The sequence below is a fragment of the Pseudomonas sp. GW821-FHT04D07 genome (assembly GCF_059420225.1).
In genome coordinates this window covers 340,864-397,074 of sequence record NZ_JBWKTH010000001.1, presented here as the reverse complement: position 1 = coordinate 397,074, position 56,211 = coordinate 340,864, and the positions used below count along the sequence as shown (strand labels likewise).

Below are 56,211 nucleotides of genomic sequence, written 5' to 3'. Positions count from 1 at the left end.
GCCCGCGCGGCGATGTTCCGTGGCGTCTACACCGTGCCGTTCGACCCGGCTTCGCTGCCACCTGAGCAAGTCAGCCAGGCCGCGGTGGACGAGTTGCTCAAGCGCGGCGTAGTCGAGCAAGGCGACTGGGTCATCCTGACCAAGGGCGACAGCTACCACACCATCGGCGGCACCAACGGCATGAAGATCCTGCACGTGGGCGACCCACTGGTTTGATCCTCGTTACAGCGCCGTAAAAAAGCCCCGCCTCTCGCAAGAAGGCGGGGCTTTTTTATGCCTGGACAGGGAGAAAAACCGCCGCGGATGCCGTGTAGGTTTTTTCTGTTTTTATTGTGGTGTCGGCACATAGATCACCTGACAGGCTAGCCTTGTCACTTGACCGCCGGATGCATGCAAAAGCCTCGGCAAGGAGAAGCTCAATGAAAGACCGAAACCGTCCTCCCATCACCCGCAACCCCTTCAACCGGATCATGGACATCCAGATGATCGCCACGACGCTGGGGGGCGCCAGCCTGGCAGGCATGCTCTTCCCCAACATGGGAAGTGCACTGCTGGCAGGCTTGCTGCTGGGCGCCCTGGCCGGATTATGGGCCACAACACCCACCACCTGACACTACCGACCCAAGGAAGGGTGCCATGACACTGGAACAGACCCCTTATTCGATTATCGCCGGCCTGATTCTTATCGCCTTCTATCTGGGGCGGTCCCTGTATTATCGACAACCCGCAGAACTGATCCACGCGGTGATTATCATCACCGCCTGCCAGGGAGTTGTGGCGGCCATCGCGCTGGGTTCACTGACCTATTTTTCCAGCGCCCACGAACTGGGGATTTTGCGAGAACAGAAGGACAGTATCCTGGTCGGCGCACTGGCACTGACGTGGGTGTCGGTGATCTCCGCCTATTCGAGTCTCATGCAACCCGGGCATCGGGCAAAGTCGTCCGGGAAACCTTGACTCTCAACGCCGGGTCATGAAACCCGAAAGCGCAGCAATCGCCTCGGGCGAGCGCAGCCGCTGGATAAACAATGCGGCTTCGGCCTCCACCACCTGTCGCAGTTGCTCACGATCCGGGTCCTTCATCAATTGCTTGCTGACCTGCACCGCCGCCGAGGCCAGTTGATCGAAGCGCAGCGCTACTTCCCGCGCCTTGGCCAAGGCCAGCTCGCCACTGGGCAACGCCTCGCTGGCCAGGCCCCAGACCGCCGCCTGTTCACCACTGAAGCCCTCGCCCAACAGCAGCAACTGCGCCGCTCTGGCGTGGCCGAGCAAACGCGGCAGCAACAGGCTGGAACCGAATTCCGGGCACAGCCCCAGATTGACGAACGGCATGCGCAGACGGGCATCGGCGCTGACGTACACCAGGTCGCAATGCAGCAACATCGTCGTGCCGATCCCCACGGCCGGCCCCGCCACCGCGGCAATCACCGGCTTGCGGCAATCGAGCAGGCTGCGCATGAACGCAAAGACCGGGCTGTCGAGGTTGCTCGGCGGCTCTTCGAGAAAATCGGCAATGTCATTGCCGCTGGTAAAACACTCGCTGCTGCCACAAATCAACACCGCGTTGATCTCGGGGTCGGCATCCGCTTCCCGTAGCGCTAGGCCCAACTGGCTGTACATGGCGCGGGTCAGGGCGTTCTTCTTGTCGGCACGGTTCAGGCGCAGGGTCAGCAAGCTGCCTTCGCGCTCCAGCACAATCGCGTCAGTCATGGAAACTCTCTTATTGTGGAGGCCCGGCGCTCAGGCGTGCGGCACGAACACATCGGCCAGCAGTTGATTGCGCGGCAGCCCGGCCAGGTACAGACGTTTGGCCAACGCCTCGACACTTGCCGGGGCGCCACAGAGTAGAGCCAGGGTTTGCCGGGAGACAAGCCGCAGTTTGGCCAGAAAGTCCGGCAGTTCGGCCCCGATCACGTAGTCGACGCTCAGGTTGGGGAACTGCGTGGCCAATTCGTTCAGCGCCGGCGCCAGATAATGTTCGCTGGCGTCGTGGGCCAGGTGAACCAGGCGTATCGGTCCTTCATGGCCCTGGCGCAGCGCCTCGCGCAACACCCCCCATAACGGTGCCAGGCCCGTACCGGCCGCCAGCAGCCAGAGCGGCCGGACGTGCCAGTCCGGGTCATAATGCAAAGCCCCGCCACGCAGTTCGCCCAGGCGAATCGGCGCGCCGAGCTGAAGCCGACGCGCCGCGTCGCTGAATGCACCGGGTTGCCGGCAATCGAGGTGGAACTCCAGGTAACGGTCTTCCTCGGGCAGGCTGGCCAGCGAATAAGGCCGGGCGACGCCCTGCTCCGTCCACAGCACCAGATGCTGGCCGGCGCTGTAACGCAGGGGGCGTTCGGGCAGCAGGCGCAGGCGCAGAACCGTCGGGCTCAGCCAGTCCAGCTCGACCACCGTTGCCGACAGGCCGTCACGGCGCGGATCGAAGACCTCAATCTGCAGGTCCTCGCGCACCTGGCACTGGCAAGCCAGCCGCCAGCCGCGCTCGCGCTGGGCGAAGGCCAGGGCCTCTGGCTGGTTATCCTGCGGCTCGCCCTGCACGCAACGCACCAGGCAGGTGTGGCAACTACCCGCCCGACAGCTGTAAGGCACCGCCACGCCCGCCTGGTTCAGGGCATCGAGCAGGTTGCTGCCAACGTCCACCGACCAGGTCCGCTCACCCACCCGCAACTCAGGCATCGGTGTATTCCCAAGCCGCGCAGCAGCGATTGCGCCCGTCGCGCTTGGCGCGGTACAGCGCCTGATCGGCGCGCTGCAAGGCATCGTCGAGGTCGTCGTCCACCCCCACCAGCGTCATGCCCACCGACAGGCTCAGGTTGTTCACCGCCAACCCCACCAGCTCCACCTGAGTAAAGGCCAGGCGCAAGCGCTCACAACAGGAGGTCAGGCGATCAGGGTCGGCATTGGGCAGCAGCAACACGAATTCTTCTCCACCGTAGCGCGCCAGCACATCGCCGTCGCGCACACAGGCATTGGCCACCGCGGCGAACGCCTGCAAGACCTGGTCACCGGCGGCATGCCCATGCATATCGTTGATCCGCTTGAAATGATCGAGGTCGATCAAGGCCAGGCCATGGACCACATCCGCGTCCATCAGCTCCAGCTCACGGGAAGCCAGCCGCAGGAAATGTCGTCTATTGTACAACCCGGTCAGCTCATCGGTCGCCACCAGGTCCTCCAACTGGCGCATCATCCCGCGCAGGGTGTCCTGGTGGGCCTGCAAGGCGAAGCGACGCTGGCGCATACGCAGACGGGAGGCTTGCACGTAGCTGGCGTAGAGACACAACCACAGCAGCACGACGAACAGCACGCACACCTGCAGCAACGCCAGGCCCGGGTCTGGCAACTGGAAGTGATAACCCTCCCAGAGATTGAGCGCCGCAAAGGTGAAGAACATCAAGGCCGCACAGCGTATGAACTTGCGTTGCGGCAGATGGAACATGCCGAACAGCAGCACCAGTGGGTAAAATATCAGGAATGTGCCGCGGGCTTGTTCGAGGTTGGCCATCAGGTAGGTTTGCCAACCCAGGCCTATGAGTACCTGCAGCTCGGTCAGGCTGGGATCGCGAAAATGCCGGTTGCGATTGCTGATAAACAGCCAGCCGAGTACGCCCTGACTGAGAATTACCAGGCCACTACCGATCAGGCCCGTGGTTACGCTGGCCTCATAGTGATCGGTGAAAATCGCTACCCATAGTAGCGTCAGCACCAGTAGATAGGTGCCGGCAGCCAGGGCAAAGCGTTTGCGTAACAGACTCTGTATGGCTTTATGGGTCAATCTTTGACTCACTGTGCGCTGAGGGCTCAAGGGGTTTCCTTCCCGTACAGGCCACTTGCCACTCTAGTGATCTGGCTCAAAAATAACTATTCAATTTTTTAAACTCAGACAGCTTTGTTTATACGAGTAGGCAAAAAAGGTGCCGACGTCCCTGCGACCTTGGTGTGAGCACTGACGGATGTGCCCGGCTTAAGGGCAGGTTATACTGCCGCGCCTCATTTTGTGCCGGCCATGCGTGCCCGGCTCGCCTCAAAAGATGTTTTCGACAGACCAGATGCAAACCGGTCGCAAACACCTTATTTCCATGTTCCCGTCTTTATAGAGGAGCGCGACCCATGACCGTGATCAAGCAAGACGACCTGATACAGAGCGTTGCCGACGCCCTGCAGTTCATTTCCTATTACCATCCCGTGGACTTTATCCAGGCCATGCACGAGGCCTACCTGCGGGAAGAGTCGCCGGCGGCCCGCGATTCCATGGCGCAGATCCTGATCAACTCGCGCATGTGCGCCACCGGCCACCGGCCAATCTGCCAGGACACCGGTATTGTCACCGTGTTCGTGCGCGTGGGCATGGATGTGCGCTGGGACGGTGCCACCATGGGCCTGGACGACATGATCAACGAAGGCGTGCGTCGCGCCTACAACCTGCCGGAAAACGTCCTGCGTGCTTCGATCCTGGCCGACCCGGCAGGCGCGCGCAAGAACACCAAGGACAACACCCCGGCGGTCATCCACTACTCCATCGTTCCGGGTAATACCGTGGAAGTGGACGTCGCGGCCAAGGGCGGCGGTTCCGAGAACAAATCGAAAATGGCCATGCTCAACCCATCCGACTCGATCGTCGACTGGGTGCTGAAGACTGTGCCGACCATGGGCGCCGGCTGGTGCCCACCGGGCATGCTCGGCATCGGCATCGGCGGTACTGCCGAGAAAGCCGCGGTCATGGCCAAGGAAGTGTTGATGGAGTCCATCGACATCCACGAACTGAAGAAGCGTGGTCCGTCCAACCGCATCGAAGAAATGCGCCTGGAGCTGTTCGAGAAGGTCAACCAACTGGGCATCGGCGCCCAGGGCCTGGGTGGCCTGACCACCGTGCTCGATGTGAAGATCATGGATTACCCGACTCACGCGGCGTCCCTGCCGGTGTGCATGATCCCCAACTGCGCCGCCACCCGTCACGCGCACTTCGTGCTCGACGGTTCCGGCCCGGCCTCGCTGGAAGCGCCACCGTTGGACGCCTACCCGGAAATCGTCTGGGAAGCCGGTCCGTCGGCTCGTCGCGTCAACCTCGACACCCTGACCCCGGAAGACGTGCAGAGCTGGAAGCCGGGCGAAACCGTCCTGCTCAACGGCAAGATGCTCACCGGCCGCGATGCCGCGCACAAGCGCATGGTGGAAATGCTCAACAAGGGTGAAACCTTGCCGGTGGACCTCAAGGGTCGCTTTATCTACTACGTCGGCCCGGTTGATCCGGTGCGTGAAGAAGTCGTCGGCCCAGCCGGTCCGACCACTGCAACGCGCATGGACAAATTCACCCGGCAGATCCTCGACCAGACTGGCTTGCTGGGCATGATCGGCAAATCCGAGCGCGGCCCGACCGCCATCGAAGCGATCAAGGACTACAAGGCCGTGTACCTGATGGCCGTGGGTGGCGCTGCCTACCTGGTGGCCCAGGCGATCAAGAAATCCAAGGTCGTGGCCTTTGCCGAACTGGGCATGGAAGCGATCTACGAGTTCGAGGTCAAGGACATGCCGGTGACGGTTGCTGTCGATTCCAAGGGCGAGTCGGTGCACATCACCGGTCCGGCCATCTGGCAGAAGAAGATCCACGACAGCCTGGCGGTGGAAGTGCAGTAAGCGCTTTCGTTGCAAGAATAAAGGCGGCCCGGTTGATCCGGGCCGCTTTTTTATTGCCTGCGATCTTGGGGAACAGGCGCTACCTGTAGGAGCTGGCCTCCCGGCGATGGCGCCCTTGAGCCTTGCGGTGACTGTTCGTCCGCCATCGCCGGCAAGCCAGCGCCTACATGGATCGAGGCAACCACGATACTTCGCGGCCATGCACAAACCTAGGCGTGACTGGAGGCAGGCCAGCCCTGCAAGTTGATCGGCGGACTCATAAGCCGTCGCGGCAGCCGCCGACCTTCAACCGTCAACGACGCCCTGCTCACTCGGCCTGATGCTTGTCCAGGGTCCGCAGTTTGTGTGGCAGCCCCCAGAGCAACAATGCGGCGGCGATCAGGCTGGTGATACCGATAACATACAAGGCCGGAGTCGTACTGCCGGTGAGGTCCTTGATCCGCCCAACCATCACCGGGCTGACAATGCCGCCGAACTGCCCCAGGGTATTGATCACCGCGATACCACCCGCCGCACCGGCACCCGCACCGGCCAGCAGTTTCGGCGGCAAGGTCCAGAAGGCCGGGATCGAAGCAATGATCCCGGCTCCTAGCAGGCTCAGGGCAACGACCAGCAACAAGGTGTGATCGTCAAAGATCCCCGCGCAGAAAAAGCCCACAGCCCCCAGCACCACAAGCCCACAGACAAATTTGCGGCGCTCGCCGCTGGCATCGGACAGGCGTCCGACCACCACCATGCTGATGGCGCCACAGATATAGGGGATGGCGGTGAGCAGGCCGATCATCACCGGGCTCTGGGTCCCGGCGCTGCGAATCAACTGCGGTGCCCAGAAGTTCAAGCCATAGGACGCGACCTGGATCAGGAAATAGATCAACCCCAGCGTCAGGAAACCGGGAATGCGCAGTGCCGCCAAGAGCGAACTGCCCGACTGATGCGGTTCATGCTGGGCAATGCGGCTCGACAGCAGGACCTTCTCGGCCGGCGTCAGCCAATGCGCATCGTCGATCCGATCCTTGAGCAAGGTCAGCACCAGCACCCCGAGACCGATACACGGCAGGCCGCCGAGCAGGAACAACCAGTGCCAGCCGCGCATCTGCAACACGCCGTCCAGATGCTGCAGCACCAACCCGGAGAACGGCGCGCCCACCAGCCCGGCGAACGCCGAGGCCAGAAACAGCATCGAGGTGATACGCCCGCGATAATGCTGGGGAAACCACAGGGTCAGGTAATACAGCACGCCCGGCGCGAAACCGGCCTCCATCGCGCCGATCACAAAGCGCAACGCATAGAACTGCCATTCGCTGTTGACGAACACCATCGCCGCCGTCGCCACGCCCCAGGACATCATGATCCGGGCAATCCAGCGCCGCGCACCGACCTTGTAGAGCATCATGTTGCTCGGCACTTCGAACAGCACGTAACCCACCACGAACAGCCCGGCACCCAGTCCGTAGGCGGTGTCGCTGAGACTCAGGTCGGTCTGCAACTGAAACTTGGCAAAGCTGATATTGATCCGGTCGAAGAAAGCGAACAGGTAACAGACCATGATCAGCGGCATCAGTCGCCAGGCGACCTTGCTCACCAGGGCTTTTTCGGCAGTGCGCACAACGGCGGGGCTCGCGCCCGCCTCCAGGACATTGAGACTCATGGTGTTTCTCCAGGCGGACTGCCCGCGGGTGTCCGATTGTTTTTGTTGTCTGGTACAGCGTGTCTGAAACCTTCTGCTCTATGACCCGACACTGAAATCCGGCGGCGGATGCAAATCGCAATTACGTCCGGCCTTGGCCACCTGGCCTGGCAGTTCGTGTCCAAGTAAGGCCGGCAGGCGACGGGAAATCGCCAGCAGTCTCGGCAGATCGATACCGGTCTCTATACCCATCTCGGCGCACAGGTTGACCAGGTCCTCGGTGCAGATATTGCCCGAGGCACCAGGCGCGAACGGACAGCCGCCGAGGCCGCCGACCGCCGCGTCAAAACGTCGGGCACCGACCTCGTACGCGGCCAGCACATTGCACAGCCCGAGGCCACGGGTGTTGTGAAAATGCAGGGTCAAGGCTTCGGCCGGCAAGCGGCCCAACACGCGCTTGACCAGCCGCTGGACCTGGCGCGGATTGGCCATTCCAGTGGTGTCGGCCAGGGTGATGCCCTGTATGCCCATCTCCAGATAGGTGTCGACGATCCGCAGGACGCGGTCTTCGTCGATCACACCTTCGAACGGACAACCGAAGGTGGTGGCGATGCTCGCATTCAGCAGCAGCGTCTCCCCGCGAACCCGCTCCAGTACCGTGCCGAAGGCGGCCAGCGACGCCTCGCAACTCATGCGCATATTGGCCCGGTTGTGGGTCTGGCTGGCGGACATCACCAGGTTCAACTCATCGGCCCCGGCCGCCAACGCCCGCTCGGCGCCTTTCAGATTCGGTACCAGGGCCACGTAGATCACACCCGCCTGGCGACGGATACCGCGGAAGACTTCTTCCCCGTCACGCAACGCCGGGATCGCCTTGGGCGAAACAAAAGAGCCGCCTTCGATCCGCGAAAAGCCTGCCAACGACAGCTCATCGATCAAGGCAATCTTGTCGACGGTTTCGACCCAGCTCGGTTCGATCTGCAAGCCGTCCCGTGGCGAGACTTCCTGGACGATCAGCCGCTCGGAAAAATCGCTGATCATTGCACCACCCCTTCGGCTTTCAGCCGTTCGATATCGGCGCAGGTCAGCCCCAGGCCGTCGAGAATGTCATGGGTATCCTGCCCCAGGCTCGGCCCCTGCCAGTTGATCACACCCGGGGTCTCGGAGAGTTTCGGCACGATCCCCGGCATTTTCACTTTGACGCCGCCCGGCAATTGCGCATCGAGCAACATGTCACGGGCCTGGTAATGGGGATCGGCGACGATATCGGCGACGGAATAAATCCGCCCGGCCGGCACCTCCGCATCCTGCAAGGCAACCAGTACCGCATCGATCGGCAGGCTGCTGGTCCAGTGGGTGATCGCTGCGTCCAGCAACCCGCTTTGCGCCGCCCGGCCATCGTTGTGGGCGAACTGCGGTGCCTCGGCCAGATCGGCACGGCCAATCACCTGCATCAGACGCTTGTAGATGGGGTCGCTGTTGCCGGCGATCACCACATAGGCACCGTCAGCCGTCAGATAGGTATTGGACGGCGCGATACCAGGCAAGGCGCCGCCCGTACGCTCACGGACATGGCCGAGCAAATCGTATTCCGGCACCAGGCTTTCCATCACATTGAACACGCTTTCGGCCAGCGAGACATCGACCACCTGCCCCTCGCCCTGCCTGGTCTTGACCCGCAACAGCGACATCAAGGCACCGATCACCCCGTGCAACGATGCCAGGGAATCACCGAGGCTGACGCCGACCCGCGCCGGCGGCGAGCCGGGCGTACCGGTGGTGTAGCGAATCCCGCCCATGGCCTCGCCGATGGCGCCAAAGCCGGGACGGTCGCGATAGGGGCCGGTCTGGCCGTAGCCGGAAATGCGCACCAGGGTCAGCTTGGGGTTGAGGGCATGCAGCACATCCCAGCCCAGGCCAAGTTTCTCCAGGGCGCCGGGACGCAGGTTCTCGATCAGCACATCGGCACTGGCGGCCAGTTGCTTGACCAACTCGATGCCTTGCGCGGACTTGAGGTTCAGCGCCAGGGATTTCTTGTTCCGCGACTGCAGGTACCACCAGAGCGATGTGCCTTCGTGGAGCTTTCGCCATTTGCGAAGCGGGTCGCCCTGGCCGATGGATTCGATCTTGATCACCTCGGCGCCGAACTCGCCGAGCATACGGGCCGCAAAGGGTGCCGCAATCAGCGTGCCGATCTCGATCACCTTGATTCCGCTCAGAGGAGCAGTCATCGCCGGTACCTCACTTTCTTGGAATTTGTAACCAAGGTAGTGGAGCACGGGGTGATGAATCCAACCTTCACTCGGCAAGGTGCGTTCGCGAAACGAGAAAGCTCAGGAGGGAGCGCTCAAGTGCTCGAACAGCAAGCGACTCACCGGCGACAGCGCCGCCTGATCCCGGGCCACCAGGATCAGGCGGCGCGCCGACCATTCGTCATTGAGCTGCACCGCGTGCAAGCCCAAAGCCCGACCGAACAACTCATAGGCCTTCAAGGGCAGGATGCCAATTCCCATGTTCGCCTGGACCATCCGGCACATGGCATCGAATCCCGGGACATGGATCCGCAAGCGCAATACCTTTCCCGCCGCCCGAGCCGCCGCATGGGTACGCATATTGATCGAGCTGGCCGAGTGCAGGCCGACGTAGTCGCTGTCCAGGGTATCGGCAAACGCCAGGGACTGCCGGTCGGCCAGCGAGTGGTCGGGACGCATCAGCACCACCAACTGATCCTGCCGGTACAGCACGCTGGGCAAGCCGCGCACATCGGTGTCGCTGGAGCAGACACCAAGATCCGCCACGCCGTCGAGCACGCCTTGCACCACGCCGTTGCTGGGGCGCTCTTCAAGGTCGACCTTGACTTGCGGATGACACTCGGAAAAATCCCGCAGGTCTTCCGGCAGAAACTGGATGATCGCCGAAAGATTGGCCAGCATTCGCACATAACCGCGTATGCCCTGGGTGTGCTCACCCAGCTCCAGGCCCATTTTCTCGACGTTGAACAACATCTGCCGGGCGTGATGCAGCAGGGTTTCCCCGGCCGGCGTCAAGGCCATGCCTTTGGCCTGGCGCACGAACAACCCGACACCCAGCGCCTCTTCCAGCTCCATGAGGCGCTTGCTCGCCGCCGACACGGCGATGGCCTCGCGGGCCGCCGCCCGGGTCAAGGTCCCTTCTTCATGCACGGCGACAAACAGTTGCAGGGTGATCAGGTCCAGGCGGCGGATCAGGCTTTTTTGCAGCATCGCGGGCTCGCTGGCGAATCAATCGGAGTCTTGAGGATATCGCCCTTTCAGCCCCTTGCTGAGAGTTGATTGATCGCCTTGGGATCGAGAATCGGCTGTGGCCCACCGTTTCGGGCCACCGCCAGCATCGCCCGGCCAACGGTTTCGGTGGTCTGGATGGTGTCCGGCCACAACCGCCGCAGCAAGCTTATCAGCGGTCCGGCGAGGCTGTAGACCGCTTGATAGAGCGGGGTCTTGGAACGCACCCCGTGCAGCGGCTGGATCGCACCGGGACGCATCAGGTACACCGCCTTGAACGGCAACCGTTGCAAGGCATTCTCGGTGCGCCCCTTGACCCGCGCCCACATGCTGCGGCCCTTCTCACTGCTGTCGGTGCCCGCCCCCGTGACATAGACAAAGGTCATGTCCGGATTGAGCCGCGCCAAGGTCTCGGCCGCGGCCAGCGTCAGGTCGTAGGTCACCCGGGTGTACTGCGCCTCATCCAGGCCCACCACCGAAACACCCAGGCAGAAGAAGCAGGCATCGAAGCCCTGCAACTCGGCCTCGATGTCCTGGTAGTTGAACAGGTCGGCGTGCACCACCTGGCTGAGTTTCGGATCGGCCTGGGTCACCGGCGTACGGCCAATGACCCGCACCTGCTGCACATCGTCCGCCAGCAGGCATTCACGCAATACACCCTGGCCGACCATGCCGGTGGCACCGAACAACAAGACTTTCATGGGCGACCTCTCAATGGGTTGGAAATGCCGGCAGCTCGGCAGGTGCACTGTAGTCGGCGGCGCGACTGACCTCCAGCCAACGCGTCGCCGCCTCGGCACGTGCGCTCTCGGCCTGCTCGCAATACTGCAAGGCATCGTTGCCGATCAACAGGTGCAGCGGCAGTTGCTCGTGATAGGCCAGCTTCAGCAGAATCCGCGCAATCCGATCAGGATCGCTCGGCTCATTGCCGGCGTAGGTACCGAGCAACTCCTGGATCGCACCGACGCTAGGCAGGTAGTCGTCGAGAATCGTGGGTGCGCCCTGCCCGGCCCGCACCGCCCAGTTGGTGCGCATGCCACCCGGCTCCACGGCACAGATCTTGATCCCCAAATGCGCCACTTCCTGCGCCACCACCTCGGTAAAACCACCCACCGCCCACTTCGCCGCCTGATAGGCGCTGAGCCCGGGCATGCCCAGACGCCCACCCACGGAGGAAATCTGCAGGATGTGCCCGCTGCGTTGCGCGCGCATCACCGGCAATGCGGCCCGAGTCAGGTTGACCACGCCGAAGAAATTGGTCTCGACCTCGGCACGGAATGCCTCTGCCTCGGTCTGCTCGAACGGCGCGAGATGACCGTAACCGGCGTTGTTGACCAGCACGTCGAGTCGACCAAAGGTATCGACCGCCACCTTCACCGCCGCTTCAGCCGCCGCCGCGTCCGTCACATCCAGGGCCACGACCCTCAGCTGATCGCCATAACGCGCCAGCAGATCATCCAAACGCTGCGGCTCACGCGCCGTCGCCACCAGGCGCTCCCCTGCCGCCAGCACCGCCTCGGCGATATTGCGACCCAGGCCACTGGCACTTCCCGTAATCAACCAGACTTTAGACATGCTTGTACTCCTTACGATTATTGAGTGAGCACTCACTCATTTTAAATGCAAAACGTCAATACAAAAAAAGCCTCGCCTACTCCTTGGCGGTGGCACTCCAGAACGCCTGGAAACCGGCTTCGGCATACCGCTCGGCCTGATCGGGTTCACGGCGGATAAAATCAATGGTGGTATCGGCCAGGGCGCCCATGATCGCCGAAACAAAGGCTGCTGGCTGGTCACGGAACAGGCCGCTGGCAATGCTTTCCTGCATCATGTCGTTGACCTCGCAGAAATCCTGCATGCCGGCCAGCTTGCTCTGTTCGGTGACCTGCGCGGACATCCCGAGCAAGGCCACCACCTTGCGCTTGTGCGGCTCGGCCACGCCCCAGTCGACATAGCGCTGCCAGGCATGCCGGGCGCGCTTCTTCACCGTTTCAGTGCGCGGGTAGCCGGGCATCATCACGTCGCGCAACTCAGCCTTGATGTGCAGATAGAGTTCGTTGAGCAGCACGTCCTTGGAACTGAAGTAGTTGAACAGCGTGCCCTCGGCGACCCCGGCAAGCCGGGCGATCTTCAGCGTCGGACAACCCAGGCCCTGTTCGGCGAACACCTCGATGGCGGCGCTGAGGATGGCGTTGCGTTTGTCTTCACTTTTCGGGCGGGCCATGGGGAACAGCGTTCAACTTATAAATGAGTAATCACTCAATTAAACTCGCATGAACACCTATTTGCAAGCCCGCTGGTCGTGACAGCGCCCTCCCCGACCGGGGAAGGCGCTGGGTGCTGGGGTTTTGCTTCAGAACGCGCTGCGGAAGATCTCTTCGATCTGCCGCTGATCCGCCGCCCGTGGGTTGGTCAGGCCGCAAGCGTCCTTCAAGGCATTGGTGGCGAGGATCGGGATGTCCTGCAACTTGGCACCCAGCTCCCGCAGACCGGCAGGGATCTCGACATCCTTGGCCAGGCTGCGAATCGCCGCGATGGCCGCCTGGGCCCCCTCCTCGGCGCTCATGCCCTGGATGTCGGCACCCAGCGCCTTGGCCACATCGCTCAAGCGCTGCGGGCAGACCAGCGCGTTGAAACTCTGCACATGGGGCAGCAGCACCGCATTGCACACGCCATGGGGCAAGTCGTAGAAACCGCCCAACTGGTGCGCCATGGCATGCACGAAGCCCAGCGAAGCATTGTTGAACGCCATGCCCGCGAGGAACTGCGCGTAGGCCATGCTTTCCCGGGCCTGCAGATCGGCGCCATCAAACACCGCCTGACGCAGGTTGACACTGATCAGTTCAATGGCCTTGATCGCGCAGGCATCGGTGATCGGCGTCGCCGCCGTCGAAACATAGGCCTCGATGGCATGGGTCAGGGCGTCCATGCCGGTAGCGGCGGTCAACCCCTTGGGCATGGCGACCATCAGTGCCGGGTCGTTGACCGACAGCAACGGCGTGACGTTGCGGTCGACAATCGCCATTTTCACATGGCGCGATTCGTCGGTGATGATGCAGAAACGGGTCATCTCGCTGGCGGTGCCGGCGGTGGTGTTGATGGCCACCAACGGCAGTTGCGGTTTGGCCGAACGGTCGACGCCTTCGTAGTCGCGGATATGTCCACCATTGGTGGCGCACAGGGCAATGCCCTTGGCGCAGTCATGGGGCGAGCCGCCTCCCAGGGACACGACAAAATCGCACTGAGCAGCCTTGAGTGCCGCCAGCCCTTTCTCGACGTTGTCGATGTTGGGGTTCGGCTTGGCGCCATCGAACAGCGCCGAGTCGATGTCCTGCATCGCCAGCAGGCCGGCAATCCGTGCGGCGACACCGGCCTTGGCCAGCCCCGCGTCGGTAACGATCAGCGCTTTGCGAAAACCATGCTTGCGAATCGCGCTCATGGCTTCGTCCAGGCAATCAATGCCCATGATATTCACGGCGGGGATGAAAAATGTGCTGCTCACGGTAAGCCTTCCTTTAGCTGACGGACTCCCCTCAGCTTCAGTCGAAGACCCACCGCCTACCTTGACCTGGCGCAAGGAAATCGCGCATCCGAACCACCGTTCGTCAGCCGCCGTTTATCTGGATCAGCCCACGTCGGCGATAAGTTTCGATATCGACGCCATGAGCCCCGGACGAACAGACCTGGCGAATCGCATACGGCCGGCCCATGGCATCGAACGGGCTGGCAGCCAGATCGATGACCCTCTCCGGACAGCGCCGCTTGTCCGCCCCGAGCACACGCAACAGGCGCGGCTTGAGTCGATTGCAAGCTGGAGCACCGAGAATGATCGCCACTTCGTCATTGGTCATCTCGACGATTTCGCCACTGGGGTACAGGCCGATCATGCGCACGAAGGCATTGACGATCTGCTCATCGAAATGGCTGTTGGCCGCTTTGAACAGAATGCGCAGGGATTCAAGGGTCGAACGGCCCTTGCTGTAGACCCGGTCGCTGCTGATGGCGTCATAGGCGTCGGTCACCGCGACGATCCGCGCATAAAACGGAATCGCCTCGGCATTCAAGCCGTGGGGATAGCCCGCCCCATCGACGCGCTCATGGTGCGAAAGCACCACATCGAGCGCCGTCAACGGTACGCCGACCTGGCTGACGAGCAAGGTATAGCCTTCCAGAGGGTGGCTTTTCATGATGGCGTATTCTTGCTCGGACAACGCCGACGGCTTGTTCAGGATTTCCCCGGGCACCTTGAGCTTGCCGACATCGTGGAGCATGGCGCCGACCCCGATCTGCTCCAGCTCCATGGCCGGCAACCCCAGTTCGCGGCCCAGGGCAATGGACAGCATCGCCACCCGCAGCGAATGCTCGGCGGTGTAATCGTCCTGAAACTTGATTCGGGTCAGCCAGAGCAAGGCCGAGGGGTTGCGCAGGATACTGTCGACACAGTCCTTGACCACGGCTTTCACCGCGCCGACCTGAATCGGCTCGCCCAGTTCCACGGCCTCGAGGATGCGCCAGGACTGCGCCTGCGCTGCCCCCCAGGAAAGCTCGGCCTGGGCCATTTCAACATTGAAGTCGACCGATTCGGCGAGCGCCTTGCATTCAAGCGGGGCCTCGACCGTCGGCGCACAAGCCCCGGAGGCACTGGCGATATCCACCCAGGCATACGCGCAGTTCTCGCGCAGCAACCGCAGTTCTTCCTCACGGCGGATGCGGAACTCACGAAACGAAAAAGTGGTTTCTTCCCACGGTCGGTCCAGCGCTTCGATCTGCATGCCAATGGCCAGCCGGGCCACGTCGATCTTGATACAGCCTTTGCAAATATCCGGGTCCATTTCACGTCTCCGAACGGATGCGTCAAATAAAGAGTCCAGGGCAAGCGCCGAGGCCTCAGATCGAGAACTGCGTGACCACCTGGTTCAACTCCACCGCCAGCTTGGACAGCTCTTGACTGGCGGCCAGTGTCTGGTTCGCCGCCGATGAGCTCTGGATCGACAGATCGCGGATACTGACCAAGTTCTGGTCCACCGACCGGGCGACCTGGGCCTGCTCCTCGGAAGCGGTCGCGATCATCAGATTGCGGTCGTTGATCTCACTGATGGCGAGGGCAATCTCGGACAAGGCCGAACCGGCTTCGTGAGCAATCAACAGGGTCTTGCCGGCCTCCTCATTGCTACGTTGCATCGAGATCACGGCCTGCCCGGTACCGGTCTGGATGGCGCCGATCATCTGCTCGATTTCCTGGGTCGAGACCTGGGTACGGTGCGCCAGGGCCCGCACCTCATCGGCGACCACGGCAAAGCCGCGGCCCTGCTCACCGGCCCGGGCGGCCTCGATGGCGGCATTGAGCGCCAGCAGGTTGGTCTGTTCGGCGATGGCCCGGATCACATCCAGCACCTTACTGATGCTCTGGGCTTGCTGCGCCAGGGATTCGACTTCCTGCCCGGTGGCCTTGACCGTCGAACTCAGGGTTTCGATAGAGGCAATCGTCTGGTGCACACGATCTGCCCCGGTACGGGTCGAACGCTCGGAACGCTGGGTGGACTCTGACGCCGACACCGCATTGCGCGCCACTTCCTCGACCGCCGCGGTCATTTCATTAACCGCCGTGGCGGCCTGGTCGGTCTCCAGGCTCTGGCGTTGAATACCGCGATTGGACTCATCGGTGACCGCGCTCATTTCTTCCGCGGCCGACGCCAACTGCGCGGAGGAGTTGCTGATATGTCGAAGGGTGTTTTTCAGGCTGGTCTGCATCGCGGCAGTCGAGGCCTGCAACTCGGCCAGCTCATCCTTGCCGTCCACCAGTACCTCGGTGCGCAGGTTGCCCTCGGCAATTTTCCGGGTCGAGACCAGCAACAAGCGCAGCGGACCGGTCAGGCTGCGGGTAAAGACAATCGCCAGTACGACAGTCAAGACGCAGGAAATGGCGATGATGGCGATGGTCAAATAAAAACCGCCGTCGAACTGCTGCTGGGCGGTGATGCCGGACTGCAGGGCGCCATCGTCATTGATTTTTTCCAGCGCCTCGATGCTGGTTTGCAGATCGTTGGCCAAGGGCGGCATGACGGTATTGAGCAAGCCGATCGCCGCTTCGGAGCTCTTCTCGCTGGCGGTCTGCAGCACCTCGTCGAGCTTCTGCTCATAGGCGCTGGCCTTGCGCTGCACCCCCTCGTAAGCCGTTTGCTCCTCGGGGCTTGAGACCAACGGCGCATAGACCTTGAGCTGCTGGTCGAGTGTGCCCTTGAGTTCGTGGATACGTGCGGCTTCGTTCTGTTTCATCTGGGCATCGGTAGCCGTGACCAACCGAAAACTCTCCAGACGCATCCGATAGACGGTCAACTCGATCCGCCCGGCCTGTCGCAGGCTGGCCATCCAGTTGTCCTGCAAATCGACCGCTGCCTCACGAATCAGATGCATTTTCCATAACGCCAAAAAGCCCAAGGTAATCAACAGCAGCGTGACAAAGGCAAAACTCAGAAAAGCACGTGTGGCTATTTTCAGGTTTCTGACTGACATATCGATCACCTTTTCTTATGGCATTCCATTGCATTGGAAAAAACACCCCAAAAAGATGTCATGACGATATCACCGCAACAGGCGACCCGTGAAAATATCGTAGCGGGCAAATGAGGGCCTTACCCAACAAACCCCGTGTTAAAGTTTGCCGTTGATCCTCCTTAGATTTGGCAACCGACGAATGGCGACGATGGAATTCCAGGTATTTGATACAGCGTTAGAAGACTGGAGCGCCTTGCGTGCCGAAATCCCCTGCAGCGGCCTGTTGATCGGCAACGGCGCAAGCCGGGCGATGTGGCAGGCGTTTGCCTACGATTCGCTGTTCGAACTGGCCCAGACCACCCGCAACCGTCCGCTGGGGCTCAGCGAGCTGGCGGTGTTCAAGGCCCTGGAAACCAGCAACTTCGAACAGGCGCTCAGCGCCCTGAAGAGCACCATCCGGGTCAATGCGGCGCTGACCATCAGTTCGTCGTCGCCGCGCAATCGCTACTTCGCGATCAAGGAAGCGCTGATCCATGCGATACGTTCGGTGCATATCCCCTGGAAGCTCGTGCAACCCGAGAGCCTGGCGCGGATCAATGCCGAGTTGAGTCGCTACCGCACGCTCTACTCGAGCAACTACGACCTGCTTGCCTACTGGGCGATCATGCAGGCGCCCGAGGCGTTCGACGACCTGTTCCGCACTGACGACTTGACCTTCGAGCTGGGCGACACCGATGCCCGCAGTACCCGCATCCTCTACCTGCACGGCGGCTTGCACCTGGTAAAGCACCTTGACGGCAGCACCCGCAAGCTGACCTCTTCGGAAAGTACCCTGCTGGGCAGTTTCGCGATCAATACCCTGGGCGATGTGCCGTTGTTCGTCAGCGAGGGGAATGCCCAGGACAAGCTCAAGGCGATCCGTCATTCGGATTACCTGTCGTACTGCTACGGACAACTGGCCGGGCATCAGGGGGCCCTGTGCATCTTCGGCCACAACCTCGGCGAGCAGGACCGGCATATCGTCCAGGCCCTGCTGGATGCGCGGATCAAGACCCTGGCGATTTCGATCTACCCGCGCAGTCAGGCGTTTATCCAACATCAGAAGCGCCACTTCAGCCAGTTGTTCGAGGGCCGGGAGGTGACGCTGCGCTTTTTCGATGCCAAGAGCCATCCGCTGGGCAACCCGCAGTTGCAGATCAACCCCGAGGCCTGAGATAGCCACCCGATGAACAGCAGGGAGCAGCCGGAATGAGCCGTGTCATCGACATCGCCCTCGATGCGAACAGCATCGATGCCCAGGCCGCGAGCTGGTTCGCCCGTCACCGCGACGCCCCCGAACAGCCGTTGGACAAGGCGTTCGAAGCGTGGCGGGCGAAGCCAGAGCATGCCAAGGCCTATGCCGAGTTCGAAGCCCTGTGGGCGGACTTGGCACAACTGCGCCAACTGAATCAGCCGGTGTTGCCGGCAGCGCGGCGCAAGCGTCTCTGGCGACCGCTCCTGACCGGCGTGGCGGCGTTGCTGTTCACATTGCTGAGCGCCAATGTTGGCGCGCCAAATACCCCGTACCGACATCAGGTCGCCGCCCATGCCCAGGGCACCCGTAGCCTGAAACTGCCGGACGGCAGCACCCTGTACATCAACGCCAATACCCGGCTGCGCATCAATTTCCGCGCCCGGCAGCGGGATATCTACCTGGATCAAGGCCAGCTCTACCTGGAAGCGGCCGCTGACAAGGAGCGGCCGCTCTGGGTCCATGCCGGCAACGCCCGCGTGCAGGTGGTGGGCAGCGGTTTCGATGTGCGCCGCGGCCAGCGCCAACTGGTGGTCAACGTCGCCCATGGCCAGGTCGCCTTCGAGCCCGAAGGCGATCCGAGCAACGTCATCCTGCTCGAAGCCAGGCAACGGGCGATCTTCGACTACACCAAGGGCACGCTGCAGCAGCAGGCCCTGAGCAGCGAGGAAATCGCTGACTGGCGCAGCGGCCACCTGACCTTTCGCAATCGCGAACTGGCCAGCCTGATCGACGAATTGAACCTGTACCGCAGCAAACCGGTACAACTGGCGGACGGTCCACTGGCGCACCTCAAGGTCTCCGGCAGCCTCGATGTGAGGGACCCGGACGCCCTGCTCAATGCCCTGCCCGCCTTGATCCCGGTGAAAACCGTGGCCCTGGACGACGGCCTGGTCAGGATCGAAAGCCGCAAATAGCGATCTGCCGGGATCGCGTTATTTTTCAACCCGCATTCGAACGGACCACGCTGAGCTCCGTTACCTGGGCCCGACGCTGGCTCAGATAACGGGTGCAACTGACCCGCAAAAAGGAGGCGAAATTCAGCACCTCCCCGCGAAAGTCCATCACCTCTTCGTAGAGCCGGGTGATCAACTGGTTGGTGGTCATGCCGTCAGCCTCGGCGATCTCGCCAAGGATGTCCCAGAACTGGTTTTCCAGGCGCAAGGTCGTCACCACGCCACGGATGCGCAGCGAACGGGAACGCGATTCGTAGAGAATCGGATCAGCCTTGACGTAGAGCTCACACATGACCCGCCCCTCCCTTACAACGTGATCTTGGTACCCAGCAGTCCGAGGAACGCCGCCAGCCAGCTTGGATGCGCCGGCCAGGCCGGGGCGGTGGCGAGGTTGCTCTGGACGTGGGCCTGGGTCACTTCGATATCGATATAATGACCACCGGCCAGCCGCACCTCCGGGGCGCACGCCGGATAGGCGCTGCACTCGCGACCGTCGAGAATCCCCGCCGCCGCCAGCAACTGCGCGCCATGACAGACAGCGGCAATCGGCTTGCCGGCGCGGTCGAAGGCCTGCACCAGTTGCAGGACCTTGTCATTCAGGCGCAGGTATTCCGGTGCACGACCACCGGGAATCAGCAGCGCATCGTAGTCGGCGGCATCGACCTTGGCGAAATCGAAGTTCAGGGCGAACAGATGCCCCGGCTTTTCACTATAAGTCTGGTCGCCCTCAAAGTCATGGATCGCGGTGCGCACGGTCTGGCCGGCGCTTTTGTCCGGGCACACCGCATGCACCAGGTGACCGACCATCAGCAGGGCCTGGAACGGCACCATCACTTCGTAATCTTCGACGTAATCGCCAACCAGCATCAGAATCTTTTTCGCGGCCATGGGGGGAACTCCTCTGGGTAAATGCTTGGGCAGACAAGAGTAGTCAAGGTAGACCCTGTGCACGCCGGTGGGTAATCGCCGGCTACTACGCAGGCCGCCCACGGCAAACTGTACGGACAACTCTCTACCCAGCTGTAAGGGCGAACCGACGGGACTTTATGGCTAGATGACAGGCCCTGTTCCCCTGATGACTGGCCAACATTTATGTCCTCCCGTGAAAACACCGGCATGCTGCTCGGCCTGCTGGGTGTGGTGATCTTCAGCCTGACCCTGCCCTTCACCCGTATCGTGGTGCAGGAAATCCATCCGCTGCTCAACGGCCTCGGGCGTGCCCTGATCGCGGCAATTCCGGCGGCGGCACTGCTGCTGTGGCGCCGGGAAAAGTGGCCGACCTGGAGCCAGGTCAAGGGCCTGTCACTGGTGATCATCGGGGTAATCCTGGGTTTTCCGGTGCTCTCGGCCTGGGCCATGCAGACTCTGCCGGCCTCCCATGGCGCCCTGGTCAACGGCCTGCAACCCTTGTGCGTGGCGTTGTACGCGGCCTGGCTGTCCCACGAACGGCCATCCCGGGCCTTCTGGGCCTGCGCCGCCCTGGGCAGTGCGCTGGTGCTGGGTTATGCGCTGATCAGCGGTGCTGGGAGTATTCAGCCCGGAGACCTGTTGATGCTCGGCGCCATCGCCGTCGGCGGCCTGGGCTATGCCGAGGGTGGCCGCCTGGCCCGGGAGATGGGCGGCTGGCAGGTGATCTGCTGGGCGCTGGTGCTGTCGGTGCCGATCCTGATCGGCCCGGTGCTGTATCTGGCCTGGCAACATCAGGGCGCGATTTCCACCAAAACCTGGTGGGCCTTCGGTTATGTGGCGATGTTCTCGCAGTTTCTCGGCTTTTTTGCCTGGTACGCCGGACTTGCCTTGGGCGGTATCGCCCGGGTCAGCCAGATCCAGCTGTTGCAGATTTTCTTCACCATCGCCTTTTCAGCGCTGTTCTTCGGCGAACACGTCGAGCCGATTACCTGGCTGTTTGCCGCTGGCGTGATCGTCACCGTGATGCTCGGGCGCAAGACCAGCGTCCGCCCGGCGCAACCGGGCAGCTTGCCAGCAGGCGTTCAGCTCAAGTAACCGTCGGCCCGCAGCAGGGTTTCCAGGCAGTGCTCCTGGATCTGATAGAACGCCTTCAATTCCTCGATCTTCAGCAACAATTGCGCCGGGGCCACTGGCTCGGCGCGTTTGACCGCGAGGATCATCTTGTTCTTGTTGGTGTGTTCCAGGGAGATGAACTCGAAGACCTTGGTCTCGTAGCCACAGGCTTCGAGGAACAATGCCCGCAAGCTGTCGGTGACCATCTCCGCCTGCTGCCCCAGGTGCAGGCCGTATTGCAGCATCGGCTTGAGTAACGCCGGGCTCTGGATCTGCAAACGAATCTGCTTGTGGCAGCACGGCGAGCACATGATGATCGCCGCGCCCGAACGGATACCGGTGTGGATCGCATAGTCGGTGGCGATATCACAGGCATGCAAGGCGATCATCACTTCCAGCTCGCTCGGCGCCACGCTGCGCACATCGCCGCATTTGAATAGCAACCCCGGATGCTCCAGGCGGGCCGCCGCCGCGTTGCACAGGCTGACCATGTCCTCGCGCAACTCGACCCCGGTCACCTGCCCTTCGACCTGCAAGGTATTGCGCAGGTAATCGTGGATGGCAAAGGTCAGGTAACCCTTGCCCGAACCGAAGTCCGCCACCCGCAGCGGCTGGTCGAGCTTGATCGGCGAGTGGCTCAGGGCGTGGGAAAACACCTCGATGAACTTGTTGATCTGCTTCCACTTGCGCGACATCGCTGGAATCAGCTCGTGCTGCGGGTTGGTTACCCCCAGGTCGCTGAGAAACGGCCGGCTGAGCTCCAGATAGCGGGTCTTCTCGCGATTGTGCTCGGCGGACGGCACTTCTCGTGCCTGCTGGGCCTTGCCCTTGAACAGCGTGCTCTTGCCCTTCTTGCTGTACTCCAGTTGCACTTCGTCGGTGAGCGACAGCAGGTGGGCATTCTTGAAGGACGCCGGGAGCAACCCGGCGATGATCGCCTGGCCTTCGGCGAGGGCGAAGTTCTTGGTGATATCACGGGTCTTGTAGCGATAGACAAAGGACAGGCACGCCTGCTCCTTGACCGTCACCTGCTTGATGATCAGCCGTTGCAGGTCCGCTTCGTCGCCTACGTACTTGGCCAGTACCAGCTTGATAAAGGCGTTCTGGCTCAGGCTGGTGTCCAGCAGGTCGAGAAATTGTCCGTGGTGGTCCGGCGCGGGCTGGGCGGGAGTGGCAGTAGCTGACATGGAAAAAGCGCCTCGGGCGTGCGGGATCTGGATAAGGGGAATGCCGGGCATTTTAGGCGGGATGGGACGCCAGGGCACGGGCTTATTTCGTCATTCGTCCGGATACCGCGCCCGAACCGCGGGCCTCAGCCCAACAGCACCAAACGGTTAGGCAGTTCGTTACGCGCCTGGGTCACCGGCACATGGGCCTTGAGCAGTTCGCCGCAGGACTCGATGCAGCTGATAAAACCCTGCAAGGTCTGCCCTTGTTTGACCCGCTCGGTGAAGGCCTTGACGATGGGCTCCCAGGCACTGTTGTCGAGCCGCTGGGAAATCCCCTTGTCCACCAGGATTTCGACATGGCGCTCGGCCTCGCAGACAAAGATCAGGACACCGGTACCGCCGACGGTATGGTGCAGGTTCTGTTCGAGAAACTGCCGCCGCGCCAGGCCCGACGCCCGCCAGTGCCGCACCGAACGCGGAATCAGCCGGCTGGTGATCGAGGGGATGCGGAACACCAGGCACAGCACGATAAAGCTGCTCCATTGCACCGCCAACAGGCTGTGGCTATTCATCCAGCCGAAGGCGAAGTTGACGACCCCCGGCACCAGCAGCGCCAGCAGGCTGGCCCACAGCAACGGGATATAGGCGTAGTCGTCGGCACGCCGCGCCAGCACGGTCACCAGTTCCGCATCGGTCTGCTGCTCGACCCGGGTAATCGCTTCGGCAACCTGCCGTTGTTCGTACTCATTCAGTAAGGCCATGGTTGTGCACGCTCTCTAATAGTTATTGTGGACTACCAACTGCCCGATGCTCCGCCGCCACCAAAACTGCCGCCGCCACCACTGAAACCGCCGCCGGAGCGTCCGCCACCGCTGCCACCGAAACCTCCCGAACCGCCGCCCCTGGGCCCGAAGCCCATCAGTTGCATGATCGCGCAGATCAACACGAAGAGCACCATGAGGAAGCCGATCAATACCGGGTGCCGCGAACCGAAATCCCCTTCGGGTTCGGTTTTTTCCGTCAGCGGGCTGCCCAGTACCTTGAGCATGGCATCAACACCGGCACTGATGCCGCTGGAAACATGGTCGCGCTTGAACTGCGGCACGATCAACTGGTTGATGATCAAGGACGACTGGGCATCAGTCAGGCGATCTTCCAGGCCATAACCCACTTCAATCCGCACCTTGCGCTCGTCCCGGGCGACGATCAGCAGCGCGCCGGTGTTCTTGTCCTTCTGACCGATCCCCCAGTGACGCCCCAACTGGTAGCCATAATCCTCGATAGTCGTGCCTTGCAGGTTCGCCACGGTCACCACCACGATCTGCTCGCCGGTGGCCTTTTCATGGGCCAGCAATTGCTGGTTCAAGGCCTCGCGCACCGGTGCGTCGATCATCTGGGCGCTGTCCACCACCCGCCCGCTCAGTTCGGGGAACTGCAAGTCGGCCCTGGCCACCAGCGCCAAGGCGCAGAGCAACAGCCACAGAGCACTTTTGAAAATACGCATGCCTACCTCGTTCGTGATGAAGCAGGGTCGGGCGTTGCCACGTGCACGCGCGGCAACGCCCATCGGGTTACTGGAACTTCACCTGCGGTGCTTTCTCGGCGTCCTGGGTGGTCGCTTCGAACGTCGGGCGCAACGGCAGGTTGCTGTACATCAGGCTATGCCAGAGACGGCCGGGAAAGGTGCGAATCTCGGTGTTGTACTTTTCCACGCTGAGGATGAAGTCACGCCGCGCCACGCTGATACGGTTTTCCGTGCCTTCGAGCTGGGACTGCAGGGCCAGGAAGTTCTGGTTCGACTTCAGATCCGGGTAGCGCTCCGAGACCACCATCAAGCGACTGAGCGCGCCGGTCAACTGGCCCTGGGCGTCCTGGTACTGCTTGAGCTTCTCGGGATTGTCCAGGGTGCTGGCATCGACCTGGATCGAGGTCGCCTTGGCCCGCGCCTCGACCACCGCGGTCAGGGTTTCCTGCTCCTGCTTGGCATACCCCTTGACCGTTTCCACCAGGTTCGGGATCAGGTCCGCGCGGCGCTGGTACTGGTTCTGCACCTGGGCCCAGTTGGCTTTCACCTGTTCGTCGTAGGTGGGAATATTGTTGATGCCGCAGCCGGCCAGCAACGTCGCCAGCAATGCCAGTACGGCGAATCTGCAACTCGAACGGAAGCCCTGTTGTGCCTGCATGCTCGAAAACTCCTTGAAACGTCGAAAAGGGAAAAATCCCAGGATTTTTCTCACCCGGGACTGGGGCATAATCCGCCACCGCCACTGGAATGTGTGAAGCCAATCAGCTAAAAGATGCCCAGCGCGAAAAACAGTTCACAAATGTGCTGGATTATTAGCACAACAATAGTCGCTCCCTATAACTAAACAGCCCGGCCAGTGCGCAACGATCGATCGCCGGACCGGGCCCCCGAGATAATCATTCATGAAGAAGCTGTGTTTGCTGGGCCTCGCTATTGGCCTGGCCAGTCTCCCGGTAGTGGCTGAAACAAAGCCCGCGCCCCTGGAAAACAAGGACGCTTTCATCGCCCAGTTGATGAAGCAGATGACCCTCGAGGAAAAGATCGGCCAATTGCGTCTGATCAGTATCGGCCCGGAAATGCCTCGGGAACTGATCCGCAAGGAAATCGCCGCCGGTAACATCGGCGGCACCTTCAACTCCATCACCCGTCCGGAAAACCGTCCGATGCAGGACGCGGCCATGCGTAGCCGGCTGAAGATCCCGATGTTCTTCGCCTATGACGTGATCCACGGCCACCGGACCATTTTCCCCATCAGCCTGGCCCTCGCCTCCAGCTGGGACATGGACGCCATCGGGCGCTCCGGGCGCGTTGCCGCCCAGGAGGCCAGCGCCGATAGCCTCGACATCACCTTCGCGCCCATGGTCGATATTTCCCGCGACCCGCGTTGGGGCCGAACCTCCGAAGGTTTCGGCGAGGACACCTACCTGGTTTCGCGCATTGCCAAGGTGATGGTCCACGCCTACCAGGGCAAGAGCCCGAGCGAGCCGGACAGCATCATGGCCAGCGTCAAGCACTTTGCCCTCTACGGCGCGGTGGAAGGCGGTCGCGACTACAACGTGGTCGACATGAGCCCGGTAAAAATGTACCAGACCTACCTGCCGCCCTATCGCGCCGCCCTCGACGCCGGCGCGGGCGGGGTGATGGTCGCGCTGAACTCGATCAACGGCATACCCGCCACCTCCAATACCTGGCTGATGCAGGACCTGCTGCGCAAGGAATGGGGCTTCAAGGGCCTGGCGGTGAGCGACCACGGGGCGATTTTCGAGCTGCTCAAGCATGGCGTCGCCAAGGACGGTCGCGAAGCGGCCAAGCTGGCAATCAAGGCCGGCATCGACATGAGCATGAATGACTCGCTGTACGGCAAGGAGCTGCCGGGCCTGATCAAGTCTGGCGAGGTGCCGCAAAGCGATCTGGACAACGCCGTGCGGGAAGTGCTCGGTGCCAAGTACGACATGGGCCTGTTCAAGGACCCGTACTTGCGTATCGGCAAGGCCGAGGACGATCCAGCCGATACCAATGCCGAAAGCCGCCTGCACCGTAGCGATGCCCGGGATATCGCGCGCCGCAGCCTGGTTCTGCTGAAGAACCAGGGCCAGACCCTGCCGTTGCAGAAGTCAGCGAAGATCGCTCTGGTCGGCCCGCTGGCCAAGGCCCCGATCGACATGATGGGCAGCTGGGCCGCCGCCGGCCAGCCAGCGCAATCAGTCACCCTGTATGACGGCATGAGCCGCGCTCTCGGTGACAAGGGCCAACTGATCTACGCCCGCGGCTCGAACATCACCGCCGACAAAAAGGTCGTGGACTACCTGAACTTCCTCAACTTCGATGCCCCGGAAGTGGTGGATGACCCACGCCCGGCACAGCAGCTGATCGACGAAGCGGTCAAGGCCGCGCAGCAGGCCGACGTGGTGATCGCCGCGGTGGGCGAGTCGCGGGGCATGTCCCACGAATCGTCGAGCCGTACCGACCTGAATATCCCGGCCAGCCAGCGGGAACTGATCAAGGCCCTCAAGGCCACCGGCAAACCGTTGGTGCTGGTGCTGATGAACGGCCGTCCACTGACCATCGGCCACGAGCAGGACCAGGCCGACGCCGTACTGGAAACCTGGTTCAGCGGTACCGAAGGCGGCAACGCCATCGCCGACGTGCTGTTCGGCGACTACAACCCGTCGGGCAAGCTGCCGATCACCTTCCCACGCTCGATCGGCCAGGTGCCGATGTACTACAACCACCTGACCATCGGCCGGCCGTTCACACCGGGCAAACCGGGCAACTACACCTCGCAGTATTTCGACGAGGAAAACACCCCGCTGTATCCCTTCGGTTATGGCCTGAGCTACACCGACTTCAGCCTGAGCGACATGGCGCTGTCTTCGACCACGCTGAACAAGAGCGGCAAGCTCGATGCCAGTATCACCGTCAAGAACACTGGCAAGCGTGATGGCGAAACCGTGGTGCAGTTGTATATCCAGGATGTCGCCGGTTCCATGATCCGTCCGGTCAAGGAACTGAGGAACTTCCAGAAGGTGATGCTCAAGGCGGGCGAGCAGAAGGTCATTCACTTCAACATCGACGAGGACGACCTGAAGTTCTACAATACCCAGTTGAAGTACGCCTCGGAGCCGGGCAAATTCAACGTGCAGATCGGCCTGGACTCGCAGGATGTGACACAGCAGAGTTTCGAGTTGTTGTAAGACCTGTAGGAGCTGATTTGCCAGCGATGGCGGTGTCGTACTCACCGCCGCCATCGCCAGCAAGCCGGCGCCTACAAGGTTTCGGGCACGACAACCGCCAGGCGGTGCAGCTCGGATTTGTAGGCGCCGGCTTGCTGGCGATGGCGCCCGGATAGGCGCTACAAGACTCAAGGGCGTCGCCCCCCCCAAGGCACTGCCAAAGCCGACATGCTATCTTTCCCGCCCCTCCCCAGCCTGTCGTTGCCCGTATGCCGCCGATCCCCCGTTCCCTGCGCCTGGCGTTCCACACCCTGCTGATTGTCGCGGGTACCGCCTTGGCCGCCGGCTGGGCCGTGCATCGCGCCGAACAACAGGCCCTGGTCGACGATGCCTCGCGTGGCAAGACCCAACTGACGCTTTACGCCAACGCCCTGCACACCCTGATCGAACGCTACCGCGCGCTGCCCGCCGTGCTCGCCCTCGACCCGCAATTGCGCGCGGCCCTCGCCGGCCCCATCGACGCAGCCCAGCAGGACGCCCTGAACCGCAAACTGGAGCGGATCAACGGTGCGGCACGCTCTTCCACCTTGCAACTGCTGGACCGCAACGGCCTGTCGGTGGCCGCCAGCAACTGGCGCCTGCCCAGCAGCTACGTCGGTCACAACTATGGGTTTCGCCCCTACTTCAACCAGACCCGCATCGAGGGCAGCGGGCACTTCTATGCCGTTGGCGTGACCAGCGGTATTCCCGGCTACTTTCTCGCCAGCGCGGTGACCGGCGACAACGGCGAATTCCTCGGCGCGATGGTGGTGAAGCTGGAGTTTCCGGAACTGGAGCGCGAATGGAGCAAGGGCAACGACACGCTGCTGGTCAGCGATGCCCGCGATATCGTCTTTATCGCCAACCAGCCCGGCTGGCGTTATCGCCTGCTGCGCCCGCTGCGTGACAGCGACCGCAGTGAAATCGGCAGCACCCGGCAATATGACAAGCAGTCCCTCAGCCCCCTTGAATACCGATCCTTGCGGATGTTCGGCGACAACAGCTACCTGACCCGGGTCGATGGCCCGGACGGTAGCGCCGACTACCTCTGGGAATCGCTCGCACTGCCGCCGGAAGACTGGACCCTGCACCTGCTGCGCAAACCGCAGATGGCCGCCGAGGAACAGCGCAACGCCGCCCTCGCCGGTGCAGGCCTGTGGCTGACCCTGGTGTTTCTGCTGCTGTTCCTCAGCCAACGCTGGCGCCTGGCGCGCCTGCGCCAGCGCAGTCGCGAAGAGCTGGAACGCCTGGTCGAGGAGCGCACCCGTGACCTGCGCACGGCCCAGGACGGCCTGGTGCAGTCGGCCAAGCTGGCGGCGCTGGGGCAGATGTCCGCTGCCCTCGCCCATGAAATCAACCAGCCGCTGACCGCCCAGCGCATGCAATTGGCGACCTTGCGCCTGCTGCTCGATCACGGTCGGATCGACGACGCTTACCAGGCTCTCGCGCCGCTGGAGCAGATGTTGACCCGCATGGCGGCCCTCACCGGGCACTTGAAAACCTACGCTCGACAAAGCCCCAGCGGCCTGCGCGAGCCCCTCGACCTGGCCGGCGTGGTCGACCAGGCGTTGCAGCTGCTGGACCCGCGCCTGCGTGAAGACGCAGTCAGCACGGTGCTACACCTGACCCGCCCGGCCTGGGTCCGTGGTGATGCCATTCGCCTGGAGCAGGTACTGATCAACCTGTTGCGCAACGCCCTGGACGCCATGCATGACAAGCCGCTCAAGCGTCTGGAAATCCGTATCGAAGCTCGCCCTCCGGTGTGGCTGCTGACCGTGGGTGACAGCGGCGGTGGCATCGCCGAGGAACACCTGAGCAAGGTCTTCGACCCGTTCTTCACCACCAAGCCGGTAGGCGAAGGCCTCGGCTTGGGCCTGGCGGTGTCCTACGCCATCGTCCATGAACTGGACGGCCGCCTGAGCGTCGACAATCGCCAGGGCGGGGCCTACTTCAGCCTGACCCTGCCGATTGCCCCGGAGATGGACAGACAATGAACGCCGTGATCGTGGTTGACGACGAAGCCAGCATCCGCACGGCCGTCGAGCAATGGTTGAGTCTGTCAGGCTTCCAGGTGCAGACCTTCAGTCGCGCCGAGGAGTGCCTGGCGCAATTGCCAGGGGATTTCCCCGGGGTGATCCTCAGCGACGTGCGCATGCCCGGCATGGGCGGCCTGGAATTGCTGGCGCGCTTGCAGACACACGACCGTGACCTGCCGGTGATTCTGCTGACCGGGCACGGCGACGTGCCCATGGCGGTGGAAGCCATGCGCGAGGGTGCCTACGACTTCCTGGAAAAACCCTTCAGCCCACAGAGCCTGCTCGCCAGCCTCGCCCGGGCCATGGAGAAGCGCCGCCTGGTGCTTGAGAACCGCCAGTTGCATGAACAGGCCGATCACCGCTCCCGGCTCGAGCGCAGCCTGCTCGGGGTTTCCCGGAGCCTGCTAACCCTGCGCCGGCAGGTGCTGGAGCTGGCGGCGCTGCCGGTCAATGTGCTGATCCGCGGCGAAACCGGCAGCGGCAAGGAGTTGGTTGCCCGCTGCCTGCATGACTTCGGACCGCGGGCCGACAAGCCGTTTGTCGCCCTCAACTGCGCGGCGATTCCCGAGGCCTTGTTTGAAGCCGAATTGTTCGGCCATGAAAGCGGGGCCTTTACCGGGGCTCAGGGCAAGCGTATCGGCAAGCTGGAATACGCCGATGGCGGCACGTTGTTTCTCGACGAAATCGAAAGCATGCCGCTGGCCCAGCAGGTGAAACTGCTGCGGGTGTTGCAGGAGCAGAAGCTGGAGCGGCTGGGTTCGAACCAGAGCATCGCGGTGGACCTGCGTATTGTCGCGGCGACCAAGCCCGACTTGCTGGACGAGGCCCGGGCCGGGCGTTTTCGCGAGGACCTGGCCTATCGGCTGACGGTGGCGCAGTTGCGCCTGCCACCATTGCGCGAGCGGCGCGAAGATATCCCCTTGCTGTTCGAGCACTTCGCCTACAGCGCGGCCGAGCGACTGGGGCGGACCTCGACGCCGCTGAGCGGGCCGCAGTTGAGCCGCCTGTTGAGCCATGACTGGCCGGGCAATGTGCGGGAATTGGCCAATGTCGCCGAACGCTCGGTCCTCGGCCTGGGTGAGCCGGAGCCCGACGGCATCGACCCGGGCCAATCCCTGGCGGCACAGCAGGAGGCCTTTGAAGCGCAGTGCCTGCGTTCGGCCCTGAACCGGCACAAGGGCGATGTCAAAGCGATACTCGAAGAACTGCAACTGCCGCGCCGCACCTTCAATGAAAAGATGCAGCGTCATGGCTTGACGCGCGAGATGTTCCTCAAGGACGAGTGAACCCCGCCCAGGAAAACACCGCCTATCAACCTGTGGGAGCGGAGCTTGCCCGCGAAGCTTTTAGCGCTCTCAAGGGCACCTTCGCGGCGGTGCGGCGATCCGACAAGCTCCGCTCCCACAGGTTGTGCTGTGTTTGTCTGGTTCATGTTTCAGCCAGCACATCCCGCATCGGCAATTTTCCGCTTACCGTTTTATCGCCAATAGGCGGATTTCCGCTCACCAAAACCCGCCAGCCCTTCTAAACCGGGCCTTCCGCCGTTGGCACAGCTCCTGCTATAGCCCTGGCAGGCTGCGCTTGCGCGCGCTCCACAAAAACAATGACTTGAAGGTTCCCTGATGGATAACTCCTCTACCCTGCCTCTGGGGTCGGCGGCCGCGCCGGCCAAAGAAAGAACCACCTCCAGCCGTCTGAAATCGATTTTCAGCGGTTCGATCGGCAACATGGTCGAATGGTACGACTGGTACGTCTACGCCGCGTTCTCGCTGTACTTCGCCAAGGTCTTCTTCCCCAAGGGCGATTCCACCGCCCAGCTTCTCAACACCGCCGCGATCTTCGCCGTGGGCTTCCTCATGCGCCCGATCGGCGGCTGGCTCATGGGCCTCTATGCTGACCGCAAAGGGCGCAAGGCCGCCTTGATGGGCTCGGTCCTGCTGATGTGCGCAGGCTCGCTGATCATCGCCCTCACCCCGGGCTATGAAACCATCGGCGTCGGCGCCCCGATCCTGCTGGTGGTCGCCCGCCTGATGCAGGGCCTGTCGGTCGGCGGCGAATACGGCACCTCAGCCACCTACCTCAGCGAGATGGCGACCAAGGAACGTCGCGGCTTCTTCTCCAGCTTCCAGTACGTAACCCTGATCTCCGGCCAGCTCATCGCCCTGGCGGTGCTGATCGTGCTGCAACAGACCCTCAGCACCGAACAGTTGCAAGCCTGGGGCTGGCGTATTCCGTTCGCCATCGGCGCCCTGTGTGCCGTGGTCGCGCTTTATCTGCGTCGTGGCATGGAAGAAACCGCGTCCTTCACCGAGAAGAAGGAAGAACCGAAAGAAAGCCTGATGCGCACCCTGATGCGACATCCCAGGGAACTGATGACCGTGGTCGGCCTGACCATGGGCGGCACCCTGGCGTTCTACACCTACACCACCTACATGCAGAAATACCTGGTGAACACGGTCGGCATGAGCATCTCCGACTCCACCACCATTTCGGCGGCGACGTTGTTCCTGTTCATGTGCCTGCAGCCGCTGGTCGGGGCGTTGTCGGACAAGATCGGCCGGCGACCGATCCTGATTGCCTTCGGCATCCTCGGGACCCTGTTCACCGTGCCGATCCTCAGCACCCTGCACAGCATCCAGACCTGGTGGGGCGCGTTCTTCCTGATCATGGCGGCGCTGATCATCGTCAGCGGCTACACCTCGATCAACGCGGTGGTGAAGGCCGAACTGTTCCCGACTGAAATCCGTGCGCTGGGCGTCGGTCTGCCGTATGCCCTGACGGTCTCGATCTTTGGCGGCACGGCGGAATACATTGCGCTGTGGTTCAAGAGCGTCGGCATGGAAACCGGCTACTACTGGTACGTGACAGCCTGCATCGCCTGTTCGTTGCTGGTGTACGTGACCATGAAGGACACCCGCAAGCATTCACGGATCGAGACCGACTGAGTACCGACAGCGCTGCCCCCTTGTAGGAGCCGGCTTGCCGGCGATGAGGCCCTTGAGCCTTGCAGCGTCCATGCGGACGCCATCGCCGGCAAGCCGGCTCCCACAAGGTTCGGCGGCGTGTTCAAAAGCGCATTCCCCTCCCTTGCCCCACGCCTTTACCGGGCGCTCCTGGCGCATTTGCGCGCAATCGCAAAAGAATTACCTGAATTAATAGTCAGTTAATTTCCAAGCGACATTCTGATCCTACGTTAGATCGACCTGGCCCCGGCCCCTTGGCATCACGTTGAATGCCGACCCTTTCTGGCGCCACACATATCGATCTATACGATTGATTAAAGCATTTATTTGCGCTTTTTAATCAAATTAACAAGCGTAAAATCACTTCCATACCCACTGAACAAAACGCACACCTTCAGGAGCAACCCCCATGAAAACCAAACTGATCCTCGCTCTGGCCCTCTCGGTACTGGCTGCCAACACCTTCGCCGCCGATGGCTATGACAAAACTCCAGGCGGCGCCTATACCGTGGCTGCCGATGGTTACGACAAGACCCCAGGTGCCAACGCTGTTGCCGCTGACGGCTACGACAAGACCCCAGGTGCCAACGCTGTTGCCGCTGACGGTTACGACAAAACCCCAGGTGCCAACGCTGTTGCCGCTGACGGTTACGACAAGACCCCAGGTGCCAACGCTGTCGCTGCCGACGGCTACGACAAAACCCCTGGCGCTGCTGCCATCAGCTAACCCCACCGTTAGCCTTGCAGCCCGGCTTCGGCCGGGCTTAGTTGTTTCTGGGGATACTGAAAATGCCACGAAACCTGTAGGAGCCAGCTTGCTGGCGATGACGGCCGATCAGACGACGCAAGACTCCCTAAGCAGGCGCCTACAAGGACCAACACCTATCGCATTTCCCCGCAACGCATCGCACACTGTCGCCTTCCCTTGTTGATCCGGTCCCTGGAAACCCTCGAACCATGTCCGACGCCATCCACTACTACGAACCCGCCAACGGCCACGGCCTGCCTCACGACCCGTTCAATGCCATCGTCGGCCCGCGGCCCATCGGCTGGATTTCCTCGCAGGATGCCCAGGGCCAGTTGAACCTGGCGCCCTACAGCTTTTTCAACGCGTTCAACTACATCCCGCCGATCGTCGGATTCGCCAGCATCGGCCGCAAGGACAGCCTGAACAACATCGAACAAACCGGCGAATTCTCCTGGAACCTCGCCACCCGGCCCCTGGCCGAAGCCATGAACCAGAGTTGCGCGGCGGTGCCGGCCGAGGTCGATGAATTCGAACTGGCCGGCCTCACACCCGCCGCCTCACGAATCATCAAGGTGCCACGGGTACAGGAAAGCCCGGTGTCATTCGAATGCAAGGTCACCCAGATCATTCAACTGCAACGGGCGGATCGGCAATTGGTGCCCACCTGGCTGGTGCTCGGCGAAGTGGTCGCCGTGCATATCGCCAAGTGGCTGCTCAAGGAGGGGATCTACGACACCGCCGCCGCCGAACCGATTCTGCGCGGTGGCGGTCCGGCGGACTACTTCCAGTTGGGCCCGGAAGCCCTGTTCAAGATGTATCGCCCACGCGCCTAGCGCAGCTTGCTGGCGATAAGGCCCTTGAGCCTTGCCGCGCCCATCCGGACGCTATGGCCAGCAAGCCGGCGCCTACAAGAGCCGTGCCCAGCAGAGGATCAGTTGCAAACCTAAGCGACAGACCAGGACAACTCACCCTCTTCGTCGACATCGGCCAGGCGCGCAAGCTCCAGCGCCGCAGCCTCGTCGGCCTCGAAGGCGGTCTTGAACTTCTGTTCATCGAGTATTTTGTGAAACCGGGGTGCGCCGGAACCGTCCAGGGCTTTCACGGCAATCGCCGCGCTATAACCCCCTTCACCGGGTACCACCGCCGAAACGGCTTCGAAGTGTGTGAATGCTTTACGTGCCATGCCTGTTATCCCGGCCAATTGAGTGGCCGGCATTCTAAACCTTCAGCTGGCCAACTGCTGCAAGGCACCGGCGCTGGACAGATGAAAATCGCACTGGGCCCGGGCCGCGCTGACATCGCTGAAGGTATGGAAGTCGAAGCTGTCGACCACCAGTTCCTGGATCAGCTCGGCAAAGACCTGCATCACCGGGGTATTGAAGTAGGCCGTCATGGCCGCTTGGTTGACCCAGAACCCGGACACCAGCCACAGGTCGGCATCGGCCAGGGAGTGCTGCAGGGAAAACTGCAGGCAACCGCAGGCCTGGCGGGAGGGTTCGATCAGGCTGCTCAGCCGTGCGCCCAGTTCGGCGGAGCGCCCAGGGCGTGCACGAACAAAGGCCATGTGACTGACGGGGATAGGCTTGGACATGCGCGGCGCTCCCGAAGAGAAGTTGTACTCGCTCAATCAGTGCGGGGACTGACTGCGACAGGAACAGAGATTAGAGCGTTTGCCGAGGGGGTCGTTAGTCGATTCCTGCCGGCTTATTGCACAATCCTGCCGCGACAGCGATTCCCACGAGCGCCAATCACCCCACGCTACCGCGCCCCTGCCGACAGCATTTTGAGCAATGTCACAACGCCTGGCCGCCTGTAACATGAGCGTCATATGAAAAGACTGCAGAATCAGGCAAGAATTGCGCAGTATTGTCCTGGCGCCGTGGATTGCCCAAACTTAAGCTTGCCCCATTCGCAATCATCTCCAGGGCCCGCCATGTCCTTGCTCGATCAACCCCAAGTCCCGCTGCCGGTCGAAATGGAAAAATTGCGCGCGGAACTGGCCGAGATCATCTGCCGTAACACCGGTGAAGACGGCTCCTATGCCACCGCCGTTGGCTCGCTGCATCTGTCACGCCATAGCCAGCCCCAGGAATTCTCCCCGGTACTGGCCCAACCGGCCCTGTGCGTCCTGGCCCAGGGGCGCAAGGAAGTGCGCCTGGGGGACGAGAACTTCGTCTACGATCCGCTGAACTACATGGTGGTCTCGGTTTCCATGCCGATCTGCGGGCGGATCACCAGTGTCTCGCCGCAACACCCGATCCTCGCCTTGCGCATGGATATCGATCCGGCCGAAATCAGTGCCCTGATTGCCGAGGCCGGGCCCATGGGTGTGCCCAGCCGACCGACCGGGCGCGGCCTGTATGTGGAGCGCCTGGACACACAGATGTTCGATGCCCTGCTGCGCCTGACCCGCCTGCTCGACAGCCCGAAAGATATCAACATGCTCGCGCCGCTGATTCGCCGGGAAATTCTCTATCGACTGCTACGCAGCCCGCAGGGTTATCGACTGTATGAGATCGCCATCGCCAATAGCCAGAGCCACCGGGTCAGCCAGGCGATCAAGTGGTTGAACGGCAACTTCGAGCAACCGTTGCGCATCGACAGTCTCGCCCGCGAGGCCAACCTGAGCGTGTCCACCCTGCACCACCGGTTCAAGGCGATGACCTCCATGAGCCCGCTGCAGTACCAGAAGCAGTTGCGCCTGCAGGAAGCGCGGCGGCTGATGCTGATCGAAGGCCTGGATGCCTCGGCGGCGGGCTACCGCGTGGGCTATGAAAGCCCTTCGCAGTTCAGCCGCGAATACAGCCGGTTGTTCGGCGCACCGCCGCTACGCGACCTGGCGCGGTTGCGCCTGAGTGTCTAGAGGCTAGGCCGCCAGCACCCGACAGGCCTCGGCCGGAATGGTCACCGAGACCCTATGCCCAACGCCCAGGCCAATGCCCTGGCACGGCGTGCTCAGCGCCGTGAACGACACGCCGGAACACTCGACAATGGTTTCAATGGTCGAGCCGATATCGCGAACGAAGATCACCGTGCCGAGCAGGCGATTATTGCCTGCCGTCGCCTCGGGCGCGGAGAGTTGCAGGTCCTCCGGACGCACCAGCATCCGCACCTGCTTGCCGGCCTCGACAGCGGCACTGCCCAGCACCTCGATACTCTCGCCCCCCGGTAGCCCGACCCGGCCACCCCCCAGCACGGTGGCCGGAAAGATATTGCCCGAACCGATAAAGTCAGCGACGAACTCGTTGGCCGGGTGCCGATAGATCTCGATGGGCGTGCCCACCTGCTGCACCCGATGCTCGCCCAGCACCACCACGATATCGGCCATGGTCATGGCTTCACGCTGGTCGTGGGTGACCATGATGGTGGTGATGTTCAGGCGCTGTTGCAGTTGGCGGATTTCCACCTGCATCGATTCGCGCAACTTGGCGTCCAGCGCCGACAGCGGCTCATCCAGCAGCAGCAGCTTGGGCCGCGCGGCGATCGCCCGGGCAATCGCCACCCGTTGGCGCTGACCACCGGAAAGCTTGGACACCGGCCGGTCGACCATCTCGCTCAGTTGAATCAGTTGCAGCAGTTCGACCACCCGCGCCTGCTGCTCAACCTTGCCGACCCCGCGCAGTTTCAGTGGATAGGCGATGTTCTCGCCCACGGTCATATGCGGAAACAGCGCCAGGGACTGGAACACCATGCCGAAGTTGCGCAGGTGCGCCGGGGTCTGGCCGATGTCCTCGCCATCCAGGCGGATCTCACCGCCGCTGAGGGTTTCCAGGCCGGCGATCATCCGCAGCAAAGTGGTCTTGCCACACCCCGAAGGGCCGAGAAAACACACCAGCTTGCCCTCGGGCAGGTGCAAATTGACGTCCTTCACCGCACAGGCCATGCCGTAGTGCTTTTCAACGTTTTCCAGAATCAGTCCAGTCATGTTGCTTACCTCAAGAAATCAGAAGGAAACGCCGCCTTCGCCCACCAGCTTCTCCAGCGCCCAGATCAGGACGAAGTCGATCAGCACGATCAGCACGGCAAAGGAGAAAACAGTGGGGTCCAGGGACGAGACAGTGCGGCTGTACATCCAGATCGGCACGGTCATCACGTCAATGGTGTAGAGGAAATAGGTCACGGTGAATTCGTTGAACGAGACGATAAAGGCCAGCAGCATCCCGGCGAGAATCCCCGATTTCATCAACGGCACCACCACATCGAGAATCGCCCGCTGCGGTGAAGCACCAAGCATCCGCGCGGCCTCCTCGACCTCGCTGCCGATGGAGAGCATGGCTGCCGTGCAGTTCTTCACCACGAAGGGCAAGGCCAGGATCACGTGGGCAATCACCAGCCGCGAGAAGCTCATCTGGAACGGCAGGCTGTCGAACACCAGCAGCAAGGCCAGCCCCAACACCACCATCGGAAACACCAGCGGCAGGGACATCAGTTGCAGGGCCACGGCCTTGCCACGGAATTCGCAACGCACCAGCGCATAGGCCGCGGGCACCGCCACCAGGGTCGCAAACAGCATGGTCAGGCAGGCCACCAGCAGGCTGGTGGTCATCGCCTTGCCCAGACTCAGTACATCGCTGGCATCCGGCGAAACGATGGTCTGCCAGGCCGCCCGATACCATTGCAGACTGTAGCTGCTGGGCGGGAAGTCGAGGTTCGAGGCGCCGCTGAAGGACATGACGATCATGGTCAGGATCGGCAGCACCGCCAGCAGCAGGATGAACCCCGAGAGAATACCGGCGAAGCGTCCGGTTTCCCCCGGCAGGATCGACAGGCGTTTGTGCGACAACAGGCTCATTGGCAGGACTCCAGCATCCGGCGCCGACGGCCGGTGACGTATTCGGACAGGGTCATGATCGCCAGGGTGGTGATGATCAGGACCACGCCGGCCGCCGAGGCCGCCGGCCAATTCATCAGCGGGGCAATCTGGTCATGGACCATCACCGCCAGCATCGGCACGCGCCGACCGCCCAGCAGCAGGGGTACGACAAAGCTGCTGGCGTTGTAGGCAAATACCAGGGTCGCGCCGGTGATAATGCCCGGCAGGCTCATCGGCAAGACCACCTGGCGAAACACCTGGAAGCGGCTGGCGCCGAGGGTCGCGGCGGCCTCTTCGTAGGTGCGCGCGACACCGCGCATGGCGCTGGCGATCGGCAGTACCGCGAGGGGGAAAGCGGTCTGTACCAGGCCCATCAGCACGCCGTTCTGGTTGTACAGCAGCATGATCGGACGCTTGATCAGACCCAGGCCCATCAGCGCCTGGTTGAGCATCCCGCCAGGACCGAGGATCACCAGCCAGCCGTAGCTTTGCAGCAGCAGGTTGACCAGCAGCGGCAGAAGCACCGCGGCGAGGAAGATCCGGCGCAGAAATGGCGAGGTCAGGCGCGACATGGTGTAGGCCACGGGGATCGCCAGCAGCACCGCGATCACTGCGCTGAACAGCGCCAGGCGCAGGGTCAGCAGCAACGACTTGAGGTAGTAGGGTTCCAGTAGCTGCGCGTAGCTGGCGAAGCTGAAGCCGGTCCATTCGGCGCCCTTGGTGCCGACGCTCATGCGCAGCACCAGCAGGCTGGCGAGGATCAGCACGGCGAGAAACAGCATCGACGGCGAGAGGAAAAGCCAGGCCCGGGCGGTGGGCGAAATACCCGCTATCGGACGCGGCAAAGCCACGCCGACCGGCCGGGTCAGAGGTTGGTGTTCCATAAAAAGAGTCTCGACTGAGAGAAATCATCAACAAGGCAGAAGCTTGGCGGACAAACCCCATCGCCAGGGTTGACACGGCCCCTGTAGGAGCCAGCTTGCTGGCGATAGCGGTTTATCAGGCGACAAGGATGTTGACTGTCAGATCGCCATCGCCAGCAAGCTGGCTCCTACAGGTTTCGCGACAGGTTCAAAACCAGCACGAAAGCGCCAAGGCCCCTGCGCCTGAACTTCAGGACGAAAAGATTTCCGTATAGCGGCGAATCCACTGGTCATGCACCGTCGCCAGGAACGCGTTGTCGTGCATGATGGCTTTCTCGGCGATCTGCTCCGGGGTCAGGATATACGGGCTCTTGCGCGCCTCGGCGGAGATGATCGCCTTGGCATTGACCGGTCCGTTGAAGATATCTTCGGCCATCTTGCCCTGCACCAGCGGGTCGAGCGAATGGTCGATAAAGGCGTAGGCCAGGTCGGTATCGCCAGGACGATTCTTCGGCATCACCGAGAGCATCAGGTCGGTGTAGAAGCCCTCCTTCATGCCGAAGGTGGCGCCCAGGCCGTAGGCCGGATCACGGATCTGTTTCGGAAAGAACGCCGGCGCATACAGGCCACCCAGGTCCAGAGAACCGGTGCGGAACAGTTCGGCGATCTGGTTGGGGTTTTCACCGAGGGTAACCACGCGGTCCTTGAGCTCGGCGAGTTTCTTGAAGCCCGGCTCGATATTGTGCTCGTCACCGCCGGCCAGCTTGGCGGCGATGATGATCAGGTCCATGGCCTCGGTCCAGTTCGGCGGTGGCAGGAACAGGTTGCTGGCGAAGTCCTTGTCCCACAGCGCCGCGTAGCTGTCCGGCGCCTCCTTCACGGTGCGGGTGCTGTAGACCAGGCTGTTGCACCAGAGCAGGTAGCCGATACCGTGGCCGTTGGCACCGGTGCGGTATTTTTCCGGCACGTCGACCAGGTTGGGGATGCGGTTCAGATCGGGCTTTTCCAGCAGCCCGGCAGCGGCCAGGCCTTCGGCGCCGACACCGGCCAGGGTGATGATGTCGTACTGCGGACGATCACCGCCGGCCTTGAGCTTGGCGACCATTTCCGAGGTGCTGCCGGTGCGGTCGGCGATGACCTTGGCGCCGGTCTTGGCCTCGAACGTCGCGGCGATATTGCGCAGGGCGGCGAGGCCGGTGTCATCGGACCAGGTCAGCAGCTTCAGGGTCTTGCCCTGGAAGCGGGTGTCGCTGGCGTTGGCCCGGATAAACGGCATGCTCATGGCGGCGGCGGCCACCGAAGCGACGCCCACGGTCTTGATAAACTGCCTTCTGTTCAGGTCGTACTGGCCCATTTCGGACTCCCTTTATTCTTTTAGGTATGAGGTCGGTCGCAATGTCTGCAGCCGGTCTTCGATCTCGCTGGAGCCCCCGAGGACCGTGGGTCGTGGCTGAGTCGGCAGGTTCATCCTGAGGTCGCCCGGAACCGGCAACAATCGAAAGTTTGTCATTGAAGCCATGCGCCCGGCGCATGCCTCATTTCGAGGCATGCGTTGCCCTGTCAGGGGCCACACCTACCCCACGCCGATACACAAAACAGACAGGCACAACAAACTCCTGTACGAGCTGGCTTGCCAGCGATGGCGTCCGAACGATCGATGCAAGACGTTCGGGCCTCATCGCCGGCAAGCCAGCTCCTACAGGGTGTGCGGCGGCGTCAAGATTCCACGGCCCGAAAGCTTTCTACAGGGCGCGAATCACGTGTTTGATCTCCTGGAACGCCTGCAACCCCCAAGGCCCCAGCTCACGGCCCAGGCTGCTCTGCTTGTAGCCGCCCCAGGCGGTTTGCGGAAAGATCACCTGCGGCGCATTGATCCACACCAGCCCGGCCTGCAAGGCATTTGCAACCCGCTGCGCGGTCTCGTCACTGCGGCTGACCACGCTGGCCACCAGACCGAACTCGCTGTCGTTGGCCAGCGCCAACGCCTCGGCCTCGCTGGCAAAACTGCGCACGCAAAGTACCGGGCCGAAAATCTCTTCACGCCACAACGCACTGTCCAGGGGCACTTCGGTGAAGATCGTCGGCCGCAAAAAATAGCCGCGCGCAAGCTCCGGCGGACGTCCGCCGCCACAGACCAGCCGAGCGCCGACACTCAGGCCACGGTCGATATGGCCGAGCACACGCTGGTATTGCGCCTGGTTGACCAGCGCGCCCATTTCCACCTCGGGGTCGAACGGGTCCGCCACGCGAATGGCTTCGGCCCGCGCGGTCAGGCGCAGCAGGAACTCATCGGCGATCTCCTCCGCTACCAACACCCGGCTGGTGGCCGAGCACATCTGCCCGGCGTTGAAGAAACCGCCGCCACTGGCGAGCTCCACCGCAAGATCGAGGTCGGCGTCAGCCATCACCAGCAACGCCGATTTCCCCCCCAGCTCCAGGCTCACACCCTTCACGGTTTCCGCCGCCCGCTGCATCACCTGGACCCCCACCGCATTGCTGCCGGTGAAGGAAATCTTCGCCACCCGGGGGTCGGCCGCCAGTGGCGCGCCGACGGCCAGGCCGGTGCCACAGACCAGGTTGAAGACCCCGGCCGGCAAGCCGCTGTCGGCGATGATCGCGGCCAGTTCCAACTCCGGCAATGGCGTGACTTCCGACGGCTTGAGCACCACGCAGCAACCGGCGGCCAGGGCCGGAGCCAGCTTCCAGGCGGTGGTGACCATCGGGAAGTTCCACGGCACGATCAGCCCCACCACCCCACACGGCTCGCGGCGTACATGGGCGGCGAAAGCGTCGCTGGGCAACTCGACCGGCTTGTCCTGCTGCCCGTCGAGGGTCTCGGCCAGGCCCGCGTAATACTCGAAGGTGGCAATCACATCATCGACATCGATGCCCGCCTCGAACAGCGGCTTGCCGTTGTTGCTCGATTGCAGCTGGACCAGGGTTTCGCGGCGCTCGCGCACGCCCTCGGCAATCCTGCGCAACACGGCACCGCGCTGGGCCCCGGTAGTCGCCGACCAAACGGCGAAAGCCCGGCACGCCGCGCTCACCGCCTGCTCCACCGCCTGCCCATCACCACCGGAAACGCTGCCAAGCAAAGCCTCGGTGGCCGGATTGATCACCCGTAGCTGCTCGCTGCCGGAACGCCATTGGCCGTCGATGTAGAGACCGTCCTGATTCATTTGCACGTTCATCACCAGGCCTCCCCTTCCATCCACAATCGCTGGTCGATTTCGATCAGGGTCGGCCCCTGGCGATCCGCGGCGGCCTCCAGTGCCGTACGCAAGGTTTCGACGCCGGCAACGGCCTCGGCCACGCAGCCCAGGGCCCGGGCCACGCCGATAAAGTCCGGGGTGTAGATATCCACGCCGACCGGGGTGATGGCGCGATTGACCATGTATTTCTTGATCTCTTCGTAGCCCTGGTTATTCCACAGCAGCACGATGATCGGGGTCCGCGCCTCAACCGCGCTGGCCAGTTCAGACAGAGTGAACTGCAAACCGCCATCGCCGATCAGGCAGACCACCGGAGGCCGTTGGCCGCGCTCACGGGCACCGCCCAACCAGGCACCGATGGCCGCCGGCAAGGCATAACCGAGGGTGCCGTAGCCGGTGGACGAGTTGAACCAGCGACGTGGGTGCTCCGGGTTCAGGGTCAGGTTGCCGGTGTAGACCGGCTGGGTCGAATCGCCCACCAGCACCGCCTCCGGCAACACGTCGAGAACGGTGTTGAGGAATTGCGTCTGGGCGCGGGTCGGTGCATCCCAGAGAGCGCCCAGTTCCGCGCGCAAGGTAGCGGCACGTTGCGGCCCCCAATCGCCCTGACGATCAGCCAGCGCCTGGCCCTCGACAGCCGCGAGCAGCGCCTCGGCCGCTGTCCGCGAGTCGGACACCAGCGCGACCTTGGGCGGATAGTTGCGCACGGTCTGGTCCGGGTCGATATCGACACGCAACAAGGTACCGGGAATCTCGAAGCCGCCGGCAAAGGTGATGTCGTAGTCGGTTTCCGCCAGCTCCGTGCCAATGGCCAGGACCACATCGGCATCCGCCACCAGGGCGCGGGTGGCGACCATGGACTGGGTCGAACCGATCAGCAACGGATGGCGCGACGGCAACATGCCCTTGGCATTGATGGTCAAGGCCACCGGTGCCTCCAGTCGCTCCGCCAGTCGGGTCAGCGCGGCTGCCGCATCGATGGCACCGCCACCGGCGAGGATCAGCGGATGGCGAGCCTTGGCCAGCAGTTCGGCCATTTGCGCGATCGCCGCCGGGGCGGCACCGGCACGGGTGATCTGCACCGGCTGGCTATCGAGCAAGGCATCGGCGTTTTCCACCAGCACGTCGAGGGGAATCTCGATGTGCACCGGACGCGGCCGCCCGGCCTGGAACAGGGCGAAGGCCCGGGCCAGCACTGCCGGCAGTTCGGCCGCCGACATCAGTGTGTGGGAGAACGCCGCGACGCCCGCCACCAGCGTGCCCTGGTTCGGCAATTCGTGCAGTTTGCCGCGCCCGCCGCCCAGTTGACTGCGCGACTGCACGCTGGAAATCACCAGCATCGGGATCGAATCGGCATAAGCCTGGCCCATCGCGGTGGTGATATTGGTCATGCCGGGGCCGGTGATGATAAAGCACACTCCCGGCTTGCCGCTGGTGCGGGCGTAGCCGTCGGCCATGAAACCGGCGCCCTGTTCATGGCGCGGCGTGACATGCTCGATGCGCGACGACGCCAGCCCGCGATAGAGCTCCACGGTATGCACGCCAGGAATGCCGAACACCTGCTCGACCCCGTAGCCTTCCAGTAACTTGACCAATACTTCGCCGCACGTCGCCATCTGTCCCGCCCTTCTTGTTCGTATAAGCCATGCTGCCGATGAGCACGGCGATAGGGGTATTGGAGCGTTTGGCCGATGGCGGGCACAAGGCAAAAATAGTCATACTAGGCATGTCCTGTCGTCATGCCTGAGCTGCCCTCCCATGAAACGTCCGCCACCGCTGCCCGCTCTGCATACCTTCCTGGTCACCGCCCAGTGCTGCAACTTCACCCGCGCGGCCGAACTGCTGCACATCACCCAGGGCGCGGTGAGCCGGCAGATCGCCGGTTTGGAGAGTCACCTCGGTTATGCGTTGTTCCAGCGCCAGGCCCGTGGCCTGAGCCTGACCGCCCAGGGCCGTGAACTGTTTCCACGGATCCAGCAGGTGTTCAACCTGATCGACGAGGCGGTGGATCAGGTTGGCGCCCGGCGCGAGGCCCTGCAGCTCAAAGCCCCGACCTGCATGATGCGCTGGCTGCTGCCACGCCTGTTGCAATGGCAGAAGGAGCGCCCGGACGTGCCCGTGGAGCTGACCACCACGGTGCAGCATGCGGTGGATTTCCGCCGCGAGGAATTCGATGCCGCCGTGGTCTATGGCGCGCCGCCGGGACCTTCGGTGGCGTCTCACCACCTGTTCGACGAACAGCTGACGCCGGTTTGTTCGCCGCAACTGCTGGAAGGTCCGGTGCCGTTGCACAGCTTCGCCGACCTTGAGCAGCATATGCTCCTGCATCCCACGCGCGACCAGCGGGATTGGGAAGCCTGGCTCAAGGTAGCGGGCGCGCGGGTCAGTAATATCGGCAAGGGACAGCATTTCGACACCCTGGACCTGGCGATGAGCGTGGCGTCCCAGGGCACTGGCGTGGCGATTGGTGATTGGGCGTTGATCGGCGAGGACCTGAGCGCTGGACGACTGGTTATGCCGTTCGATTTGCGGGTGCGCACCGGACAGGCGTACTACCTGGTCTACCCGGAGCGGGCCGGGACGGCGCCAGAGTTGCGGGAACTGATGGAGTGGCTGGTGGCACAGGCGGCGGAGCGAGTTTAAACCTGTAGGAGCCAGCTTGCTGGCGATGTAGACGCTGCGCTGTCCCAGACGGACCGCGTTATCGTTCATCGCCAGCAAGCCGTCTCCTACAGATAGCAAAAGGTATCGCTGAAACTCAGTAGCCGACAGCAAACCGCTGGCGCGAATGCGCGGGTTTCTCGACTTCATCCAACAGGGCAATGGCGTAGTCGGCGAAAGTAATCCAGCTGCGACCTTCGGCACTCACCAGCAGGTCGTCCTTGCCCAGACGGAAATGGCCGGTACGCTCGCCCTCGACAAACTCCGCCGACGGCGACAGGAAGCTCCAGTCGAGTTCCTTTTCCTGACGCAAGGTCTCAAGGAACTCCGCACCGGCACTGGCCTCAGCCTTGTACTCCGCCGGAAAGCCCGGACTGTCGATCACCCGACCACCACCCGGCAACAACAGCGAACCGGCCCCGCCGACCACCAGCAAGCGTTTGACTCCGGCCTGCTTCACCGGAGCGATCACCGCTGCGGCCGGCAGCGTGGCGAAATGCGCGGCGCTGATCACCACATCGTGACCGGCAATCGCCGCTTCCAGCGCAGCGGCATCCAGCGCATCGACCGCCTTGCTCACCACGCCGGCTCGCTCAGTGATCTTCGCCGGGTTGCGGGCGATGGCGGTCACGCTGTGGCCGCGCCGCAGGGCTTCTTCCAGCAACTGGCTACCGGCACGTCCGCTGGCACCAATGATTGCAATCTTGCTCATGACACTCTCCAGTTCCAATCGAATGACGCTGTGCGTCGAGGGGCGCCTTCCCACCCAGGGAGCAGGGAGGCCGATCTACAAAATCTGTTGGCCGTGAGGGCGATGAACAGAGCTTAGTTGCCCGAACCAATACAAAAAATGCGATGCTGAAACATAGTTTGTTTCTGAAAGTGGGCAAATCATGGATCGTCTTACGGCAATGCGGGTCTTCGTCACGGTGGTCGACCTGGGTAGCCAGTCGGCGGCGGCCGACCATCTGGACCTGTCGCGACCGGTAGTGTCGCGCTACCTCGCGGAGTTGGAGGACTGGGTCGGCGCCCGGCTGATGCACCGCACCACCCGTAAGCTGAGCCTGACCGCCGCCGGCAACGAAACCCTGCCGCGCTGCCGACAACTGCTGGAGCTGTCGACGGACCTGCAGGCCGCCGTCCGCGAACCTGACGAGGCGCCGCGCGGGATACTACGGATCAGCGTCAGCACCTCCTTCGGCCTGGCACAACTGGCCCATGCCATCGCTGAATACGTCAAGCGCTACCCGGGCGTCAGTGTCGACCTGCAGATGCTCGACCGCACGGTGAATTTGGTCGACGAACGTATCGACCTGGCGATTCGCACCAGCAACGAATTGGACCCGAACCTGATCGCCCGCCGTCTGACTGTCTGTCGCTCGGTGATCTGTGCCTCTCCGGCCTACCTGCGCGAGCATCCGGCGCCGCAGCGGGTGGAGGAACTGAGCCGGCACAATTGCCTGACCCACTCCTACTTCGGCAAGAGCCTCTGGCATTTCGAGCAGGATGGCGAACAGGTTTCCGTGCCGGTACAGGGCAATATCAGCGCCAACGAGGCCGGGACCCTGATGCAGGCGGTGATCGCCGGGGCGGGTATCTCGATGCTGCCCACCTACCAGGCCGGGGCCTATATCAAGCGGGGCGAACTGGTGCGGCTGTTGCCCCTGGCGGAACCGATACGGATGAACATCTACGCGGTGTACGCCTCGCGCAAACACATGCCGGCGGCGCTGCGCAGCATGCTCGACTTCCTGGTGCAGCACTTTCCCGAAACGCCGCTCTGGGATGAGGGATTATGAGGACTGGCCAAACGAAGCCGGCGATTCGCAGTATCCTGATTGCCTTGATGCTGGCGATTTTCCTCGGTGCGCTGGACCAGACGATTGTCGCCGTCTCGATGCCCGCCATCTCCGCCCGCTTCAAGGATGTCGGCCTGCTGGCCTGGGTGATTTCCGGCTACATGGTGGCGATGACCGTGGCTGTACCAATCTACGGCAAGCTCGGCGACCTCTATGGTCGACGTCGGCTGATGCTGTTCGGCATGGGTCTGTTCACCCTCGCCTCGCTGTTTTGCGGCCTGGCCCAGAGCATGGAGCAACTGGTGCTGGCGCGGATCATCCAGGGCATCGGTGCAGGCGGCATGATTTCGGTCAGCCAGGCGATTATCGGCGACATCATCGCGCCCCGCGAACGCGGCCGTTACCAGGGTTATTTCAGCAGCATGTATGCGCTGGCCAGCGTCGCCGGGCCGGTGCTCGGCGGTTATATGACCGAGTACCTGTCGTGGCGCTGGGTCTTCCTGATCAACCTGCCACTGGGCCTGGGCGCCTGGTGGGTGGCCCACCGCACCCTGGTCGGCCTGGCGATACCACAGCGCAAACCGATCATCGACTACCTCGGCACCGTCCTGATGATCATCGGCCTGACCGCCCTGCTGCTGGGCATCACCGTCATCGGCCAAGGCCACCATTGGAACGACAGCCAGGTGCTGGGCCTGCTGGTTACGGCGCTAAGCGCCCTGTGGCTGTTTGTCCTGCACGAACGGCGCACGGCCGAACCCTTGCTGCCGATGCACCTGTTCCTCAACCGCAACGCCCTGCTGTGCTGGTGCACGATCTTCTTCACCAGCTTCCAGACGATCTCGCTCACGGTGCTGATGCCCCTGCGTTTCCAGAGCGTGACCGGCGCCGGCGCCGACAGCGCGGCCCTGCACCTGCTGCCGCTGGCGATGGGGCTGCCCATGGGGGCCTACTTTGCCGGACGCAGGACCTCGGTGACCGGCTACTACAAACCACTGATCCTGAGCGGGGCGCTGCTGATGCCACTGAGCATTCTCGGCATGGCGTTTACCCCGCCCCAGGCGGTACTACTCAGCAGCCTGTTCATGTTGCTCTGCGGGATTGCCGGCGGCCTGCAGTTCCCGACCTCGCTGGTGGGCACGCAGAACTCCGTGGAACAACGTGATATCGGCGTCGCCACCAGCACCACCAACCTGTTCCGCGCCCTCGGCGGTGCAATGGGCGTGGCGCTGATGTCGGCGTTGCTGCTGGCGCTGTTGCAGGACTTCAGCCTGACGCACCTGGCTGGCGCTTCGGGCAATGCCTTGCTCGAAGGCCTGAACAGCGCTGAAGGCCCGGCGCGCGATGCCCTGCGCGGGGAACTGCTGCTGAGCTTCCGCCATCTGCTGCTGATCAGCGCCGCCATCGCCCTGCTGGGATTGGCGGCGGCGCTGGCGATGCCGAACAACGTGTTGCGCGGGCGGGACGACAAGACCCACTGATCGCAAGGCTCGCCTGGTGGGGTGGTCAAGGGCTGTAATACCCGACCGCCACCAGGTACTGCCCGACCCTTCTCAGGTAGGCATGCTTGTCCTCGATCTTGCCGGTCACCGGATTCTTCCAGCGATATTCGTACTCTCCACGCTCCTGCTTGGCCATCATTGCCAGGATCGGCGCCCCCACCGGCTTGCCGTCGGGGTCCTTGACCTTGCTGAAGTCAGTGTCCACAAGTCGCAGGTTGGTCCCGTGGGCCAGGTAACGATGGGTTTTCAGATCCACCACGAAGACATACAGGTCATCCTCCAGGAAGCCCAGGGCATTGATCGACTCGAGCGTGGCCTGCTTGTCCTTGCCCAGATCGGTCGCCGCCCTGGCCAGCAAAGCTTCGGCCTGCTGCGGCGAGGCCCGAGGCAGGTAATAACCGACCGCCAGGATGCGCTCGCCGACGCGCTGGTAAAACACCCGCTTGCGCTCGACCTTGCCATCATTCCAGTTCTGCCAGCGATACTCGGCCTCACGGATGCCGCCACCTTCAGGGGTCTTGAGCCTGTCCTTGAACGCCTTGCGCAAATCCAGACCCAGGGCTTCGGACACGTCACGCCCGATCAGTGCCGAAGAGGGGCCGCCGCTGGCCAGCATCACGCCATGGGTGTCGACCACAAACACATAGCGGTCCTGATCGACGAATTCACCCTGGCGACTGAACGCGGCGAACGCCTTGTCACCCTGGTCGCGGTAGTAAGCCACGGCCTTTTCCAGCAGCGCCCTGGCCGCCGGCGCTTCATCCGGCGGTACGCTTGCCGCCAGCGCCGACCCCAGGCACAGCAACATCAAACAGCCTGACAAGGCCCGTGTTAAGCCAAACCCCATGGTGCACCCCTCGTTCCTGTTGGTCTGCCAGCAGCGTAGACCGCCACAGCCTATACGGAAGCATTCAGCAAGCCGAGGTGGAGGGCCCCGACCGCTGCGCAAAATGTGCGGGCATTTTTTATCCGCACCACTAGAATGCGTCCATCGGGAACCCGCCTACGGAATCGTCATGCCGCTTCGCTCAGTGCTCTACTCGCAACGCTCGCTGATCCTGACGCTGACCGCCCTGCTGGCCAGCGGTTTCCTCGCCACCTCCCTGCTCAGCTACTACGCCTCGCGCACCTCGATCCGCGACGGCATCGTCAATACCGAACTGCCCTTGACCTCCGACACCGTCTACTCGGAAATCCAGAAAGACCTGGTCCGCCCGATCCTGATTTCCTCGATGATGGCCCGCGACACCTTTATGCGTGACTGGGTGGTGGCCGGCGAACGCGACCCGGAGCAGATGACCCGCTACCTCAACGAAGTCATGACCCACTACGGCGCCTACACCGCCTTCTTCGTCTCCAACAGCAACCTGACCTACTACCAGGCCAAGGGCGTGCTGAAGAAAGTCCGCATCGACGATCCCAACGACCTCTGGTACTTCCGTGTGCGGGACATGCAGGCCCCCTACGAGATCAATGTCGACCCGGACACCGCCAACAATAATCGCCTGACCTTCTTCATCAACTACAAGGTCTTCGACTACGACGAGCACTTTATCGGTGCTGCCGGCGTCGGCCTGACCGTGGACGCGGTGGTCAAGCTGATGGACAAGTACCAGCAGCGCTACCAGCGCAGCGTCTACTTCGTCGACACTTTCGGTCGCCTGGTGCTGACTGGCGCCGATGGCGGCCCCGAAGGCGCCCGGGCCGGGCAGTCGCTGAACGACCTGGCAAGCATGAAGAACCTACAGGCCAAACTGCCCAAACCCCACGATGGCAGCTACGAATACACGGACTCGGACGGCAAGGGGCACTTCCTCAATGTGCGCTTCATTCCAGAGTTGAACTGGTACCTGTTCGTCGACAAGCGCGAGGACAGTGCCCTCAGCGGGATTCGCCAGTCGCTGTACCTGAACCTGCTGATCTGCCTGGTGGTGAGCCTGATCGTGCTGGCCCTGCTCAACCGCGTGATCCAGCGTTACCAGCGCAAGATCCAGGCCCTGGCGACACTCGACAGCCTCACCGGGCTGCCCAATCGCCGAGGCTTCGACCTGCTGGCGGCCCAGGCCCTGCATGAGGCCCAACGCGAACCCAAGCCGCTGACCGCGCTGCTGCTGGACCTGGATCATTTCAAGCAACTCAACGACAGCTACGGCCACCTTGCGGGCGATGCCGTGCTGAGCGGATTTGCCCGAGACCTGGAGAGTTGCCTGCGCCAGTCGGAAATTATCTGCCGCTGGGGTGGCGAGGAATTCATTGTCCTGCTCAAGGACACCGACAGCACCAATGCCCAACTGATCGCCGAGAAAATTCGCCGACATATCGAGCAACAGGGCTACAGCTACAACGGCCAGAGCCTGCAACTGACCGTCAGCATCGGCCTGACCTCACTCCAACAGGACGACACCTTGCACAGCCTGCTGGCCCGGGCCGATCATGCGCTGTACAGAGCCAAACAGAGCGGACGCAACCGCGTCTGCAGCGACCTGCTGAAATCCGCCCATGAATGACCCCAGCCTTTGTCCGGCCTGCGGTGCGCGCAACGACTGCGCCCTGGCCGACCCGCGCACGGCCGACCGGCCCTGCTGGTGCTACAGCGTCAGCATCGACCCGGCGCTACTCGAAACCCTGCCGGCCGAACTGCGCAACGCCGCCTGCCTGTGTCCGCGTTGCGCGCAAGTGGATAAGCAGCTGAAGGCGCCCCCACAACCGGCGCCATGACGTAAAATGCCCACCCACGCCGAAAGCCTTCAACCATGCGCCTTGACCGTTTCCTCAGCAACCTGCCCCGCTTCAACCGCCAACAGGTGCGCCTGTTATTGGTGCAAAAACGGATCAGAGTCGATGGCCTGAGCATCAGCGATCCGCATCATGAGGTCCGAGAGTTCAGCCAGGTCGAAGTCGACGACGAGGTGCTGCAGGCAGGCTGCCCGCCGCGCTACTTCATGCTGCACAAACCGCCGGGCTGCGTCAGCGCCACCCGCGACCCCGAGCACCGCACCGTCCTCGACCTGATCGACGCGCCCGACGCCGTTGGGCTGCACATCGCCGGCCGCCTGGATTTCAACACCACCGGGCTGATGATCCTGACCAACGACGGCCAGTGGTCGCGCCGGCTGACCCAGCCCCAGACCAAACTGCCCAAGGTCTACTACGTGGAGACCGAACAGCTCATCGGCGCTGAATACGCCGAGACTTTCGCCCGTGGCTTGTATTTTGCTTTCGAGAACCTGACCACCCAGCCCGCCACGCTGGAATTGCTCGGCCCGCGCAGTGCCCGCTTGAGCATCGTCGAAGGTCGTTATCACCAGGTCAAGCGCATGTTCGGCCACTTCGACAACAAGGTCCTGCGCCTGCACCGCGAAGCCATGGGACCGCTGGTGCTGGATGAGCAATTGGCCCCTGGGCACTATCGCCCGTTGCAGGCCGAAGAAATCGGCTGGATCTGAGCGCACGACGACGACCGCTCGGCAGAAGTCACTAACTTATGACAAATCGTTCCTTGCGCAATCAACGTACGCCTGCTTGAATCAGACCGTCAGCCGAAATATGACTGATGAGTCACGCTGCTATACCAAGAAACTCTTTGTCGACTGCGAGGCCCACCGGCTCTCGCTTTGCGGCAGATTGCCCGCCTATAACAACACCCGTCGGCCAGGCTTCAACGGACCGACATGGGCCTGCAACATTCCAGGCGAATGCCTACCTGTCATATAAATCGTGCACAGTTCGTTGCGCGCATACCCGCTTGCCAGGAGTCCTTTGACATGAGGCCAGAAATCGCTGTGTTGGATATACAGGGTCAGTATCGGGTTTACACGGAGTTCTATCGCGCAGATGCCGCAGAAAAGACCATCATCCTGGTCAACGGTTCGCTGGCTACCACTGCGTCGTTTGCACAGACCGTGAAGAACCTGCATCCACAATACAACGTCGTGTGCTACGACCAGCCCTACGCGGGCAAGTCCAAGGCGCACAACCGTCACGAAAGAATGCTGACCAAGGAAATCGAAGGGCAGATCCTCCTGGAGCTGATCGACCATTTCGGCGCTGAGCATGTGATGTCCTTTTCCTGGGGCAGCGCGGCGACCCTGGTTGCCCTGGCGCACCGGCCACGGCGAATCGAGAAGGCGGTGATCAGCTCCTTCTCACCGGTGCTCAGCGAACCGATGCGCGACTATCTGGAACGGGGCGTCGACTACCTGAGCGCCTGCGACCGCGACCGCATGGGCCATCTGGTCAACAACACCATCGGCAAGCACCTGCCGTCGCTGTTCAAGCGCTACAACTACCGGCACGTCAGCAGCCTGGCCGAGCATGAATACGGGCAGATGCACTTCCATATCAGCCAGGTGCTCAGCAGTGACCAGTTGTGCTATCTGACGGCGGCGAAACAGATCGACGTACCGGTGCTGTTCATGAATGGTGAATGGGACGAATACACCTCGCCCAGCGATGCGTTGCAATTCGGTCAGCATGTGCGCCACAGCCAGTTCAGCACCATCCGCAGCACCGGGCACTTTCTCGACATGGAGCACAAGTCCGCCTGCCGCGACAGCCGTCATGCGCTGCTGGAGTTCCTCAAGCCGACGCATCAGGAAAGCCGATCGCGGTATTACCGACACGTTCAGGAGCACCATGCACAGGCCATGTGAACGAGGGTTATCACGGGTTTGCAGCGTTCTTGCGAACGGACACAAATCCCGTGATGGACGCAAACCCCTTGTAGGAGCCAGGCTTGTCGGGACGCCGCATCGCAGCGAAGAGGCCCGAGTGGCCACCAGAAGTCTCGCAGGCAAGCCTGGAACCGACAGGAACCGCGCTTGCGCTTACTGACGGGTATTGGCCTTGCGTGCGTGACCGCCGACCCGACGTGCTTGTTAAAACACAGATTTTCAAAGAAAAACTTCAAATCCCCGGCCACATCTGGTACAAAGTCAGCCGTCCGAGCGGGTGTCGTATAATGGCATTACTCCAGCTTCCCAAGCTGATAACGAGGGTTTTTATTGGACAACCCCCGTTGGTGTACCGTGAAGCGCGTAATGCGGGTATAGTTTAGTGGCAAAACGAAAGCTTCCCAAGCTTTAGTTGAGGGTTCGATTCCCTCTACCCGCTCCACCTCTCCTCCAGTGTTTCCGGGCACTCCAGTCCATCTCCCCTCTGTTTTTTCCTGTAAAAACCAGCTCGCAGCCGGAATTCTTAGCGCCGCGAAAACCCTGAAAAAATCTCAAAAAATTGGTGCACCGTCGATTCCGTCTAGTCTGACGCTTCGACAGATCAACCTCACCCTGCAGTTATTCAATAAACGCCTAAAGCTAAAGCCGCCTTCGTGGACAGGGGGTGAAAGGAATGGCCACCTCCCCCTCTTCCGAGACCAAAAAACCAACCGCGGCAAGCCGCATCAGATTCTCAATCGACCTTCACCTGACCGGCCTTCCTTTCGCGCTCACATTGACGGAATCGTTTCACAAAGCTGCCGTCGATTAGATCATCGACCTCCAACTCAAGTGCACAATTGACCAGAGAAGCCGTTGAGTTGTTCGACATCGAGAATTTATTCGGAATGAATCCGTATCTCCTTACTCTGTTTTTATCGAGAGCGGCCTCAAATGCTCTAAGGAAATCTGATAGGCCAGGGCGACGCGCATCAGTCTGCTTCCAGCGTTGCAGTGGAGCTTACCTTAACCAGGTCAATGCAATGCGTCTGTCGCCCCTTGATTAGGCGATTCATCTGAGTCACATTTCCAGCTAAGCCACAGATCGTTCCTCCTGGTCAGCCTTAACATGCTCCGCTTCAGCCATCTGATCGAAGCTGCTTCGCTTGGCCACAAGACAAATACCGACGATCGCCAAAACGACCCCCTCTAGAATCAGGGTGTATTGAGTTCCCATCAGGCTAGCCAATCCGCCAGCGATCAACCCGCCGACTGCCTCAAAGCCGAATCGAATGGAAATGTAGAAAGCGACGACACGGCCTCTAAAGGCATCACTCGCCATACTCTGCAGGGAGATGTTGGAACTGACGTTCGACGCGCTTATCCCAAATCCGACGACCGCCAGCAAGACCATACAAAAAGCAACGTTGCCGGTCAGCGCACTCCCCGCCAAACCCAAGGCGCTGGCAAAAATGCAACCCAGGATCATCCCTTTCAGATGCTGCGTGCCCTTCTGTAGAGACAACACGACAGTCGCTGTGAACGCCCCGATCCCTGCCGCCCCCCAGAGCCAACCCAGCGTCCGGGCATCACCGACGAAGACGTTCTTGGCGAGCACCGGAAGCAGAGTGGCATAAGACGACGCGGTGATATTGGTTGCGATCACGCTGATCATCAGCATGCGGATCGCCGGGTTTGCAAAACTGTAGGTGAACCCTTCGCGAAATACTGCCCCCAATGGCTTGCTGCTTCTGATGCTTGGCCGGCCTGGTACCTTGTAGAGCACCCATAGCGGAGCTAGGAAGGCAACACTGTTTATTGCAAAGCAGATCGCTTCACCCGTGCTTGCGACCAGTAACCCTGCGAGTGGCGGGCCCGCGAAGCGAGAGCCGTTGAGCAACATCGCGTTCAGCGCGAGCCCATTGGGCAGATCCTTTCGGTCGCCGATGAAATTGCCGATCATCGCCTGTCGCAACGGATTTTCTAACGAGTTGAAAACGCCCAGCAACAAAGACATGCCGATGATGATCTCGGGAGTGATCGTGTGTGTTGCGGTCAGAATGGCCAGTGCGAGCGACTGAGCGCCAAGAAGCGCCAGGACAACCATCAGCAGGCGACGCTTGTCGTGTTTATCTGCCCACGCCCCGGCTAGAGGCCCGAGTAGAAGCTGGGGTATAAGAGCGCAAAAAGTCGCCAACCCGAGAAGGGATGCCGCCCCCGTAATGTGATAGACCAGCCAGGCCAACGCTACCTGCTGGATCCACTTGCCAAGATGAGAAAACGCTTGGCCAAAGAAGTAAAAACGAAAATCCCGATGGGCCAACGCTCGCACTGGAGCAGGCCATGATCTCGCGACCTCGGTATTCAAATTAAGCTCCTCAAGATGCTGCCCAACTCCGGTGTTCCCCGGAGCTAGGCAGCACTAGGTCGGAGTACCGGCCACTGAATCAGCGCCGCGTACCCATTAGGTTATTTTTCCGGAATCGGGCAGTTTTTCGCCTTGAGCGAGGCAAGCACCCAACGACGGTCATTGGTACCTGCTGCGATGGCCTGCAGTTGTGCCTGCTCTGCGTCGTACTTGGACTTCGCCTTGCCATAAACTTCTTCAACATCTGCAAACGGCACGCAGACGAGGCCGTCGTCATCGCCCAGCATCAGGTCGCCTGGTTCCACCACCATCCCATTCAGCGCGATGGGGGTGTTCACCTCACCTGGGCCGTCTTTGTATGGGCCACGATGGGTAACGCCTAGGGCGAAGACAGGCAGATCGGACTCACGGATGGAACGCGAATCGCGTACTGCGCCGTAAATGACGATACCGGCGACCTGCTTCTTGATAGCGTACGCCGTCATCATTTCGCCGATCATGGCGTTGGTTAGATCCCCACCGGCATCCACCACGATGACATCGCCAGGTTGAGCAATGTCCAATGCGTAGTGCAGCATGAGGTTGTCACCTGGGCGGCATTTGACGGTGATGGCCGGGCCTGCGAGGACACCGTCGCGGTGCATCGGACGAAGCTGAGCTCCACCTGCGCTCATGCGGTTCATAGAGTCGCTGACGTTCGCTACAGGCAGCTCCCGGAAACGCTCAACTAGATCCGAAGTGACTTGACGGACACGATCGAGCACACGAAAACCATTAGACATAATGTTCTCCAATAATTTTAAATTTTGTTATTCAATGCCATACCCTTTCAGGCACGGCCAACTTCCACGCAAGCAAATGTTGTAATTCCAATAACGAGCTACATCCGGTAGATCTGAGTTGCAGTACCGCTGAACAGATCGGCTCTTTCCGACTGGCTGAACTCCTTGGTCAACCTTTTGAACGCATTCCAGAGAACCTTGTACGAGTACATACCCTTGTCCACTGGAAAGTTGCTTTCAAACATGCATCGCTTGGTTCCGAACAAGTCAATGCACTGCATAATGTACGGGTCCCAAAGTAGGGCCAGTTCTTCAGAGCTGGGAGGGGTTAAGCGTTGGTGCATATTGAAGCCTCCGACACTCATGCCCAGCCCTCCGATTTTCACCACAACGTTGGGAAGACGAGACAGCTTTGAGAGCGAATCTGCCCACTCGCTGAACACCTCATCCCTGCGCCCTTGGTATTGACCAGTGCCAAGTGGCCCGCCTATATGGTCAAGAACGATTACCAAGTCGGGAAAAGCTTTGGCTAATGCCAGCACTTCACCCAACTGGGTGTGGTACGCCCAAATATCCAGGGACAACCCATAACGCCCCAGACAGGAAACACCTCGGCGA

At 62.0% G+C, this 56,211-nt stretch carries 53 protein-coding genes and 1 tRNA gene (2 of these 54 cut by a window edge); 22 read left to right on the top strand and 32 right to left on the bottom strand.

What is annotated here, in order from left to right:
- The 3 genes from pyk to AC07T0_RS01830 all read left to right on the top strand — a co-directional run.
- On the top strand, positions 1-216 hold the 3' end of the coding sequence (gene pyk / locus AC07T0_RS01840; protein WP_494999591.1) for a pyruvate kinase. Its footprint begins 1,236 nt before the window's first position; the window shows 216 of its 1,452 coding nt (coding positions 1,237-1,452); the start codon falls outside the window, past its left edge; the stop codon is at positions 214-216.
- Between the two features lie 203 nt (positions 217-419).
- A complete protein-coding gene (locus AC07T0_RS01835; protein WP_494999590.1) occupies positions 420-611 on the top strand; it encodes a hypothetical protein in 192 nt (63 codons plus the stop codon).
- Positions 612-636: 25 nt separating this feature from the next.
- Entirely contained in the window at positions 637-957 is a 321-nt protein-coding gene (locus tag AC07T0_RS01830) for a hypothetical protein (RefSeq protein WP_494999589.1), read from the top strand.
- 3 nt (positions 958-960) lie between these two features.
- On the opposite strand, the gene AC07T0_RS01825 is transcribed toward AC07T0_RS01830, so the two are convergent.
- From AC07T0_RS01825 to AC07T0_RS01815, 3 genes are read right to left on the bottom strand one after another with little or no spacing between them, the layout of a single operon-like run.
- On the bottom strand, positions 961-1,710 hold the full coding sequence (locus tag AC07T0_RS01825) for an enoyl-CoA hydratase (protein ID WP_494999588.1): 750 nt from the start codon (positions 1,708-1,710) through the stop codon (positions 961-963).
- A gap of 30 nt (positions 1,711-1,740) precedes the next feature.
- Positions 1,741-2,679, bottom strand: a complete 939-nt coding sequence (locus tag AC07T0_RS01820; RefSeq protein ID WP_494999587.1) for an iron-sulfur-binding ferredoxin reductase — start codon at positions 2,677-2,679, stop codon at positions 1,741-1,743.
- Positions 2,672-3,778, bottom strand: coding sequence for a GGDEF domain-containing protein (locus AC07T0_RS01815; protein ID WP_494999586.1), 1,107 nt, complete (start codon positions 3,776-3,778; stop codon positions 2,672-2,674). The genes AC07T0_RS01820 and AC07T0_RS01815 overlap by 8 nt, the downstream gene beginning before the upstream one ends.
- Before the next feature lie 335 nt (positions 3,779-4,113).
- Between AC07T0_RS01815 and AC07T0_RS01810 the strand changes: the two genes are divergently transcribed.
- Positions 4,114-5,637, top strand: a complete 1,524-nt coding sequence (locus AC07T0_RS01810) for a fumarate hydratase (RefSeq protein ID WP_100938784.1) — start codon at positions 4,114-4,116, stop codon at positions 5,635-5,637.
- Positions 5,638-5,944: 307 nt separating this feature from the next.
- Here the strand turns inward: AC07T0_RS01810 and AC07T0_RS01805 are convergent, their stop codons facing one another.
- The 10 genes from AC07T0_RS01805 to AC07T0_RS01760 all read right to left on the bottom strand — a co-directional run bounded on the left by AC07T0_RS01805 (position 5,945) and on the right by AC07T0_RS01760 (position 17,037).
- Positions 5,945-7,285, bottom strand: coding sequence for an MFS transporter (locus AC07T0_RS01805; RefSeq protein ID WP_494999585.1), 1,341 nt, complete (start codon positions 7,283-7,285; stop codon positions 5,945-5,947).
- A gap of 78 nt (positions 7,286-7,363) precedes the next feature.
- Positions 7,364-8,305 (bottom strand): hydroxymethylglutaryl-CoA lyase, encoded by a 942-nt coding sequence (locus AC07T0_RS01800; protein WP_494999584.1) that lies wholly within the window; start codon positions 8,303-8,305, stop codon positions 7,364-7,366.
- A complete protein-coding gene (locus AC07T0_RS01795; RefSeq protein ID WP_494999583.1) occupies positions 8,302-9,495 on the bottom strand; it encodes a CaiB/BaiF CoA transferase family protein in 1,194 nt (397 codons plus the stop codon). Before AC07T0_RS01795 ends, AC07T0_RS01800 begins: the two co-directional genes overlap by 4 nt.
- A 102-nt stretch (positions 9,496-9,597) precedes the next feature.
- Positions 9,598-10,506, bottom strand: coding sequence for a LysR family transcriptional regulator (locus AC07T0_RS01790; RefSeq protein WP_494999582.1), 909 nt, complete (start codon positions 10,504-10,506; stop codon positions 9,598-9,600).
- A 47-nt stretch (positions 10,507-10,553) separates the two neighbouring features.
- Positions 10,554-11,225 (bottom strand): NAD(P)H-binding protein, encoded by a 672-nt coding sequence (locus AC07T0_RS01785; RefSeq protein ID WP_494999581.1) that lies wholly within the window; start codon positions 11,223-11,225, stop codon positions 10,554-10,556.
- A 10-nt stretch (positions 11,226-11,235) separates the two neighbouring features.
- Complete coding sequence (locus tag AC07T0_RS01780) at positions 11,236-12,099, bottom strand: SDR family NAD(P)-dependent oxidoreductase (RefSeq protein ID WP_494999580.1); 864 nt, start codon at positions 12,097-12,099, stop codon at positions 11,236-11,238.
- 76 nt (positions 12,100-12,175) lie between these two features.
- Positions 12,176-12,748 (bottom strand): TetR/AcrR family transcriptional regulator, encoded by a 573-nt coding sequence (locus tag AC07T0_RS01775; protein WP_494999579.1) that lies wholly within the window; start codon positions 12,746-12,748, stop codon positions 12,176-12,178.
- A 129-nt stretch (positions 12,749-12,877) separates the two neighbouring features.
- Positions 12,878-14,026 (bottom strand): L-threonine dehydrogenase, encoded by a 1,149-nt coding sequence (yiaY, locus tag AC07T0_RS01770; RefSeq protein WP_494999578.1) that lies wholly within the window; start codon positions 14,024-14,026, stop codon positions 12,878-12,880.
- Between the two features lie 103 nt (positions 14,027-14,129).
- Positions 14,130-15,356, bottom strand: a complete 1,227-nt coding sequence (locus AC07T0_RS01765; RefSeq protein WP_494999577.1) for an HD-GYP domain-containing protein — start codon at positions 15,354-15,356, stop codon at positions 14,130-14,132.
- 55 nt (positions 15,357-15,411) lie between these two features.
- Entirely contained in the window at positions 15,412-17,037 is a 1,626-nt protein-coding gene (locus tag AC07T0_RS01760) for a methyl-accepting chemotaxis protein (RefSeq protein ID WP_494999576.1), read from the bottom strand.
- Between the two features lie 190 nt (positions 17,038-17,227).
- Between AC07T0_RS01760 and AC07T0_RS01755 the strand changes: the two genes are divergently transcribed.
- Together AC07T0_RS01755 and AC07T0_RS01750 are read left to right on the top strand one after the other, a co-directional pair.
- Entirely contained in the window at positions 17,228-18,232 is a 1,005-nt protein-coding gene (locus tag AC07T0_RS01755; RefSeq protein WP_494999873.1) for a DUF4917 family protein, read from the top strand.
- A gap of 35 nt (positions 18,233-18,267) precedes the next feature.
- The gene (locus AC07T0_RS01750) at positions 18,268-19,227 is read left to right on the top strand and encodes a FecR family protein (RefSeq protein WP_494999575.1); all 960 of its coding nucleotides are present in this window, start codon (positions 18,268-18,270) and stop codon (positions 19,225-19,227) included.
- Between the two features lie 25 nt (positions 19,228-19,252).
- Here AC07T0_RS01750 and AC07T0_RS01745 read toward each other — a convergent pair whose 3' ends face one another.
- A complete protein-coding gene (locus AC07T0_RS01745) occupies positions 19,253-19,558 on the bottom strand; it encodes a ribbon-helix-helix domain-containing protein (RefSeq protein ID WP_103498159.1) in 306 nt (101 codons plus the stop codon).
- A gap of 14 nt (positions 19,559-19,572) precedes the next feature.
- Positions 19,573-20,154, bottom strand: a complete 582-nt coding sequence (locus AC07T0_RS01740) for a DJ-1/PfpI family protein (protein ID WP_494999574.1) — start codon at positions 20,152-20,154, stop codon at positions 19,573-19,575.
- A 204-nt stretch (positions 20,155-20,358) separates the two neighbouring features.
- On the opposite strand from AC07T0_RS01740, the gene AC07T0_RS01735 reads away from it, so the two are divergent.
- Entirely contained in the window at positions 20,359-21,270 is a 912-nt protein-coding gene (locus AC07T0_RS01735; RefSeq protein WP_494999573.1) for a DMT family transporter, read from the top strand.
- Here AC07T0_RS01735 and AC07T0_RS01730 read toward each other — a convergent pair.
- From AC07T0_RS01730 to AC07T0_RS01715, 4 genes are all read right to left on the bottom strand, one after another.
- Positions 21,258-22,475 (bottom strand): class I SAM-dependent methyltransferase, encoded by a 1,218-nt coding sequence (locus AC07T0_RS01730; RefSeq protein ID WP_494999572.1) that lies wholly within the window; start codon positions 22,473-22,475, stop codon positions 21,258-21,260. The two genes, AC07T0_RS01735 and AC07T0_RS01730, sit on opposite strands and share 13 nt — an antisense overlap.
- A gap of 125 nt (positions 22,476-22,600) precedes the next feature.
- Positions 22,601-23,218 carry a TPM domain-containing protein gene (locus AC07T0_RS01725; protein WP_494999571.1) on the bottom strand — a complete coding sequence of 206 codons (618 nt, stop codon included), beginning with the start codon at positions 23,216-23,218 and terminating at the stop codon, positions 22,601-22,603.
- A gap of 32 nt (positions 23,219-23,250) precedes the next feature.
- Positions 23,251-23,961 (bottom strand): TPM domain-containing protein, encoded by a 711-nt coding sequence (locus tag AC07T0_RS01720; protein ID WP_494999570.1) that lies wholly within the window; start codon positions 23,959-23,961, stop codon positions 23,251-23,253.
- A gap of 67 nt (positions 23,962-24,028) precedes the next feature.
- Positions 24,029-24,640, bottom strand: a complete 612-nt coding sequence (locus tag AC07T0_RS01715; RefSeq protein ID WP_494999569.1) for a LemA family protein — start codon at positions 24,638-24,640, stop codon at positions 24,029-24,031.
- Positions 24,641-24,884: 244 nt separating this feature from the next.
- On the opposite strand from AC07T0_RS01715, the gene bglX reads away from it, so the two are divergent.
- From bglX to AC07T0_RS01685, 6 genes are all read left to right on the top strand, one after another.
- On the top strand, positions 24,885-27,176 hold the full coding sequence (gene bglX, locus AC07T0_RS01710; protein WP_494999568.1) for a beta-glucosidase BglX: 2,292 nt from the start codon (positions 24,885-24,887) through the stop codon (positions 27,174-27,176).
- 248 nt (positions 27,177-27,424) lie between these two features.
- Positions 27,425-29,188, top strand: coding sequence for a sensor histidine kinase (locus AC07T0_RS01705; RefSeq protein ID WP_494999567.1), 1,764 nt, complete (start codon positions 27,425-27,427; stop codon positions 29,186-29,188).
- Entirely contained in the window at positions 29,185-30,516 is a 1,332-nt protein-coding gene (locus AC07T0_RS01700) for a sigma-54-dependent transcriptional regulator (RefSeq protein ID WP_494999566.1), read from the top strand. The genes AC07T0_RS01705 and AC07T0_RS01700 overlap by 4 nt, the downstream gene beginning before the upstream one ends.
- A 336-nt stretch (positions 30,517-30,852) precedes the next feature.
- Complete coding sequence (locus AC07T0_RS01695; RefSeq protein ID WP_494999565.1) at positions 30,853-32,175, top strand: MFS transporter; 1,323 nt, start codon at positions 30,853-30,855, stop codon at positions 32,173-32,175.
- Between the two features lie 427 nt (positions 32,176-32,602).
- Positions 32,603-32,920, top strand: a complete 318-nt coding sequence (locus tag AC07T0_RS01690) for a hypothetical protein (protein ID WP_494999564.1) — start codon at positions 32,603-32,605, stop codon at positions 32,918-32,920.
- A gap of 230 nt (positions 32,921-33,150) precedes the next feature.
- Entirely contained in the window at positions 33,151-33,774 is a 624-nt protein-coding gene (locus tag AC07T0_RS01685) for a flavin reductase family protein (RefSeq protein ID WP_494999563.1), read from the top strand.
- Positions 33,775-33,884: 110 nt separating this feature from the next.
- Here the strand turns inward: AC07T0_RS01685 and AC07T0_RS01680 are convergent, their stop codons facing one another.
- Together AC07T0_RS01680 and AC07T0_RS01675 are read right to left on the bottom strand one after the other, a co-directional pair.
- A complete protein-coding gene (locus AC07T0_RS01680) occupies positions 33,885-34,124 on the bottom strand; it encodes a hypothetical protein (protein WP_494999562.1) in 240 nt (79 codons plus the stop codon).
- 42 nt (positions 34,125-34,166) lie between these two features.
- Positions 34,167-34,532, bottom strand: coding sequence for a putative quinol monooxygenase (locus AC07T0_RS01675; protein ID WP_494999561.1), 366 nt, complete (start codon positions 34,530-34,532; stop codon positions 34,167-34,169).
- 342 nt (positions 34,533-34,874) lie between these two features.
- Between AC07T0_RS01675 and AC07T0_RS01670 the strand changes: the two genes are divergently transcribed.
- On the top strand, positions 34,875-35,804 hold the full coding sequence (locus AC07T0_RS01670) for an AraC family transcriptional regulator (protein WP_494999560.1): 930 nt from the start codon (positions 34,875-34,877) through the stop codon (positions 35,802-35,804).
- A gap of 3 nt (positions 35,805-35,807) precedes the next feature.
- On the opposite strand, the gene AC07T0_RS01665 is transcribed toward AC07T0_RS01670, so the two are convergent.
- The 6 genes from AC07T0_RS01665 to AC07T0_RS01640 all read right to left on the bottom strand — a co-directional run bounded on the left by AC07T0_RS01665 (position 35,808) and on the right by AC07T0_RS01640 (position 43,445).
- Positions 35,808-36,866, bottom strand: a complete 1,059-nt coding sequence (locus tag AC07T0_RS01665; RefSeq protein ID WP_494999559.1) for an ABC transporter ATP-binding protein — start codon at positions 36,864-36,866, stop codon at positions 35,808-35,810.
- A gap of 18 nt (positions 36,867-36,884) precedes the next feature.
- Positions 36,885-37,733: an ABC transporter permease gene (locus tag AC07T0_RS01660; protein ID WP_494999558.1), complete on the bottom strand. Its 849-nt coding sequence runs from the start codon at positions 37,731-37,733 to the stop codon at positions 36,885-36,887.
- Positions 37,730-38,638, bottom strand: a complete 909-nt coding sequence (locus AC07T0_RS01655) for an ABC transporter permease (protein ID WP_494999557.1) — start codon at positions 38,636-38,638, stop codon at positions 37,730-37,732. Before AC07T0_RS01655 ends, AC07T0_RS01660 begins: the two co-directional genes overlap by 4 nt.
- Before the next feature lie 229 nt (positions 38,639-38,867).
- Positions 38,868-39,971: an extracellular solute-binding protein gene (locus AC07T0_RS01650; protein ID WP_248794483.1), complete on the bottom strand. Its 1,104-nt coding sequence runs from the start codon at positions 39,969-39,971 to the stop codon at positions 38,868-38,870.
- Positions 39,972-40,359: 388 nt separating this feature from the next.
- Positions 40,360-41,808, bottom strand: coding sequence for an aldehyde dehydrogenase family protein (locus tag AC07T0_RS01645; protein ID WP_494999556.1), 1,449 nt, complete (start codon positions 41,806-41,808; stop codon positions 40,360-40,362).
- A complete protein-coding gene (locus AC07T0_RS01640) occupies positions 41,808-43,445 on the bottom strand; it encodes a 5-guanidino-2-oxopentanoate decarboxylase (protein WP_494999555.1) in 1,638 nt (545 codons plus the stop codon). Before AC07T0_RS01640 ends, AC07T0_RS01645 begins: the two co-directional genes overlap by 1 nt.
- A gap of 142 nt (positions 43,446-43,587) precedes the next feature.
- Here AC07T0_RS01640 and AC07T0_RS01635 point away from each other — a divergent pair, with 142 nt between their 5' ends.
- Complete coding sequence (locus tag AC07T0_RS01635) at positions 43,588-44,472, top strand: LysR substrate-binding domain-containing protein (protein ID WP_494999554.1); 885 nt, start codon at positions 43,588-43,590, stop codon at positions 44,470-44,472.
- A gap of 115 nt (positions 44,473-44,587) precedes the next feature.
- Here the strand turns inward: AC07T0_RS01635 and AC07T0_RS01630 are convergent, their stop codons facing one another.
- Positions 44,588-45,202: an NAD(P)-dependent oxidoreductase gene (locus AC07T0_RS01630; protein WP_494999553.1), complete on the bottom strand. Its 615-nt coding sequence runs from the start codon at positions 45,200-45,202 to the stop codon at positions 44,588-44,590.
- A gap of 181 nt (positions 45,203-45,383) precedes the next feature.
- Between AC07T0_RS01630 and AC07T0_RS01625 the strand changes: the two genes are divergently transcribed.
- Together AC07T0_RS01625 and AC07T0_RS01620 are read left to right on the top strand one after the other, a co-directional pair.
- Positions 45,384-46,289: a LysR family transcriptional regulator gene (locus AC07T0_RS01625; RefSeq protein WP_494999552.1), complete on the top strand. Its 906-nt coding sequence runs from the start codon at positions 45,384-45,386 to the stop codon at positions 46,287-46,289.
- Positions 46,286-47,770, top strand: coding sequence for an MDR family MFS transporter (locus AC07T0_RS01620; RefSeq protein ID WP_494999551.1), 1,485 nt, complete (start codon positions 46,286-46,288; stop codon positions 47,768-47,770). Before AC07T0_RS01625 ends, AC07T0_RS01620 begins: the two co-directional genes overlap by 4 nt.
- A 25-nt stretch (positions 47,771-47,795) precedes the next feature.
- Here the strand turns inward: AC07T0_RS01620 and AC07T0_RS01615 are convergent, their stop codons facing one another.
- The gene (locus tag AC07T0_RS01615; protein ID WP_494999550.1) at positions 47,796-48,638 is read right to left on the bottom strand and encodes a cache domain-containing protein; all 843 of its coding nucleotides are present in this window, start codon (positions 48,636-48,638) and stop codon (positions 47,796-47,798) included.
- A 169-nt stretch (positions 48,639-48,807) separates the two neighbouring features.
- Here AC07T0_RS01615 and AC07T0_RS01610 point away from each other — a divergent pair, with 169 nt between their 5' ends.
- From AC07T0_RS01610 to AC07T0_RS01590, 5 genes are all read left to right on the top strand, one after another.
- Positions 48,808-50,298, top strand: a complete 1,491-nt coding sequence (locus AC07T0_RS01610; protein WP_494999549.1) for a sensor domain-containing diguanylate cyclase — start codon at positions 48,808-48,810, stop codon at positions 50,296-50,298.
- Positions 50,291-50,509 carry a cysteine-rich CWC family protein gene (locus AC07T0_RS01605; RefSeq protein ID WP_494999548.1) on the top strand — a complete coding sequence of 73 codons (219 nt, stop codon included), beginning with the start codon at positions 50,291-50,293 and terminating at the stop codon, positions 50,507-50,509. The genes AC07T0_RS01610 and AC07T0_RS01605 overlap by 8 nt, the downstream gene beginning before the upstream one ends.
- Positions 50,510-50,544: 35 nt before the next feature.
- On the top strand, positions 50,545-51,237 hold the full coding sequence (locus tag AC07T0_RS01600) for a 16S rRNA pseudouridine(516) synthase (RefSeq protein ID WP_494999547.1): 693 nt from the start codon (positions 50,545-50,547) through the stop codon (positions 51,235-51,237).
- A 318-nt stretch (positions 51,238-51,555) separates the two neighbouring features.
- Positions 51,556-52,443, top strand: coding sequence for an alpha/beta fold hydrolase (locus tag AC07T0_RS01595; RefSeq protein WP_494999546.1), 888 nt, complete (start codon positions 51,556-51,558; stop codon positions 52,441-52,443).
- Between the two features lie 389 nt (positions 52,444-52,832).
- Positions 52,833-52,906: transfer RNA gene (locus tag AC07T0_RS01590), tRNA-Gly, on the top strand.
- A 630-nt stretch (positions 52,907-53,536) separates the two neighbouring features.
- On the opposite strand, the gene AC07T0_RS01585 is transcribed toward AC07T0_RS01590, so the two are convergent.
- The 3 genes from AC07T0_RS01585 to AC07T0_RS01575 form a co-directional block, all read right to left on the bottom strand.
- Complete coding sequence (locus AC07T0_RS01585; protein ID WP_494999545.1) at positions 53,537-54,811, bottom strand: MFS transporter; 1,275 nt, start codon at positions 54,809-54,811, stop codon at positions 53,537-53,539.
- 101 nt (positions 54,812-54,912) lie between these two features.
- The gene (locus tag AC07T0_RS01580; RefSeq protein ID WP_494999544.1) at positions 54,913-55,593 is read right to left on the bottom strand and encodes an RraA family protein; all 681 of its coding nucleotides are present in this window, start codon (positions 55,591-55,593) and stop codon (positions 54,913-54,915) included.
- A 98-nt stretch (positions 55,594-55,691) separates the two neighbouring features.
- A protein-coding gene (locus AC07T0_RS01575) for an amidohydrolase family protein (protein WP_494999543.1) crosses the window boundary here: on the bottom strand, positions 55,692-56,211 show its 3' end. The gene runs 521 nt beyond the window's last position; only the last 520 of its 1,041 coding nucleotides appear in the window; its start codon lies off the right edge, out of view — the gene reads right to left on this strand; the stop codon is at positions 55,692-55,694.

Bases quoted from the DNA above. Each gene is read 5' to 3' on its own strand.
- AC07T0_RS01835 (WP_494999590.1), top strand. From the start codon at position 420: ATGAAAGACCGAAACCGTCCTCCCATCACCCGCAACCCCTTCAACCGG.
- AC07T0_RS01830 (WP_494999589.1), top strand. From the start codon at position 637: ATGACACTGGAACAGACCCCTTATTCGATTATCGCCGGCCTGATTCTT.
- AC07T0_RS01825 (WP_494999588.1), bottom strand. From the start codon at position 1,710: ATGACTGACGCGATTGTGCTGGAGCGCGAAGGCAGCTTGCTGACCCTG.
- AC07T0_RS01820 (WP_494999587.1), bottom strand. From the start codon at position 2,679: ATGCCTGAGTTGCGGGTGGGTGAGCGGACCTGGTCGGTGGACGTTGGC.
- AC07T0_RS01810 (WP_100938784.1), top strand. From the start codon at position 4,114: ATGACCGTGATCAAGCAAGACGACCTGATACAGAGCGTTGCCGACGCC.
- AC07T0_RS01805 (WP_494999585.1), bottom strand. From the start codon at position 7,285: ATGAGTCTCAATGTCCTGGAGGCGGGCGCGAGCCCCGCCGTTGTGCGC.
- AC07T0_RS01800 (WP_494999584.1), bottom strand. From the start codon at position 8,305: ATGATCAGCGATTTTTCCGAGCGGCTGATCGTCCAGGAAGTCTCGCCA.
- AC07T0_RS01795 (WP_494999583.1), bottom strand. From the start codon at position 9,495: ATGACTGCTCCTCTGAGCGGAATCAAGGTGATCGAGATCGGCACGCTG.
- AC07T0_RS01790 (WP_494999582.1), bottom strand. From the start codon at position 10,506: ATGCTGCAAAAAAGCCTGATCCGCCGCCTGGACCTGATCACCCTGCAA.
- AC07T0_RS01785 (WP_494999581.1), bottom strand. From the start codon at position 11,225: ATGAAAGTCTTGTTGTTCGGTGCCACCGGCATGGTCGGCCAGGGTGTA.
- AC07T0_RS01780 (WP_494999580.1), bottom strand. From the start codon at position 12,099: ATGTCTAAAGTCTGGTTGATTACGGGAAGTGCCAGTGGCCTGGGTCGC.
- AC07T0_RS01775 (WP_494999579.1), bottom strand. From the start codon at position 12,748: ATGGCCCGCCCGAAAAGTGAAGACAAACGCAACGCCATCCTCAGCGCC.
- AC07T0_RS01765 (WP_494999577.1), bottom strand. From the start codon at position 15,356: ATGGACCCGGATATTTGCAAAGGCTGTATCAAGATCGACGTGGCCCGG.
- AC07T0_RS01760 (WP_494999576.1), bottom strand. From the start codon at position 17,037: ATGTCAGTCAGAAACCTGAAAATAGCCACACGTGCTTTTCTGAGTTTT.
- AC07T0_RS01755 (WP_494999873.1), top strand. From the start codon at position 17,228: ATGGAATTCCAGGTATTTGATACAGCGTTAGAAGACTGGAGCGCCTTG.
- AC07T0_RS01750 (WP_494999575.1), top strand. From the start codon at position 18,268: ATGAGCCGTGTCATCGACATCGCCCTCGATGCGAACAGCATCGATGCC.
- AC07T0_RS01745 (WP_103498159.1), bottom strand. From the start codon at position 19,558: ATGTGTGAGCTCTACGTCAAGGCTGATCCGATTCTCTACGAATCGCGT.
- AC07T0_RS01740 (WP_494999574.1), bottom strand. From the start codon at position 20,154: ATGGCCGCGAAAAAGATTCTGATGCTGGTTGGCGATTACGTCGAAGAT.
- AC07T0_RS01735 (WP_494999573.1), top strand. From the start codon at position 20,359: ATGTCCTCCCGTGAAAACACCGGCATGCTGCTCGGCCTGCTGGGTGTG.
- AC07T0_RS01730 (WP_494999572.1), bottom strand. From the start codon at position 22,475: ATGTCAGCTACTGCCACTCCCGCCCAGCCCGCGCCGGACCACCACGGA.
- AC07T0_RS01725 (WP_494999571.1), bottom strand. From the start codon at position 23,218: ATGGCCTTACTGAATGAGTACGAACAACGGCAGGTTGCCGAAGCGATT.
- AC07T0_RS01720 (WP_494999570.1), bottom strand. From the start codon at position 23,961: ATGCGTATTTTCAAAAGTGCTCTGTGGCTGTTGCTCTGCGCCTTGGCG.
- AC07T0_RS01715 (WP_494999569.1), bottom strand. From the start codon at position 24,640: ATGCAGGCACAACAGGGCTTCCGTTCGAGTTGCAGATTCGCCGTACTG.
- bglX (WP_494999568.1), top strand. From the start codon at position 24,885: ATGAAGAAGCTGTGTTTGCTGGGCCTCGCTATTGGCCTGGCCAGTCTC.
- AC07T0_RS01705 (WP_494999567.1), top strand. From the start codon at position 27,425: ATGCCGCCGATCCCCCGTTCCCTGCGCCTGGCGTTCCACACCCTGCTG.
- AC07T0_RS01700 (WP_494999566.1), top strand. From the start codon at position 29,185: ATGAACGCCGTGATCGTGGTTGACGACGAAGCCAGCATCCGCACGGCC.
- AC07T0_RS01695 (WP_494999565.1), top strand. From the start codon at position 30,853: ATGGATAACTCCTCTACCCTGCCTCTGGGGTCGGCGGCCGCGCCGGCC.
- AC07T0_RS01690 (WP_494999564.1), top strand. From the start codon at position 32,603: ATGAAAACCAAACTGATCCTCGCTCTGGCCCTCTCGGTACTGGCTGCC.
- AC07T0_RS01685 (WP_494999563.1), top strand. From the start codon at position 33,151: ATGTCCGACGCCATCCACTACTACGAACCCGCCAACGGCCACGGCCTG.
- AC07T0_RS01680 (WP_494999562.1), bottom strand. From the start codon at position 34,124: ATGGCACGTAAAGCATTCACACACTTCGAAGCCGTTTCGGCGGTGGTA.
- AC07T0_RS01675 (WP_494999561.1), bottom strand. From the start codon at position 34,532: ATGTCCAAGCCTATCCCCGTCAGTCACATGGCCTTTGTTCGTGCACGC.
- AC07T0_RS01670 (WP_494999560.1), top strand. From the start codon at position 34,875: ATGTCCTTGCTCGATCAACCCCAAGTCCCGCTGCCGGTCGAAATGGAA.
- AC07T0_RS01665 (WP_494999559.1), bottom strand. From the start codon at position 36,866: ATGACTGGACTGATTCTGGAAAACGTTGAAAAGCACTACGGCATGGCC.
- AC07T0_RS01660 (WP_494999558.1), bottom strand. From the start codon at position 37,733: ATGAGCCTGTTGTCGCACAAACGCCTGTCGATCCTGCCGGGGGAAACC.
- AC07T0_RS01655 (WP_494999557.1), bottom strand. From the start codon at position 38,638: ATGGAACACCAACCTCTGACCCGGCCGGTCGGCGTGGCTTTGCCGCGT.
- AC07T0_RS01650 (WP_248794483.1), bottom strand. From the start codon at position 39,971: ATGGGCCAGTACGACCTGAACAGAAGGCAGTTTATCAAGACCGTGGGC.
- AC07T0_RS01645 (WP_494999556.1), bottom strand. From the start codon at position 41,808: ATGAACGTGCAAATGAATCAGGACGGTCTCTACATCGACGGCCAATGG.
- AC07T0_RS01640 (WP_494999555.1), bottom strand. From the start codon at position 43,445: ATGGCGACGTGCGGCGAAGTATTGGTCAAGTTACTGGAAGGCTACGGG.
- AC07T0_RS01635 (WP_494999554.1), top strand. From the start codon at position 43,588: ATGAAACGTCCGCCACCGCTGCCCGCTCTGCATACCTTCCTGGTCACC.
- AC07T0_RS01630 (WP_494999553.1), bottom strand. From the start codon at position 45,202: ATGAGCAAGATTGCAATCATTGGTGCCAGCGGACGTGCCGGTAGCCAG.
- AC07T0_RS01625 (WP_494999552.1), top strand. From the start codon at position 45,384: ATGGATCGTCTTACGGCAATGCGGGTCTTCGTCACGGTGGTCGACCTG.
- AC07T0_RS01620 (WP_494999551.1), top strand. From the start codon at position 46,286: ATGAGGACTGGCCAAACGAAGCCGGCGATTCGCAGTATCCTGATTGCC.
- AC07T0_RS01615 (WP_494999550.1), bottom strand. From the start codon at position 48,638: ATGGGGTTTGGCTTAACACGGGCCTTGTCAGGCTGTTTGATGTTGCTG.
- AC07T0_RS01610 (WP_494999549.1), top strand. From the start codon at position 48,808: ATGCCGCTTCGCTCAGTGCTCTACTCGCAACGCTCGCTGATCCTGACG.
- AC07T0_RS01605 (WP_494999548.1), top strand. From the start codon at position 50,291: ATGAATGACCCCAGCCTTTGTCCGGCCTGCGGTGCGCGCAACGACTGC.
- AC07T0_RS01600 (WP_494999547.1), top strand. From the start codon at position 50,545: ATGCGCCTTGACCGTTTCCTCAGCAACCTGCCCCGCTTCAACCGCCAA.
- AC07T0_RS01595 (WP_494999546.1), top strand. From the start codon at position 51,556: ATGAGGCCAGAAATCGCTGTGTTGGATATACAGGGTCAGTATCGGGTT.
- AC07T0_RS01580 (WP_494999544.1), bottom strand. From the start codon at position 55,593: ATGTCTAATGGTTTTCGTGTGCTCGATCGTGTCCGTCAAGTCACTTCG.